Consider the following 47,334-nt stretch of genomic DNA (forward strand, 5'->3'; position numbering starts at 1 on the left):
ACTTGGAAAAAGCCTTTTCCCCAAAAGCGATAACGTTCTAATAAAAATGCACATAACGTGCCGAGAATAATGGCAAAAAGTGTGACAAATACCATTAAAAGTAGGGTATTACTGAGCAATTCCCACATTCTTGGGCGCCAAAGTAATTCAATGCTGCGAGCTAATCCGACATCTGCAGCACGCTCAATAACATATAAAAAAGGGAGTAATAATGGCAAACTAATCAGCACGATTAAGGCTATAAGCCAGCGAGGTGGGCGATTAGACACAGAAAAATCCTTTAAAATATTAGTGTAAAATAAGTAGAGTAAATAACAGAAGGGCGTGTATTACACGCCCTATATTGCATAGCAAATTAAACTTATTTCAAACCAGCTTCTTCAATAAGTTTATTGGCGTTGTCTTTGTCTTCAGAAGTCGTTGCCGAAACAACAGGCGCTTCTAATTTCGCATAAGGTTCCATGTTAAATGGAGAAACCACATCGGTACGAAGTGGGTATTCTGCACGTACTGAAACAAACGCTTGTTGTCCTTCTTTACTTGCTAAGAAATCAACGAATTTTTTCGCTTCTTCTTTATTTTTAGAACCTTTTAATACCGCTGCACCAGAATAGGTCACTAATGCACCTGGATCTTGATGACGAATGAAGTAAAGACGTGTTTTGAGGTTATCAGCACCTTTTTCTTTTGCAAGTGTATACCAGTAATAGTTGTTGATTAACGCTGCTGGTACTTCACCATTTTCAACCGCTTGAAGAGCAACGCTGTTTTTCGCATAAAGTTTACCGTTTTCTTTTAAGCCTTTTAACCATTTTAGAGCGGCATCTTTACCTTTTAATTTGGTAATCGCAACAACTTGCTCTAAGAATGCGCCTGAAGTTGGAACGTAACCAATTTTATCTTTCCATTTTGGTGTTGCATAATCTAACACGGATTTTTCCATGTCTTTTTCAGATAATTTAGTGTGATCGTAAACCACAACACGAGAACGACCGCTTAATGCGACCCAGTCTTTTTTCGGTGCAACAGGAACGCCCTTCTGTGCAGTTTGTTTAATAGTATCTGCAGAAAGCGGTTCTAATAAGCCTGCATCAGACAGGGCAGCGAAAGGTGCAGTTTGTTCAGAAAAGAATACGTCAGCAGGGGTTTTATCGCCCTCTTCTTTTAATTGACCTGCAAGTTGATCACTTTTCGCACTGTTTAAGGTGACTTTAATGCCCGTTGCCTTTGTAAATGCATCAGCAACAGCTTGAGAACCTTCTTTGTGTTGGCCGTTGTAAACGGTAATATCTGCAGAAGCGAATCCTGCAAACGCCATTAAGCCAGTTAGTGCGGCAATTTGGAAGTGCTTAATTTTCATGAAAACTCCTTTATGTTATCGGGCAAATCGCCCATTTTCTGAAAATAAAATTCGTCCCATTCTAATATATTTAAAAGAGATGATGCAAATGATTCTCAGATATTTTTCTCTTATATCAAAATTTCATATCCCATTCTATTTTTTTACTTCGTCCTATGTTGATTTTTCTCCATAATGTCTAGTAGAAATTTCTAATAAGGACGGATATGAATATTCAGCAAATCATTAAACAATATCACCTAGAGCTCTTATTTCAGCAAGGGTCATTTGGGATTGAAAAGGAAAGTCAACGGGTGCATGCGGATGGTTCAATAGTGACATCATTGCACCCCAAAGCCTTTGGTAATCGTCGTTTCCACCCTTACATTCAAACAGATTTTGCAGAAAGTCAGTTGGAATTGGTGACTCCTCCGATGAAGAAATTAGAGGATACATTACGGTGGCTTTCAGCTATTCATGAAGTGACTTTGCGTACATTACCAGAGGATGAATTTATTTTTCCTTTTAGTATGCCTGCAGGGTTACCGCCAGAAGAGCAAATTAAGGTTGCACAATTAGATAATCAGGAAGATGTGGCTTATCGAGAGCATTTAGTCCAGTCTTACGGTAAATATAAGCAAATGGTCAGTGGTATTCATTACAATTTTCAAATTGACCCTAAGTTTATTGATGCCTTATTTCATGCACAAAATGAAACACAAAGTGCGGTTGATTTTCAAAATAATTTTTACCTAAAAATAGCGAAGAACTTCTTACGCTATCAATGGATTTTACTTTACTTGTTTTCTGCAACACCGACGGTAGAGGAAAAATATTTCAGAGGCAATTCACCCCTTAAACCGCATCAGTATGTGCGGAGTTTACGTTCAGGGAAATATGGTTATGTGAATGATCCGAAGATCCACGTCTCTTATGACAGTTTGCAAGAGTATGTTGAGACGTTAGAACACTGGGTGAAATCAGGTGATTTGATTGCGGAAAAAGAGTTTTACTCGAGTGTACGTTTGCGTGGTGCTAAAAAAGCGCGAGATTTACTTGAAAAAGGAATTCAATATTTAGAATTTCGTTTGTTTGATCTCAATCCGTTTGCACCTTATGGAATGGAACTCGCTGATGCAAAATTCATTCACTATTTTATTTTGTTAATGGCATGGCTTAATGATACCGCTGATCAAGAAGGCGTAAAATTAGGTAAAGCACGTCTTGCTGAAGTCGCATGGGAAGACCCAAGAGAGCAAAGTGTTTATGCGGTAGAAGGCGAATTAGTCCTCCTTGAAATGCTCAAGATGCTTGAACAACTTAATGTGAGTGATGAGATTAAAACGATTGTTAAAGACAAATTAGGGCAATTTGCGGATCCAAACCAAACGCTTTGTGCGAAAGTAGTCGCGGCAATTGAACAGGTTGGCAGTTACCAACAGTTAGGGGCGGATATCGCGCAATCCAATAAAGCAAAAGCCTTTGAACGTTTTTATGCATTAAGTGCGTTTGATAATATGGAACTGTCCACACAGGCGTTATTGTTTGATGCAATTCAAAAAGGATTAAAGATTGAGATTTTAGATGAACGCGATCAATTTATCAGTCTTCAATTTGGCGATCATTTGGAATATGTCAAAAACGGTAATATGACTTCTCACGATAGCTATATTTCTCCACTCATCATGGAAAATAAAGTAGTAACGAAGAAAGTCTTAGCAAAAGCTGGATTTAATGTACCGCAAAGTATCGAGTTTACCGATGTGAAAAGTGCGGTCGAAAATTTCCCACTTTTTGAGAATCGAGCCGTCGTGATTAAGCCAAAATCAACGAATTTTGGTTTAGGGATCAGTATTTTCCAACAAAGTGTAACGAATAGAGAAGATTTTGCAAAAGCAGTAGAAATTGCTTTCCGTGAAGATAAAGAAATCATGGTTGAAGATTATCTACAAGGCACCGAATATCGTTTCTTTGTGCTGGGTGATCAAACCTTAGCCGTCTTATTACGCGTTCCAGCAAATGTCATTGGAGATGGTGTACATACCGTTGCTGAATTAGTTGCGGATAAAAATGATCATCCTTTACGGGGTGATGGCAGTCGTACACCATTGAAAAAAATTGCATTAGGGGATATTGAGCAGTTGCAGCTTAAGGAACAAGGCTTAACCGTGGATTCTATTCCAGCGAAAGATCAACTTGTCCAATTACGTGCGAATTCCAATATTAGTACCGGCGGCGATTCTATTGATATGACAGATGAAATGCATGCCAGTTACAAAGAAATTGCGGTAGGGATTAGCAAGGCAATGGGGGCGGCAGTTTGTGGCGTAGATTTAATTATTCCTGATTTGAAACAGCCGGCAGAACCGAGTTTACGTTCGTGGGGTGTGATTGAGGCAAACTTTAATCCTATGATGATGATGCATATTTTTCCATTTAGTGGACAATCTCGACGATTGACAATGAATGTGATTAAGATGCTTTTCCCTGAATTGCCTTAATTTGGTTATCGGGCTTCATCAGTTGGTGAAGCCCGTTTTACATTCATCGTAATTAGGCTAAAATGGAAACAGTATTCACAATTCTAAAACGAAATTTAATGACAACTTTTACCTTAGAACCTCAAGAAAATGATCGTCTGCAATCCCTTTGCGGTGCATTCGATGAAAATATCAAACTGATTGAAAAAGAATTTAACCTCAATATTTCTCGCAATAACTTCACTTTTACTGTGAAATCAAATGATGAAAATCCAAAATCTCACCATGAACAATTAATTGATCGTGCGGCTAAATTAATCCAAACATTATATGTGGAGACTGCACCAATTAAAGGGAAAGTGAAGGAACTTGATTTAGAAGATGTGCATATTGCCTTGCAAGAGAGCAGAATGTTATCGCAAGCGGGAAGTGAGTCATGTAGTGAAAATCACGTCTATAGCACCACAATTAAAACCAAGCGTGGTTTGATTAAACCGCGTGGTGAAAATCAAATTCAATATTTACATAATATTCTTACGCACGATATTAGTTTTGGGATTGGCCCCGCTGGTACAGGGAAAACCTTTTTAGCCGTAGCAGCGGCAGTTGAAGCATTAGAACGCCAAGAAATTCGTCGCATTTTGCTGACTCGTCCTGCGGTGGAAGCGGGCGAAAAATTAGGTTTCCTGCCGGGTGATTTAGGCCAAAAAATTGAACCTTATTTACGACCGCTTTATGATGCGTTATTTGAAATGCTTGGCTTTGAACGCGTACAAAAGTTGATGGAGCGAAATGTGATTGAAATCGCACCATTGGCTTATATGCGTGGTCGCACACTCAATGACAGCTTTATTATTTTAGATGAAAGCCAAAATACGACGGTCGAACAAATGAAAATGTTTTTGACCCGTATTGGTTTTAATTCTAAAGCCGTGATTACAGGGGATGTGACCCAAATCGATTTACCACGTAGCACCAAATCGGGTTTACGTCACGCCATGGAAGTGTTAAGCAAAGTATCGGAATTAAGCTTTAACTACTTTGAAAGTAAAGATATTGTGCGACATCCTGTGGTGGCAAAAGTAGTGCAAGCTTATGAAGAATGGGAAGCCCAAGATGAAATCCGCCGTCAAGAAATCGCTGCGCAGCGTCGAGCTGAACGTGAGCAAAAAGTGCGGTCAGAAAATGAAACGAATTTAGGAGAATAACATGGGCAATATGATTATTGATCTGCAATTGGCGAGCGAAAATACAGAAGGCTTGCCGTCAGAAGCGCAAATCCTACAATGGGCAACCGCCGCAGTGCAACCAGAAAGTGATAATGTCGAAATGACGGTACGCATAGTGGATGAAGCGGAAAGTCATGACTTGAATTTGACTTATCGTGGAAAAGATCGTCCAACCAATGTGTTGTCTTTCCCTTTTGAATGTCCTGACGAAGTGGAATTACCGCTGTTGGGCGATTTGGTGATTTGTCGCCAGGTAGTAGAACGTGAAGCTATCGAGCAAGAAAAGCCTTTAATGGCGCATTGGGCGCATATGATAGTGCATGGTAGCTTACATTTACTTGGTTATGATCATATTGAAGATGATGAAGCCGAAGAAATGGAAAGTTTAGAAACTGAAATTATGCAGGGTTTAGGCTTTGCCGATCCTTATCTTTCAGAAAAATAATGACTATTGGAGCAATTATGTATAAAGCCGTATTCAGCGATTTTGATGGTACCTTATTAACGTCGGATCATCGAATTTCGCCTAAAACCTTAGATGCAATTCAATGCATTACAAAACAAGGTATTCCATTTACACCTATCTCTGCGCGTTCGCCGCTTGGTATTTGGCCTTATGCGAAACTCATTGAAAATTACAACATCATTGTGGCATTTAGTGGTGCCTTGATTTTAGATAAAAACGCTAAGCCTATTTATTCAGTACAAATTGATCCCGCTGATATTCAAGCCATTAACCAAGTATTAGCAGACCATCCTGCGTTGGGTGTGAATTATTATACTTATGATGATTGCGTTGCTCGCGATGTGGATAATAAATGGGTGATTTATGAACGTAGCGTAACGGGCATCCAGATCGATCCTTATGATGAAAGTTCGATTTATTCTCCGCATAAAATTCAAATCATTGGTGAAACAGACGAAGTGATTGGTATTGAGCAAATCTTGAAAGAGAAATTCCCGCATTTAAGTATTTGCCGTTCTCATGCGAATTTCCTTGAAGTGATGCATAAATCGGCGACAAAAGGTAATGCCGTACGTTTTCTCGAAGATTACTTTCATGTGAAGATGGAAGAATGTGTTGCTTTCGGCGATAACTTTAACGATTTAGATATGCTAGAAAGCGTAGGATTAGGCGTGGCAATGGGCAATGCTCCTGATGAAATTAAACAGGCCGCTAATCGTGTCACTGCTTCGCATAATGATGATGGAATTGCATTAATATTGAATGAGATTTTTCCTGAATAAATAAAAAGGCGCTTTCTATGAGAAAAGCGCCTTATTCATTATAGTGCGGCTAGCGCAGCTTCATAATTTGGTTCATCTTTAATTTCAGATACCAGTTCACTGTGTAACACGTTGTTGTTTTCATCTAAAACAATTACTGAACGTGCGGTTAAGCCTGCGATTGGACCAGTTTTGATGTTTACCCCTAAGTTTTCATGAACTTCTTTATGACGGAAAGTAGAAAGTGTTTCTACGTTCTCAATACCTTCCGCACCGCAGAATCGTGCTTGTGCAAAAGGTAAGTCCGCTGAAATACAAAGTACCACAGCATTCTTTAAATTAGCTGCCTGTTGATTGAATTTACGAACAGAAGTTGCGCATACACCAGTATCAATACTCGGGAAAATATTTAAGACCTTGCGTTTTCCTGCATAAGCATCAAGCGTGACGTCAGCAAGTTCTTTATTGGTGAGTGTAAGTGCGGTTACTTTTTCCCCTTTTTTTGGAAAGTTACCGCTTACTTCAATGGGATTGCCCATCATTGTTACTTTGCTCATAAAAGCTCCTATTTCTCATTTCCTAAATTAAGCACTTTTTTAAGTGCCGTAAAAAATTTGTCATTTTCTTGCGGTAAGCCAATGCTGATGCGCAAGTGATTTGGCATGCCATAACCTGCAATTGGGCGTACAATCACGCCTTCACGCAATAATGCATCATAAATTGGTGCAGCAGGTTGTTTAAAATCAATGGTAATAAAGTTACCTTTAGACGGAATAAAGTCTAAGCCATATTGTTGACAGAAGGTTTCATAACGTTTCATTTCTTGGCGATTATTTTCCGCCACTTTTTCCACAAAAGCGTCATCGTTCATCACTGCAATCGCGCTGGTTAAAGCGAGACTGTTACAGTTAAATGGCTGACGAACACGGTTTAATAAATCTGCAATTTCAGGATTAGAGACCGCGTAGCCAATGCGTAAACCTGCCAAACCATAAGCTTTTGATAGAGAGCGTGAAACGATAAGGTTCGGGTATTTTTCCAGTAATGCAAAAGAATTAACGCGTTCGCTTGGATGAGTAAATTCAGTATAAGCTTCATCTAATACCACAATCACATTTTCAGGGACTTTGGCCAAGAAAGCATCCAATTCAGCTTCCGTTAAGAAATTCCCTGTTGGATTGTTTGGATTGGCAATAAAAATCAGTTTAGTTTTATCTGAAAGTGCGGTCAAAAATCCGTTTAAATCATGTCCCCAATCTTTAGCGGGGATTTCTTTTGCGACGGCGTTAATGGCTTTGGTCACTAAAGGGTAAACAATAAAGGCATATTGTGAATAAATCACTTCATCGTGTTCACCCGCAAAGGTATGAGCAAAGAGCTCTAATAAATCGTTAGAACCATTGCCAAGGGTGATTTGGTTCGGCTGCACACCAAATTTTTTTGCAATAGCTGTTTTAAGTTCAAAACCATTTGCATCAGGGTAGCGAGTTAAATGATCAAGTTGGGCTTGAATGGCTTTTTTCGCACTTTCAGGAAAGCCGAAAGGGTTTTCATTCGAGGCCAGTTTAACGATATCAGTAATGCCTAATTCGCGTTCGAGTTCTTCGATGGGTTTTCCGGCTTGGTAAGGTGAAAGAGATTTTACGCCTTGATTGGCAACGTTGATGTATTGCATATGCTTTCCTTATAAAGACGAGCGGGCCTTTCAGCCCGCACGTTGAGTTTAGTTAATCAGATAATTAGCTATTTTCAGCTTCAAATTTTTTCATGAATTCAATGAGCGCTTGTACACCTTCTAATGGCATTGCATTGTAGATAGATGCACGCATACCACCTAACACTTTGTGACCTTTTAAGGCTTGAAGACCAGCAGCTGTCGATTCTGCAACAAATTTAGCATCAAGTTCAGGATTGCCTGTCACAAATGTGACATTCATGGTTGAACGGTTTTCTTTAGCCACTACGTTACGATAGAGTTTGCTGCTATCAATGTAGTCATAAAGAGTTTGCGCTTTCACTGCGTTACGTTTTGCAATTTCTTTTAAGCCGCCAATTGCTTGAATGTGTTTGAAGACCAATGAACAGAGATACCAAGCAAATGTTGGCGGGGTATTGATCATGGAGTCGGCATCACGTTGTGTTGCATAATTCCAAATTGATGGTGTTGCTTGGCGAGCATGACCAATTAAATCATCGCGAATAATCACAAGTGTAATCCCTGCTGGGCCAAGATTTTTTTGTGCACCAGCGTAAATGACACCAAATTTGCTAATATCAATTTCGCGAGAGAGCACATTAGATGACATATCGGCTACAAGTACCGCATTACCCACATTCGGTACATCAAAAATTTCAACACCACTGATGGTTTCATTTGGGCAATAGTGAACGTAATCGTATTGTTCCGCAATGTCGCTGAAATCAAGGTCGGTAATGCGTGTGTGCTCACCATTTTCCACAATGGTAATTTCATCAATTTCAGCAAAATTACGCGCTTCTTTCGCTGCAGTTGCAGACCAGTGACCGCTATTTAAGTAAAGTGCTTTGCCTTTCTCACCAATTAGGTTCATCGGTAATGCAGCAAATTGACCACGTGCGCCACCTTGTAGGAATAACACGCGATAGTTATCTGGAATGTTATATACCTCGCGTAAATCTTTTTCTGCTTGAGTAATCAATTCCATAAAATATTTGCCACGGTGGCTGACTTCCATCACAGACACACCTTGACCAAGCCAGTTAGTTAGCTCAGATTGTGCTTTGTGTAGTACCTCAGGGAAAATCATGGCTGGACCAGCACTAAAATTAAAGACTTTTGACATTGTGTTTCCTTATTTTATTTTTGAATAGATTCTTCATTTTTACCACTACCGAATAGGATAATCAACTAAATCAAACAGTTTTTTGATCTAATCCATCAATTTAAATTTAAGCTTTTGACGGGGACGAAAAAAAAGGCTACATTACCCGAAGTTTATTTTTAACTTTGAGAGAGTCGATCATGGGAAATGTAAATAAATCCTTCCAAGAAGTATTAGAGTATGTGCGTTTATATCGTTTAAAAAATAAACTTAAGCGTGACATTGAAGACAACAACCGTAAAATTCGTGATAACCAAAAACGTGTCTTATTATTAGATAACTTAAATCAATATATTCGTGATGATATGAGCATTGAAGATGTTCGTGCGATTATCGAAAATATGCGTGATGACTATGAAGGTCGTGTGGATGATTATAACATTCGCAATGCGGAACTTTCTACTCAACGCCGTGAAACGAGCAATAAGATGAAAGAACAGAAAAAAGCACACGCGAAATTAGTGCAAGACGCGAATAAAATCACGTTATAAAATCCTAAAAGAAATGACCGTACTTTGTTGAAGTGCGGTCATTTTTTATGGTGTTTTTAGGATGAACTATAAATGATTAAACATCATAAGTGCCCATCACCACAGCTTGATCTAGAATATGCCCCTGCATCGCAAAATGTAGATCATTAAAACGGAATCCCGGTTTGAGGTTTAGTTTGGTATCAAGTGCATACACAATAAGCTCGTAACGATGTAAGCAGTTTGGTGGGGCCATACCACCATAGAATGAGGCTTCTTCGATATCAAATTGACCTAATTTACTTGCCCAAGTATTTGCACCTTGTACATAATCTGTTGCAGTTTGACTTTCATTTTCGTGGATAACGGTACGTTCAAGATCCGCAATGAGCCAATGAATCCACACAAAGCCACTCGCCGTAATTGCGTCTTTATCTTCTAAGACAACCGCAAAGGATTTGGTACCTTGAGGTGCATCATGAATTTCAAACGGGATAGAGTAGATCGGCATACCATTTGGGCTAAATTGTGTGCCGCGTTTACCATATTTGTCTTCAAAGGCACCATTTTGAATGGCTGAACTGGTTACAAACATTGTTTTCTCCTTAATTTCTCACGGAATACACTTTAAATTTGGTGGTTTGAGCAAGTACGTCAAACTTACCGAAATGTTGTGTTAATAAATCGGGATAGGGTAGAAATGCATTAGCAACGATACGCAGTTCTCCGCCTGCCGTTAAATGCCATTTTGCTTGTTGAATAAGTTCTTTCACCGCACGATAAGCAGTGTCGATTCCATCGTGGAAAGGCGGGTTTGAAATAATCAGATCAAATTTCCCTTCAATATGGGAAAACACATCGCTTGCGATAACCTGACCTTCAAGCTGATTTTCAGCAAGTGTTTGATGGGCAGATTGAATTGCCATCGCATGAATATCGGTCATCGTGACATCCGCTTTAGGGTGATGTTTTTTGATCATAGAACCTATGACACCTGCCCCACAACCAACGTCTAACACTTTGCCTTGAATTGGTGACGTTAAGGTAGAAAGTAGAAGTGATGTTCCGCTATCAAGTTCATTGGCACTGAATACACCCGGCAAGCTGTAAATACGGAGATCGCCTAATACATCATTTTGGTAGCATTTCCAATAAGATTGAAGATCAAAGTGCGGTTGTTTTTGTAAGGCAAAATGATATAAGCCGCAACGACGTGCAGAGTCGATTTTGCCAATTTCACCATAAGGTTCAAGTAGTTTTTCAGCTGAACGGACGCCACAACGATTTTCACCAATAATTAACACTTTTTGACCAATTTCACTCTTGGCGAGTAGTTGCATCAGCTGAAAATTCACTTCTTGTTTATTCTTCGTCCAATAATAAATGATCAGATCGGTTTGCGGTTGAAATTCAACCTCAAAATTGACCGCACTTTGGGTTTTAGCATAATCAAAATACCAACTCCAAATTTGTACAGATTGACAGTGTTTTTTTAATATTTGGGGGAAATCATCATTAATGCCACCGGCAAGAAGAATTGATTTACCGTTAAAAAGGGAAAGGTGGCGTTGTAAAACTTCGCTTTCGAGAGAAATCACGCTTTAAATCCTGTAGTTTATTGGTTAAAATTACGTGTTATTCTAACAAAAGATAACGACTTAGACGTATTTATTAAGGAATTATTTATGAAAAAAATCATCACAGCAGTCGCAATGGCAAGTTTATTGTCCGGCTGTCAATTAATCGAACAAATTCAAGGTAGCAAGCAAAAACCTTCAACCTTACCAACTAGCTCAACACTTGAATTGCCTGCAGCACAAGCACAAAGCTTAGATGCACAGTTTGAGCGCATTAAAAAAGGTAACCAAGAAGTCACCTTCAACGGTGAGAAATTCTATAAACAAACGAAAGCCTTCGATAAATCAGAAGATCCGCGTTTCTTAAGTGGTGCGGCGAATGTAGATCGTAGCAATCGTAAATTCATTATGAGCGAAACCTATTATCTAAAAGATGTTTCACATGTTCCGGCATTAACGACAAAATACCTTGATGCAAACAAAAAAGTATGTGAGTTAAAAACAATTGGTAACGCTTCAGATGTTTACTATGCTTGTGATGGTAAAGATTTCCAACGTTTTATCGCCGTGGTTTATCAAGCGAAAAATATTCTTTCTTTCCGTAGCTTAAAAGCGTATCAAGAAAAACCAACCGAAGCGCAAGAACAAGCGATTGTTAAAGGTTTAAGAGATTATCCGTTAGATACTATCGCTCGTTAATCTATGGATAGACGCAATCTTCTTTTAAATGAAATGGGGGTAACCCGTTGGCAGCTACATCGCCCAGAAGTATTACAAGGGGCGGTTGGTGTGAGTGTGTCTGAACAAGTGAAATTTATTGTTGTGGCGAAAGATAACGTATCGAACTCTCCACTTTTTTCAGATGTTCGACTGGCACTAGAGTTAAACAAAGAAGATTGCCTTTGCCTGAATTTCGATCAAATTCAACATATCACATTACAACATTCTGTGCGATATTGGTTATTAGCTGAAAATGTAGATGAAATCGACCGCACTTTACCTTATTGCTTAAATGCAGAGCGTGTTTATCGCTCTGTTGATTGGCAACAATTCCAGCAAGATAGCCAAGCTAAGCGTGAGCTTTGGCAACAAATCCAACAAATTTAATCATGATGCCTTCTCTTTTTCCTATTGAAGAATGCGATATGGATCGCTTATATGAAATTGAACAAGCAGCACATCTTGTGCCTTGGTCATTGGGAACATTGAAAAATAATGTCGGCGAGCGTTATCTCAATTTGAAATTAGTGGAAAAAGAGCAAGTGTTTGGTTTTGCTATTTGCCAGACGGTATTAGATGAAGCCACATTATTCAATATTGCGATAGATTCGGTTCAACAAGGAAAGGGTTACGGTTCGTTTTTATTGCAAGGTTTAATGAGTGAGCTTAAAGAGAAAGGTATTCAAACCCTTTGGCTGGAAGTACGAGAGTCGAATCCGGCTCGTTTCCTTTATGAAAGGCTAGGATTTAATGAGGTTGATATTCGTAAGAATTATTATCCAAAACCAGATGGTGGACGAGAAAATGCTGTCGTGATGGCATGTTATCTCTAGAATGCAAAAGTGCGGTCAATTTTGACCGCACTTTGTTTATCTAAAAAGTAAAACTTACACTTCTTCTGCAGGGAAGACAAATGGATTTAATCCACTGCGCGCGAAGCCTTTTTCTTCCATTTCAATATCTAAGAAAATCGATGCTAAATCATCAGCCACTGCCTCAACATTAGGATCTTTTTCTTGGAACATGATTTTTAAATAGCTTTGGCAATCGCCACAGGTTTCCGCACGAACAAGAGCAAGCTCTTCATTTAATGACCACATTTCAAGATTTTTGTGTTCATTACAATTAGTACATTGAGCTCGGACTAAATTCCATTCGCTTTCACAAAGGCTACAGTGTAAATAGCGTAAGCCTTGTGATGTGCCGATATGTACCACACTTGCAACAGGAGCAGAACCACAAACAGGGCAGTAATGCAGGTTATCTGTGCCTTCTTGGCGGCTGTTATGAGGAATTTGTTGAGCCAATTGTAACCAATAAAGAGAAAGTGCCGCCCAGATAAAGACAGCTTTATCAGTGCTCACTAAATTAAATTCTTGGCTTAAAAGATGAGTAGCCATTTCTTCAAGCTCTTTATCAGAGGCTTTTTCAAGATTTTCAATGGTAGCAATAACCTGTTCATTCGCTTTTGGTTTAATGCTATGCAAAATTTCTTTGAGATATTCAATCCAAATGCCTGAGCGTTTAAATGTTTTAGCATTTAACGGCTCGATTTCATTTAAGTTATCGAATTGCTGTGTTTCTAATGGATTTTTTTCAAATACGCTTAATTGGCTTTCCACAACATCTGCAGCAAAGAGTAAATAATCAGCCAATGGATGATCTTTTGCTAATTCTCTTAAACGTTTTGCACGACGTTGATAAAGATTTTTAGGGTTAGCAAACAAAACAGGTGGAATATCATATGAATTCTTTTTTTGTTTGATTTCGTCTGCAGATAATATTTTGATACTCATAATAGTCTCTTAAGTATTGATAAGAAAAAGTGCGGTCAATTTTAACCGCACTTTTTGATTTTAGCCATTGATACCTTTGAACAATGCTTTGGTTTTTACTTTTTTACCTTCAGCTTCATTTTCAAGGTCTTCTTCTAGCTTAGGAAGTACTTCATCTCGATACCATTTCGGGTGGTGTTTTTTCGCCCAACGAACGGTTACCCAACCTTCCACAATACCGCGAATAGATCCTTTAATCCAGAATGCCATGTACATGTGTACCAAAATACCGGTGAACAACATGAATGCACTTAAAGAGTGAAGGAAAATCGCAAAACGCAATACCGGAATAGAGAAGTAGTGCGAGAAATACTGACGCCACATAATGATACCGGTTACAAGTAAAGTGACCATCGCCAAGTTCAATGTCCAGAATAACATTTTTTGACCAAGGTTATACTTGCCGTTATCTGCAACAGCGTGCTCATTCCCTTTTAATACTTCAACGATGCCTTTTAACCAACGAATATCGTTTTTCTCTGGGATGTTGTGATCCCAGTAAAGATAGCCGAGGAAAATAAAGGCAACGAACATAATGATACCGGTGAACGGGTGAATTGCTCGAGCCAGTTGTGGCGTACCTAAAATCTCAGTTAACCACGCAAAATCTGGGAAGAAGAATGCCACACCAGTGAACATCGTCATAAAGAAGCAGATTACGAGTAACCAGTGGCTAAAACGAGCAGGCGTTCTATGACGAATGATTCGAGTATCATTGCTAATCTCAATCTTACTCATCTTTGCCTCCTTTTTTATCTTCTTCAAATTCATGGTGATGATCTTCTACGTCTTCTTCAACGTTTGGACCAACAGCTAAGTAGTGAGCGATTTCAGCAAGTGCTAGACCACCCATTGCTACAGCCGCGACTGGTTTCAAGACATCTTTCCACACAGTGACGGTGAGGTCAATTTTTGGATCTTTTGGAAGACCAGAATAAAGCTCAGGTTTATCTGCATGGTGTAATACATACATTACGTGTGTACCACCTACGCCTTCAGGGTCGTAGATACCTGCGTTTTCGTAACCACGCGCTTTTAAGTCTGCAACACGTTGTTCTGCGTAGAGTTTCATTTCTTCTTTAGAACCGAAACGAATTGCACCGGTTGGACAGGTTTTCACGCAAGCCGGTTCTTGGCCAACAGAAACACGATCCACACAAAGGGTACATTTGTACACACGGTTGTCTTCTGGGTTCATACGTGGAATGTTGAACGGACAACCTGCGATACAGTAACCACAACCGATACATTTATCAGATTGGAAATCCACAATACCGTTTGCATATTGGATAATTGCGCCCGGTGCAGGACAAGCTTTTAAACAGCCTGGTTCTGAACAGTGCATACAACCATCTTTACGGATTAACCATTCTAAACGATCATTTTCTTCTACTTCGTTAAAGCGCATTACCGTCCATGCTTTTGCATTGAGATCTACTGGGTTATCGTAGATCCCCACACATTTTGCATCGACGTCAGAGCGGATATCATTCCACTCTGAACAGCCCACCTGACAGGCTTTACAACCGATACAGGTGGATACGTCGATTAATTTTGCTACTTCAACTTTATGATCACGCGCTTGAGGTGCTGGTGTTAAACCAGACGTAGCGGAGACCTTGATAATGTCTTGCGATTGAACGCCTTGACCACTTCCTGCCATATTATGCCTCCGCTTTCTCAATGTTTACCAAGAATGTTTTATATTCTGGTGTTTGAGTGACTGCTTCACCCCAAGATGGTGTTAAGGTGTTGGTGGAGAAACCAGGATTACCTTTACCATTTAAGGCTTTCATGTTCCAGTGAATTGGAATACCTACCTGATGTACGGTACGTCCGTCGACTTCTAAATCTTTCAAACGTTTTGTTACCACTGCAACGGCTTTAATGTAGCCACGGCGAGAAGTAATTTTTACCATATCACCTTTTTGGATGCCTTTTTCTGCTGCTAATTTCTCACCAATTTCCACGAATTGTTGTGGTTGGGCGATGATATTTAACGCAGATTGAGCAGTCCAACTGTGGAAGTGCTCGGTCAAACGATAAGTAGTTGCCACATAAGGGAAATCTTTGTTTGAACCGATAAATTCACGGTCTTCTTTATAAATACGAACAGTCGGATCAGAGACGACACTTGGGTGTAGTGGGTTAGTGTCAATCGGACTTTCAATTGGTTCATAGTGTTCAGGCATAGGACCATTCACAATTTTATCTACAGCGAAGAGACGACCCACACCTTCTGCAGACATAATAAATGGACCTGCATCAGAACCTGGTGGTTGTGTGCCATAGTCAGCGACATCTAACCAGTTCCAGTTTTTACCGTTCCATTTGATTAATTGACGGTGTTTATCCCAAGGATTACCGTTAATATCAAGTGAAGCACGGCTGTAAAGGATACGACGGTTTGCCGGCCATGCGAAGCCCCAACCTAATGTACAACCTAAACCTGATGGGTCAGAGTTGTCACGGTTTGCGGTTTGGTTACCTTTTTCAGTCCATTGACCTACATAGATCCAGTTACCTGATGAGGTGGTACCATCATCACGTAAGTGAGCGAATCCGTTAAGTAATTGACCTTTTTTATACATGACGTTGCCATCTGCATCGAGAAGATCAGCAAGCGCGTAACCGTTCAATTCTTTCGCTAATTCTACAGAACTTGGTGAATGCGGTTGAACATAGTTCCAAGTCATCGCTTCGAAAGATTCAATACCGCGACCACCTTCTTTTTGATAAAGGTGATGCATTTCTTCACGAATCATAGAAAGAATTTCAACATCTGGTAACGCTTCACCTGGTTGGTCACAGCCTTTCCAGTGCCATTGAGCCCAACGACCAGAGTTAACAATAGAACCATCTTCTTCTGCGAAACAGGTGGTTGGTAAACGGAATACTTCAGTTTGAATATCTGCTGGATTCACATTGTTTGATTCACCAAAGTTTTTCCAGAATTCAGAAGATTCAGTTTGAAGCGGATCCATCACGATCAAGAATTTTAATTTACTCATACCTGCAACAGTTTTGTTTTTGTTCGGTAATGAGTTTAATACGTTGAAACCTTGTAAAATCCAACCGTTTAATTTGCCATCATTCATTAACTTAACATGAGTGATAGGATCGTATAAGCGGTCTGCTTTTGGTAGGAAATCGAAACCCCAACCATTTTCTTTGGTTGCTTTATCACCATAGAACGTTTTCATCATACTCACGAAGAATTTCGAGGTATTACGATAGTAGTTCACTTGGTTTGGTACGATATCTTTTGGCGTAATCGCATTAATGTATTGCTCGTAGGAGGTATCTTTGTCATTCGGCAAACGCATATAACCTGGTAAAGACATCGGCAATAAGCCCATATCTGTTGTACCTTGTACGTTTGAGTGTCCACGTAATGCATTAATACCGCCACCAGGCATCCCGATATTACCTAAGAGTAATTGGATTATTGCCATTGAACGAATATTTTGAGTACCTATTGTGTGCTCAGTAAAGCCTAACGCATATAAGTGCGTCATGGTTTTATTCGGTGCAGAGGTTTTACCAATTTCTTCACAGATTTGTAAGAAGAGTTTTTGCTTAACACCGGTGATACGTTCAACCATTTCTGGGGTATAGCGAGAAACGTGATCTTTCAAGATATTAATCACACAACGTGGATCTTGTAAGGTCATATCACGTTTAGCAAAACCATTTTCATCAAATTGGTAGTTCCATTTAGATTTATCGTAAGCACGTTTTTCTTCATCAAAACCTACGAATAAACCATCTTCGAATTTGAAGCCTTCATCAATTAAGAATGAAGCATTGGTATAGTGTTTAACGTATTCGTGTTGAATTTGATTAGTTTCCAATAGGTAACGGATCACACCCATTAAGAATGCGATATCAGAACCGGAACGAATTGGCGCATGAAGGTCAGCTACAGACGCTGTACGGTTAAAGCGAGGGTCAACCACGATGATTTTCGCACCGTTTTTCTTCGCTTCAATCGCCCAACGGAAGCCAACAGGGTGAGCTTCAGCAGGGTTACCACCTTGAACAATAATAAGATTGGCGTTTTTGATGTCAACCCAGTTGTTTGTCATGGCACCGCGACCAAATGATGGAGCAAGACTTGCTACCGTTGGTCCGTGTCAAGTATTCGCTTGGTTACACATCGGTACCATGCCCAACATCCGCACCCATTTATGAGTAAGAAGTGCGGCCTCGTTGCTCATGGCGGAGGCGGTCATAATACCAGTAGAAGTCCAACGGTTAACAGTTTTGCCACTTGCATCTTTTTCAACAAAGTTAGCATCACGGTCATCTTTTAATAAACGAGAAATGCGTTTGATTGCTTCTTCCCAAGAAAGACGAACCCATTTGTCAGAACCCGGTGCTCGATATTCAGGGTATAATGTACGGCTTTCACTATTAACATAGTCTAACGCACCCGCACCTTTAGGACATAATGCCCCACGGCTTACCGGATGGTCTGGGTCACCTTCAAGGTGGAATAATTTAGAACGGGTATTGGTGCCTGTATGGCTGCCTAAAGCATCGTAAGGTTTGCCTGTGCTATATAACAACATACCACAGCTCACTGCACAATATGTACAGGTGTTACGGGATTCAAAAGCCCGTAATAATTTGTATTCACGTGGTGCTGCTAAGACAGATGATGGTGCAAAGCCCAACATTGCCGCAGACGTCCCCGCCATACCACCTGCACAGATCTTAAAGAACTTACGTCTAGAGACCTGCATAATCACTCCTTCATAACGGCGAACCGTTAAGATATTTCGATAGTATAAATTCGTATAGATAATTTATTTGATTTCGTTAAAATAACGTATCAACCATTAAATTGATTATAATAATGACCAATTTAAACGGGACCAATTTTAACTATTTTTTAACTGAAAATCTATAATCAAAACTTGTTATAATCGCTTTAAAACTTGAGCTAGATCACAAAACAAACATTTTTTGTTAAAAAAAAGTAACATTTTTACAATAGTCATTTTATTGGGAAAAAATAATGCACTGGATAATCCAAAAAACAATTAATTTTTTTAAAAAAACATCTGAAAATCCGACCGCACTTTTAGTGGAAAAACAAGATGGTTTGGCTGCGGAAGTCCCTGTTTCACTTGTCTATAATGGTATTGCTCATACCGTCATGATGTGCTCGCCCCAAGATTTAGAGGATTTTGCTTTAGGCTTTTCATTAGCGGAAGGCATCATTGAGAAAAAAGCGGATATTTATGGCATTGATGTGGTGGAAGTATGCAATGGCATTGAAGTGCAAATTGAATTATCTAGCCGTCAATTTGTGGCATTAAAAGATCATCGCCGTACTTTAACGGGGAGAACAGGATGTGGCATTTGTGGCACAGAACAAATTTCACAAGTCTATAAAAAATTGCCCAAATTAGACCGCACTTTCCAATTTAATTTAAATTTATTAGATAGCTGTTTAGCACAATTACAAGCTAATCAAACACTCGGAAAAGAGACTGGGGCGACACATGCCGCTGCCTTTTTTGATTTATCGGGTAATTTATTGGCAATTCGAGAAGATGTTGGGCGACATGTGGCACTAGATAAATTAATTGGCTGGCATGCAAAACAGAATCAACCGCAAGGATTCGTACTTGTTTCAAGTCGAGCCAGTTATGAAATGGTTCAAAAATCGGTAGCTTGTGGTATCGAATTACTTGTTGCGATTTCTGCAGCAACAGATCTTGCTGTCAATATGGCAGAACAACACAATCTTTCCCTTATCGGCTTTGCTCGCCCTGGAAAAGCTAATATCTATGCGGGTAAAGAGCGGTTGGTTTTAGCTTAGTTTTATCTATATAAAAACGAGTGCGGTCAAAAACATTCTTATTTTGACCGCACTTTTTGTTTATTCCTTTTATTCTTTTGGCGATTTACTCTCTAAGAGCACTTCAGAAACCCAACGTTGGGTGAGGCGTTTACCTTCTTGATCTGTACCAAATTTCATAAAATCAATATTCACCAGTTTTAATTTACCAGCCGGTAGGAAACCTGGTGCAGGTTCTGCATGGATATTGGTTGGAAGTTGGTAAGAGTCTGATTCTTTCCATGGAATTTCTTGTGCTTCTTTGCTTAGCACGAAATCCATAAATAGCTTGGCATTATCAAGGTTTCTAGCTCCTTTAATAATGCTTGCCCCGCCTAAAGAATAGCCTACGCCTTCGCATGGTAAAATGCCTTCAACTGGCGCACCATTTTTCTTCTCACGCGGATAAACCAACATAAAACCTAAATCAATCGCTACAGTACCGTTAGCCAAATAGTTGCTCGCAAGGCCTGTTTTGGTATGTTGCATGAGATTTGGCTCTAATTTTTTTAAATAATCAAAAGCTTTTTCTTCTCCCCATAATGTGGAAAAAGTGCTGATAAGGGAATAACCCGTACCAGAAACACGTGGATCGGGATATTGAATTTGCCCTTGATATTCTGGTTTTATTAGATCTGCATAACATTTTGGCGCTGGAATATTCAATTCTTTTAATTTTTTAGTATTGACCCCAATGCCAAGTTCCATTAAGTAAATCACAGAGGTGAAATTGCCACGTTGATCCATTAAAGATTTAAACTGCGGCATGATATCTTTTTGTAATGGGGAACGATAGGATTCAAGTAAGCCTAATTCAGCCGCTTGGAGATGAGGTTCAATCGTGCCACCAAACCAGAAATCAGCTTGTGGGTTTTCTTTTTCAGCTTTAATTTTGCCTAATACAACGCCTGTACTATTACGTACAAATTGTGCATCTACGTTGTATTTTTTACTAAAGGCTTGAGTAACTTTTTCGCATACTACATTTTGTACGCTACAATAGACGGTAAGTTTTCCTTCAGCCTGTGCGTGAGAAGTGTATGCGAGGGCGGTTAGGGCTGAAAGTGCGGTTAATTTTAGCGTTGTTTTAATTGACATTGTGTCTCCTTTAACTTCGTCAATATTTAGTAATTATTTGATATTGCTAATATAAAGGGGCGGAGTAAATTTGTAAATATCAGGTTGTTTAAAAATATAATTCCCACTATAATCCCTGTAAATTTAACCAGATTAAAATAAGAGCAATGGATATTTCAGAATTACTTGATGGCTTGAATGATAAACAACGTGAAGCAGTGGCAGCACCACTTGGCAATTATCTTGTGCTTGCTGGTGCAGGAAGTGGTAAAACTCGTGTATTGACTCATCGTATTGCTTGGTTGATTGCCGTAGAAAATATTTCTGAAGGTAGCATTATGGCGGTAACTTTTACTAATAAAGCCGCTGCTGAAATGCGTCATCGTATTCAAGATACCTTATCCAAACATGCTCAATCGAATCTATTTGGCATGTGGATTGGCACATTCCATAGCATTGCCCATCGATTATTACGCGCTCACCATTTAGATGTGAACTTGCCACAAGATTTCCAAATTTTGGATTCTGAAGACCAACTTCGTTTAGTAAAACGCTTGATGAAATTGCACAATTATGACGATAAAGCATTTCCACCGAAACAAGCGTGCTGGTATATCAATAATAAAAAAGATGAAGGTTTAAGACCGCAAGATATTAATGATTTTGGTGATCGCCAGGAAAAAGAGTGGATTAAGATTTATCAAATTTATCAAGATACTTGTGATCGTGCGGGTTTGGTGGATTTTGCTGAGTTGTTAATTCGTGCGTATGAATTATTTGCTAAAAAGCCTGTGATTTTGCAACGCTATCAGCAACGTTTTCAGCATATTTTGGTGGATGAGTTTCAAGATACCAATAAAATCCAATATGCCTGGATCAAAATTCTTGCCGGTAATACGGGCAAAGTGATGATTGTGGGCGATGATGACCAATCCATTTATGGTTGGCGTGGTGCACAGGTCGAAAATATTCAAAAATTCCTAAAAGATTTCAACGCTGAAACTATTCGTTTGGAGCAAAATTATCGTTCTACCGGCAATATTCTGAAAAGTGCCAACCAACTTATTTCGAATAATAGTGATCGCCTCGGTAAGAATTTATGGACTGACGGTGAAATGGGCGAGCCAGTGGGTATTTATGCAGCATTTAATGAGTTAGATGAAGCAAAATTTGTGGCGTCTCAAATTCAAAACTGGGTAGATGACGGTGGGAAATTAGATGATTGTGCTGTTTTATATCGTAGTAATAGCCAATCTCGCGTCATTGAAGAAGCCTTGATTCGTTGTCAAATTCCTTATCGAATTTATGGAGGGATGCGATTCTTCGAGCGCCAAGAAATTAAAGATGCGTTGGCATATTTACGCTTAATTAATAATCGTCAAGATGATGCCGCGTTTGAACGTGTGATTAATACGCCTACGCGTGGTATTGGCGATCGTACTTTAGATGTGTTACGAAATTTAACCCGTGAACGTCAAATTACCTTATGGCAAGCTGTTCAAGTAGCCACACAAGAAAATATGCTAACGGGACGTGCTTCAACCGCATTACTTCGTTTCCAAGAGTTGATTAATTCTTTGCAGGTTGATACAGCCGAAATGCCATTGTTTGCACAGACTGATTTCGTGATTAAACATTCAGGCTTATACGATATGTATAAACAGGAAAAAGGCGAGAAAGGTGAAGTGCGTATTGAAAACTTAGAAGAATTGGTGACGGCAACCCGAGAATTTATCAAACCTGATGACGCAGAGGATATGACCGATCTTACCGCCTTTTTAACTCATGCTTCTTTAGAGGCGGGAGAAGAGCAGGCTTCGCCGCATCAATCTTGTGTGGAAATGATGACTTTACACTCTGCAAAAGGCTTGGAATTCCCGCGCGTATTTATGGTGGGGGTAGAAGAGGGTGTATTCCCAAGTTTCCGTTCATTTGAAGAGCCTGGTCGTTTGGAGGAAGAACGCCGTCTTGCTTATGTGGGCATTACTCGAGCTAAGCAAAAACTGACGATTTGTTATGCAGAAAGCCGTCGTGTTTATACGAAAGAAGAACGCCATTTGCCTTCGCGATTTATCACAGAATTGCCATCAGAGTGTATTCAAGAAATCCGTTTGCGCGGAACGGTGACTCGAGCATTAAACCAAGCGAAAGTAGGAAGTTTAAGCACGAGTTTGCCAGAAAATGAATGGAAAATGGGGCAAAAAGTGAAACATGAAAAGTTTGGTTTTGGCACAGTGATAAACGTTGAAGGCTCAGATAATAACACCCGTTTACAAATTGCTTTCCAAGCTCAAGGCATTAAGTGGCTGATTGCGCATTTGGCAAAATTAGAAAAAGTGCGGTAGAATCGGGAAGATTTTATTGCAACGAGTATGAATATTGATGTTTATGCTCAAGGTGCCAAGTGCGAAAGCATTCGAAGAAACGACCGCACTTTTATCATGTGGGAAGTAGATGTTTAAATTTATTTTAAAACGTATTTTAATGGTGATTCCTACCTTTATCGCCATTACTTTTGTGACTTTTGCGCTCATTCATTTTATTCCGGGGGATCCCGTGGAGATCATGATGGGAGAGCGAGGTTTAACGCCAGAAGTTCATCAACAAATGATGAAACAACTTGGTCTCGATTTACCGTTGTATCAGCAATATTTCAATTATATTGGCAATGTAATACAAGGTGATTTTGGTGAATCATTCCGCACCCAACAACCTGTTCTGAGGGAGTTTTTCACACTTTTCCCTGCCACGTTTGAATTGGCTTTTTTTGCGCTATTTTGGTCGTTAATTGCGGGTATTACGCTAGGAACGATTGCGGCCGTCAAGAAAGATAGCTGGATTTCTCATACCGTGACAGCCATGTCATTAACGGGTTATTCCATGCCAATTTTCTGGTGGGGATTAATTTTGATCTTATATGTTTCACCTTGGTTAGATTTACCACAAGGGGGACGTTTAGAAGATAGTTTCTGGATCGATACACCAACCGGTTTTATGTTAATCGATACTTGGCTTTCAGGCGAGCCAGGTGCCTTTGGAAATGCCATTAAGTCATTGATTCTACCGTCTATTGTGCTAGGTACCATTCCACTTGCGGTGATTACCCGAATGACACGTTCTTCGATGTTGGAAGTGTTAGGTGAAGATTATATTCGTACAGCAAAAGCCAAAGGCTTAAGTTATACCCGAATTGTGATTGTTCATGCGCTACGTAATGCACTGATCCCTGTTGTGACCGTGGTGGGATTGATTGTAGGACAGTTATTATCCGGTGCGGTTTTAACCGAAACAATTTTCTCATGGCCGGGTATTGGTAAATGGATTATTGATGCGATTTCCAATCGTGATTATCCTGTCTTACAAGGCGCCGTGTTGATTATCGCTACAATTATTATTGTGGTGAATTTGACGATCGATTTACTTTATGGCGTGGTAAACCCACGCATTCGCCATCAATAAGGAGCCTTATTAATGACGGAACAAACTTTATCTATTGAAACGATTGCGCCTCGCACACCGTTGCAGGAGTTTTGGTTTTATTTCAAACAAAATAAAGGGGCAGTGATTGGGCTCACTTTTATTCTTGTTGTCGCATTAATCAGTATTTTTGCCCCTTGGATAGCACCTTTTGATCCTATTGAACAAAATCGTTCAGCTTTATTGTTACCGCCTGCTTGGTATGAAGGTGGCAATTCCGCTTATCTACTGGGTACGGATGACATTGGTCGAGATATTCTTTCTCGTATTATTTATGGTACACGCATTTCTGTTTTTGCAGGTTTCATTATTGTCATTTTATCTTGCATTTTAGGGACGAGTCTTGGCTTGCTCGCAGGCTATTATGGTGGAGCATTAGATACATTAATTGTTCGTTTTATTGACATTATGTTGGCTATCCCAAACTTGCTTTTAACCATTGTGGTGGTATCAATTTTAGAGCCCTCTTTGACGAATGCGACGTTGGCGATTGCCGTGGTTTCGATTCCAAGTTATGTGCGCTTAACACGTGCGGCGGTATTGAATGAGAAAAACAGAGATTATGTCACCTCTTCACGAGTGGCTGGAGCAAGCGTATTACGTTTAATGTTTATTGTCATTTTACCGAATTGCCTTGCGCCTCTCATTGTGCAAATGACGATGGGGATTTCTAACGCCATTTTAGAATTAGCGACCCTAGGTTTCTTAGGTATCGGCGCAAAACCACCAACACCAGAATTAGGGACGATGTTATCTGAATCACGTAGTTTTATGCAGGCAGCAAACTGGTTGGTTACCATTCCTGGTTTAGTGATTTTATCGCTTGTTTTAGCATTTAACTTAATGGGTGACGGGTTGCGTGATGCACTCGATCCAAAATTAAAACAATAGGGGGCAGAATGGCATTATTAGATGTAAAAGAGCTTTCTGTTCACTTTGGTGATGAAAAAGCACCTTTTAAAGCAGTCGATCGCATTAGCTATCAAGTTAATCAAGGTGAAGTATTAGGCATTGTTGGTGAGTCGGGCTCAGGGAAATCAGTGAGTTCCCTTGCGATAATGGGCTTAATTGATTTTCCTGGTCGAGTTTCAGCGCAGGGCTTAGCATTTGAAGGAAAAGATCTCTTAAGCTTGCCGCCAAAAGAAAAGCGGGAACTAGTTGGCGCAGATATTGCCATGATTTTTCAAGACCCAATGACAAGCTTAAATCCGGCTTATACAGTGGGTTTCCAAATTATGGAAGCGATTAAGGCGCATCAAGGCGGGAGCAAAAAAGAACGCCGTGAACGCACCTTAGAGCTATTACGCTTAGTCGGAATACCTGATCCTGAATCACGTATTGATGTTTATCCGCATCAGCTTTCTGGCGGGATGAGCCAACGCGTTATGATTGCTATGGCCATTGCTTGCAAACCGAGATTACTTATTGCAGATGAGCCAACCACTGCACTGGATGTGACCATTCAAGCTCAAATTGTAGATTTGTTGCTTGAGTTGCAGCAAAAAGAATGCATGTCGTTGATTCTGATCACGCACGATCTTGCGTTAGTTGCAGAAGCGGCGCATCGTATTATTGTGATGTATGCAGGACAAGTAGTGGAAGAAGGACGAGCAGAAGATATTTTCCGTGAACCAAAACATCCTTACACTCAAGCGTTATTACGTTCTTTACCTGAATTTGCCGAAGGTAAATCTCGTTTGCAATCTTTACCCGGTGTGGTGCCAGGTAAATACGATCGTCCACAAGGTTGCTTGTTAAATCCACGTTGTCCGTATGCGACCGATCTTTGTCGAACTGTTGAACCTGAATTACGTCACGTAGGAAATCGACAAGTTAAATGTCATACCCCATTAAATGCCCAAGGAGAACCAAGCAATGTCTAATGTCGCACAAGAGAATGCTCCATTGCTCAATGCTATCGGGCTGAAAAAATATTATCCTGTGAAAAAAGGGATGTTTGCAAAAACACAGCAAGTGAAAGCGTTAGATGGGGTGTCTTTTTCTTTAGAACGTGGTAAAACCCTTGCCGTAGTGGGAGAATCTGGTTGTGGTAAATCCACACTTGGTCGTCTTTTAACCATGATAGAAGAACCGACTGAAGGTGAATTGTATTACAACGGGCAAAATTTCTTAGTCAATGATCATGAAACGAAAGCATTGCGCCGTCAGAAAATCCAAATCGTGTTTCAAAATCCTTATGCCTCACTGAATCCGCGTAAGAAAATCGGCACGATTTTGGAAGAGCCCTTAGTCATTAATACCAATCTATCGGCAAAAGAGCGTAAAGAAAAAGTATTGGCCATGATGGCAAAAGTGGGACTGCGTGCAGAGTTTTATAATCGCTATCCACATATGTTTTCGGGAGGACAGCGTCAACGTATCGCGATTGCCCGTGGTTTAATGCTTGAACCTGATGTGGTTGTGGCGGATGAACCCGTTTCTGCATTAGATGTGTCCGTTCGTGCGCAAGTGCTGAATTTGATGATGGATTTGCAAGCTGAGCTTGGTTTATCTTATGTATTTATTTCCCATGATCTTTCGGTGGTTGAGCATATTGCCGATGAGGTGATGGTGATGTATTTAGGTCGCTGTGTTGAAATAGGCACAAAAGCGCAGATCTTTAATAATCCTCAGCATCCTTATACACAAGCGTTACTTTCGGCTACGCCAAGATTATCGCCTGAATTACGTCGTCAGCGGATTAAATTAAAGGGCGAATTACCAAGCCCGATTAATCCACCAAGAGGTTGTGCATTTAATCCGCGTTGTTGGAAAGCAACGGATAAATGTCGAAATGAGCAACCGAAATTGGAAAAATATCCTAATGGTAAGCTAATCGCTTGTTTCCATCTCGATTAGAAAAGAAAATGACCGCACTTAAGTAAGAGCGGTCATTTTTTAGACGTTTTGAGCGCGATAGCGGAAATTGAAGAAGACAAAGATACCGAGAGCAATAACTGCTAATGCTGCACCGCTAAATCCAATATATTCAAGACCAACATGGCGAGCGATTTGGTTACCAAACAGTGCGCCTGCACCAATACCCGCGTTGAAAATACCGGAATAAATAGCGCTTGCTACGTCCGTTGCATCAGGAGCAAGTTGTAGTACGCGCATTTGTAATGCCAGTCCGATACAAGAGATGCCAATACCCCAAATAAAAGCAAGGGTAAACATCGTGGCGGTATAACTCGCGGAGGCAAGCATAAATGTTAAAGATATAGCCAGTAAAATCATAGCCCCACTGATAAATTGAGTTGGACCGAAACGGTATAAGCGGTTAAAGATCACACTTGCGGTAATGCCAGAAACTCCAAAAACTAACAAAATTATCGTTGCAAGATTTGGATCGAGTTCGCCGATTTGAACCATAAAGGGTTCAATGTAGGTATAAGCGGTAAAGTGTGCTGAAACAATGATTACCGTTGTAGCATAAAGTCCAATAAGTAATGGACGTTTTGCTAAAATCGGCAGACTAGATAACGAGCCTGCATTTTTACTTGGTAGATTTGGTAATAAACGCATAATGAATACCATCACAACCAAAGCTAATGCGGCAATGATTGCAAAAGTAATACGCCAGCCAACTAATTGACCGACTAAACGGCCTAATGGTAAGCCTAAAATAGTCGCAAGGGATGTACCGATAGCGAGCATACCAATTGCTTGTGTTTTCTTATTCTTCGGTGCTACACGCATCACTAATGATGCGGTAATTGCCCAGAAAAGTGAATGCGCTACCGCAATACACATACGAGCAATGAGAAGAATCCAATAATTCCACGCAATGACTGAGATAATATGACCAATGATAAAAATCACGAAAAGTTTCAGCAATAAGCCTTTACGTTCCATATCGCCTGTCGCGAGCATAGCGGGTAAAGACATAATCATAACTGTCCAAGCATAAACGGTCATCATTAAACCCACATCGGAGCTTTGCATATCAAAACTTTGTCCGATGTCAGTGAGTAACGCAACTGGCACAAATTCCGTGGTGTTAAAAATAAAAGCGGCGCAAGCCATGATGACTACGCGCCAATATTGGGTTCTTTCTGCTTTCTGATAAAATGACATTATTTTAATTTCTCTTTAATTAATTCTTTCAATTGATGACGAAAGTTTTGGTCAATATTTACCTTATACTGTGGTGAGTAGCAACTATCGAAAAAGCGAATAGGCAATGCCAGCTTTTTGTATTTTTCGTTAGTGGATCTTAAGGTTAAATTGACATCACATTGTACATTATCTAAATCAATCGCTCCAGCACCTTCCGCTAAAAGTGCGGTTGTTTTTAAGCTTATTTTATCGACTTTGAGTAAATGATTTTCGAATGAAAGGCTTGATTCAAAACGCTCATAAGGCGTGTTCATATTTCTACTCGCGGTTAAATCACTGTTGTAATTAATCGGTAAATACTGTGCTGCCATATCCAGTAGGTTAAGTCCTAAAAGCTCACCATCACGTGCGTTAAAATCAAATTTCCCTTGAGCTAATTCTGAATTTGCAAAAGCTAATTGAACATTAAAATCACTTGTGCCCGTCATGGTTTGAGGAAAATTAAGTAACGCTAACAACTGTGTTAACGGAAAATTTTTACCAGAAAAATTGACCGCACTTTTTTGCAGATAGCTACTAAATTTGAGTACAGCAAGACAATTCGTGGTGCATGTTGGTCGAATGTAACCAATGGCAAGTTTCTGTGGTTTCGTTAAATCAGCATGAATTTCAATATAGCCTAATTTTTGCTGATTGAATTGCACGTCATCAAATTGAATAAGTGATTCACCTTCCTGACGAAGGGCGATATTTCCTTTGTTAAAAAGAAAATCAAAGGTTGCGGTGTTGCCATAAATAGGTTTTTCAAGGTTCACCCAAATATGGTTGCTACCATTAAAAGTAAGATCTTTTTTTAAAAATTGTTTGAGTGCAAAATCTGAAAATACCATGCGGATATTGGCTGAATTCAATGCATTTTCAGTAAAGCGAGCTTGCTGAATTTGAATTTCGTCAATAGTTGGATTCCCAAAAACGAGTGAAATAAAAGGTAATTTTCCTTCAATTTTTTGTGCAGAAATCGCGTGATATTTAACCTTTTCTAAGGAAATAACAGGCTGTGGAAAGAGGCTAATACTTACCGTTTCAAGTTGAATATCTCGTTTCGTCAGTTGTTCGGTCAAAAGACTCTTAGCTTGTTGAAGTTGAACATAAAAAAAAGCAAAGATCGCAAACAGCACGATCAACAGGCTAATTGCGATCTTTTTCATAGATTAATCCTCATTAATTCGGCTCGCTACCGCATTTTGTTGATGTTTGTATTTCGCATCTTTTCGGCTTATATACGGGCGTGCAGCAGGGCCACTTAACACTTCAAAACTTAAAGCACCAATCACCATATTGGGACGTAATGCCAAAGGTAATTTGCCTGAGTTATAAAACTCTAACACAATTTTACCTTCCCAACCTGGATCAATACGATGAGCGGTCACGTGCACCATTAAACCTAAACGAGCAAGTGAAGAGCGACCATCTAACCAACCGATAATATTAGCAGGGAGTTTCACAGACTCTAATGTGGTTGCTAGCGCCAACATACCCGGATGTAAGAAGAAGGCTTCATCATCACCGATAATGATCTCATCACTCATCACCGATTCAAGTTGAGCAGAGACTTCTTCTTTCGGTCCACTTAAATCAATATAAGGCGCGGAATGTTCACGAAATACGCGAAATGAATTGCCTAAACGCACATCAATGGTCGCACCATTGATTTTGTCATTTTCAGGACGAGGCGTTAAAGAAATAATGCCATCATCTAGATAGCGTTCGATATCGGTATCGCAAAGACGCATGATTTTTCCTATTTTTGGTTTAACAAATGAAGAATTTGAGCTTTTAACATATTGATCGCAATACGGTTTTTACCACCACGAGGAATCACGATATCCGCATATTGTTTTGATGGCTCGATAAATTGTAAGAACATAGGACGAACGGTTGCACGATATTGATCAATGACAGATTGTAATGAACGGCCACGTTCTTCCATATCACGTTGTAAACGGCGGATAAAACAAATATCTAATGGCGTATCCACGAAGACAGAAATATCGGCTAATTGGCGAACTCGCTCATCAGTAAGCAATAAGATCCCTTCTAAAATCACAATTCTTTTCGGCGTAAAGTGTTTGGTTTCGCCAGTTCGGGTGTGATCAACATAACTATAGACAGGAACATCTACGGCGATTCCGTTTTTTAAGTCTTTTAAGTGTTGAATGAGTAAATCTCTGTCCATTGAACTCGGGTGGTCATAGTTGGTTTTTACTCGCTCACTCATCTCTAAATTGCTTTGATCTTTATAGTAGCTGTCTTCAGCAATAATCCCAATTTCTTCACAACCTAAGTCGTTGCAAAGTTCTTTATGAACGGTAGAAGCAATGGAGCTTTTGCCTGAAGCGGATGCCCCTGTGATGGCGATGATAATACAAGATGAGTCTGACATAGAACGTCCTCAAAAAAGGAAGGTAAAAATTAATGGGATTATAAAGAAAAATCAGTTTAAATTCACCTTTCTTTTTTATTTAAATTTTTTAAATTTGTGAAGTACTTCACGGAATTTTTTTTCGTTTTCGCTTACGATGTGCTCGTTTTTATTATTTCATCAGTGTTATTTATGAGGAGTGTACGATGAAAATGAATAAAATTTCTCTCTCCATTTCAACCGCACTTTTAGCTGCAGGCTTCATGACATCATCAGCTGTTAATGCTCAAGGGCGTTTAGTGGTGTACTGTAGTGCGACTAACATTCTTTGTGAAACGACAACCAAAGCATTTGGCGAAAAATATGATGTGAAAACTTCATTCATTCGCAACGGTTCAGGTAGTACGTTTGCAAAAGTTGAAGCGGAAAAAAATAACCCACAAGCAGACGTTTGGTTTGGTGGTACATTCGACCCTCAAGCACAAGCGGCAGAGTTGGGTTTAATCGAACCTTATAAATCTAAACACATTGATGAAATTGTTGAACGTTTCCGTGATCCAGCGAAAACCAAAGGACATTATGTCTCTGCGATTTACATGGGTATCTTAGGTTTTGGTGTGAATACCGAGCGTTTAGCAAAATTAGGTATTAAAGAAGTACCAAAATGCTGGAAAGATTTAACCGATCCTCGCTTAAAAGGCGAAGTGCAAATTGCTGACCCACAAAGTGCAGGTACAGCTTACACTGCATTGGCAACTTTTGTTCAACTTTGGGGCGAAGAAAAAGCCTTTGATTTCTTAAAAGCATTACATCCAAACGTATCTCAATACACCAAATCAGGTGTCACCCCGTCTCGTAATGCGGCACGTGGTGAAACGGCGGTAGGTATTGGTTTCTTACACGATTACGCACTTGAAAAACGTCAAGGTGCACCATTGGAATTAGTGGTGCCTTGTGAAGGTACTGGCTATGAGTTAGGTGGCGTGAGTATCTTAAAAGGTGCACGTAACATTGATAATGCAAAATTATTCGTGGATTGGGCATTATCTAAAGAAGGTCAAGAGTTAGCGTGGAAACAAGGTGATTCTTTACAAATCTTAACCAACACCACAGCGGAACAATCGCCAACAGCGTTTGATCCAAACAAACTTAACCTCATCAATTATGACTTTGAAAAATACGGCGCAACCGAACAACGCAAAGCCTTAATTGAAAAATGGGTTCAAGACGTTAAATTAGCGAAATAGTGTTTAAAGTGCGGTTAAAAAACATGAGATTTTTTGACCGCACTTTTACCATTTTAGCCCCACTAGCTAGGTTTTTACGTGGGTTTCGACGATGAGCGTATCAGCTCATTTTATTTTATAAACACAGGAGTGAACCAATGAAAATGTCTAACGTTGCTTTAGCACTTTCTGGTGTTGTATTTGGTGGCGTGTTGCTAAGTTCTCACGCATCTGCTGCAGAAGGTCGTTTAGTGGTTTATTGCAGTGCACAAAATACGATGTGCGAGCAAGAAACTATGGCTTTTGAGAAAAAATATGGTATCAAAACCAGTTTTATCCGTGGCGGTACAGGCACAATTTTAGCCAAAATTGATGCAGAAAAAGATAACCCTCAAGGGGATGTGTGGTATGGCGGTACGCTTGATCCTCATTCTCAAGCCGGTGAAATGGGCTTACTTGAAGCGTATAAGTCACCAAATCTTGCACAAATTCCTGAACAGTTTAGAGATCCCGCTAAAATTAAAGGCAACTATTCTTCAGCGATTTATCTCGGTGTATTAGGCTTTGGTATCAATCCTGAGCGTTTGAAAAAGCTTAATTTACCAACACCAAAATGTTGGAAAGATCTAACCGATCCTGCTTATCGTAATGAGATCCAAGCAGCCGATCCTCAAAGTTCAGGTACGGGTTATACACAATTAGCCACCTATATCCAACTTTGGGGTGAAGATGAAGCGTTCAAATATCTCAAAGAACTCAATAAAAACGTTTCCCAATATACCAAATCCGGTAACACGGCTACCCGTAATACGGCACGTGGTGAAACCGCAATCGGAATTGGTTTTTTACATGAATACTCTTTAGAGAAAGCCAAAGGTGCACCAGTAGAATTAGTTGTTCCTTGTGAAGGTACAGGCTATGAAATTGGTGGCGTGAGTATTATTAAAGGTGCAAGAAACCTTGAAAATGCGAAATTATTTGTGGATTGGGCGTTATCAAAAGAAGCACAAGAGTTAACCTGGAAAAAAGGGGAAGCGTATTCTATTTTAACCAATAGCACCGCTGAGCAATCGCCTTATGCGCTCGATTTTAAATCCATCAATTTAATTAATTATGATTTTGACAAATACGGCTCAAGTGATTTACGCAAACGGTTGATCACAAAATGGGTCGATGATGTAAAATTAGCAAAATAATGATGTATACATAGCGAAATAATAGCTATTATATTATTTCGCTTTTTTCTTTTATGCGAGGTTGTATGAACGCAAATAAACTTCCCATTATCCAATCTGCTAACTTTTGGATAATTCTTGCAGTGATTGCATTTCTTCTTCTACCTTCCCATGCTTTAGATTATGGCTTGTTTGAAAGTACAAGTGATGAATATCTAGGTGCAATGGGTTGGTCTTCATTAGATATTACGGCATTATGGTTTTTACCGGTTATTTTATACGGATTGATGCCACTTCTTAAATTGCCTAAGGATACACAAGCGAAAGCAGAGCTGTATCTTATTGCAGCAGCGACATTATTTATCTTTGTCAGTGCAACAATTTGTAAAGTCAGCATGGGTTATTCAGTGATTGTATTAATCGCGAGTTTAACCGCATTGGCGACGTTTTCTTTCGCAAAATTAAAAGTGATGCAAGGGGATAAATTTATTATCGCCTCTTTACTTTGCATTATCTTATTAATTTTCTTCTTCATCGTTTACCCAACATTAGCGATCTTTGTATCCATGTTCTATGACGGTGATACTTTTGCACCACAACAAGTGATGCGAATTTTGACTCAAAGCTACATTGTACGTGTGATTAGTAACTCGCTATTCTTATCAGGCTTTGTAGGTATCGTATCAACGATTTTCGGTTTGGCATTTGCACTTTATACCACCCGTATTGCTCGTAGAACGGCGTTCATTGGTAAAATTTTCTCTATTTTACCAATCGTAACTCCACCGTTTGTTGTGGGGTTAGGGGTAACATTGATGCTTGGCCGTTCTGGTTATGTGACGGAGTTCTTAGCTTCAACATTTGGATTTGAGAACCACAACTGGCTATACGGTTTTAACGGGATTGCCATTGCACAGATTCTTGCTTTTGCACCGATTTCATTCATGATTTTAGATGGGGCATTAAAATCTGTTCACCCATCAATTGAAGAAGCGTCTTACACCTTGCGTGCAAATCGTTACCAAACGTTCTTCAATATCATTTTCCCATTACTACGTCCAGCATTGGCAAACTCATTCTTAATCGTGTTTATCCAATCCTTAGCTGACTTTAGTAACCCATTAGTATTGGGCGGTAGCTTTGACGTCATCGCGACACAAATCTACTTCTATATTGCCGGCTCACAATTAGATTATGCTTCAGCAAGTACTTTAGGTTCGATGCTTTTAATCTTCTCATTAGCCGTATTTATCATCCAATATATTTGGATTGGTAACCGCTCTTATGTGACTGTTTCAGGTAAATCCTATCGTGGTGACGTGCAAGATTTACCAACCGGCTTGAAATATACCATCATCGGTATGCTTGGTTTCTGGGTACTCTTTAACTTGGCGTTATACGGCAGTATTTTCTACGGTAGTTTCACTGTGAACTGGGGCGTGGATTACACCTTAACCTTGAAAAACTATGCGATGTTATTCGGACAAGGCTTAAGTGATGGGGCATGGCCATCATTGATTAATACTTTAATCTACGCAGGAATTGCCGCACCATTGACCGCACTTTTCGGTTTATTAATTGCGTATATTGTGGTGCGTAAAGATTTCCAAGGTAAAAAATCCCTTGAGTTTTTAACTATGCTTTGCTTCGCCGTACCAGGAACTGTTGCAGGGGTATCTTATATTTTAGCCTTTAACAATGCGCCACTTTACATTACAGGTACCAGCATTATCGTGATCATCTCAATGGTGATGCGTGATTTACCAATTGGTATGCGTGCAGCGATTGCAGGTCTTGGTCAATTAGATAAATCACTTGATGAAGCGTCGCTTTCTTTAAAAGGTAGCTCATGGAAAACTTTGTGGTTTATCGTTTTACCATTGTTAAAACCAGCTTTACTTTCTGCATTGGTCACCAGCTTCGTTCGTGCGATGACTACCGTGAGTGCGATTATCTTCTTAGTCACCGCTGATACACGTGTGGCAACAGCCTATATTTTAAACCGTGTAGAAGATGGTGAATATGGGGTTGCTATCGCATACGGTTCGATTTTAATCATCGTGATGATGGCCATTATTTTATTCTTTGACTGGATTGTGGGTGATACCCGAATTTCCCGTTCTAAAGCGAAAAAAATGAATTAACTCGTTAAGTTGTAGGTAAATATTATGAGTAATAATGATTTCTTAGTATTAAAAAATATCACTAAATCTTTTGGTAAATCCACAGTCATTGATAATTTAGATTTAACCATTAAACGTGGCACTATGGTGACCTTATTAGGGCCATCTGGTTGTGGTAAAACCACTGTGTTACGTTTGGTGGCAGGCTTAGAAAATCCAACTTCAGGTCAAATTTTTATCGATGGTGAAGATGTAACCAAATCGTCTATTCAAAATCGTGATATTTGTATCGTATTCCAATCTTACGCATTGTTCCCGCATATGAGTATCGGTGATAACGTAGGCTATGGTTTGCGTATGCAAGGCGTGGGTAAAGAAGAACGCGCTAAACGTGTAAAGGAAGCGTTAGAGTTGGTTGACTTAGCGGGTTTCGAAGATCGTTTCGTGGATCAAATTTCAGGTGGTCAACAACAACGTGTGGCATTAGCACGTGCGTTAGTATTAAAACCAAAAGTATTACTTTTTGATGAACCATTAAGTAACTTGGATGCAAACTTACGTCGTTCTATGCGTGAAAAAATCCGTGAATTACAACAAAGTTTAGGTATTACCTCACTTTATGTGACTCATGACCAAACTGAAGCATTTGCGGTATCCGATGAAGTTATCGTCATGAATAAAGGTAAAATCATGCAAAAAGCACCTGCAAAAGAGCTTTATTTGCGTCCAAACTCTTTATTCCTAGCAAACTTCATGGGCGAATCGAGTATCTTTGAAGCTAAATTGGAAAATAACACTATTGATGTTAATAGTTACAAATTACCATTAAGTAATGCGGCGCAATTTAATTTACCGGATGGTGAATGCTTAGTGGGCGTTCGTCCTGAAGCGATTTACTTAAAAGCAGAAGGTGAGGCAGCACAACAGTGTGAAATCAAGAGTGCAGTCTATATGGGTAACCACTGGGAAGTGGTGGCAATTTGGGCTGGCAAAGAATTACTCATTAACACCAAACCAGAAGACTTCAATGCCGAGCTTAAACAAGCTTATGTGAATTTCTCTGAACAAGGTATTTTCTTGCTGAAGAAAGAGAAATAATATCAATTTAAGGGCGTATGGAAGCATACGCCTTTTCTTTTAAAATCCTTTCAAAATTGACCGCACTTTTCCGCTCATTTTACTTTATCTAACAGAGCTGTATAATGTCTCGCTTTTGAATATAAACGATAGAAGGGGGAAAGCTCATGATTAAAACCGATACCTTACCGCAATTTTTGCGTAACAAAGTGGCGGAAAACGATGCCTTTGGTCTCGTAGAGGGCTTGTGCCAATTATTACGTAGCAGCCCCACAGAAAAAATTTCTCCGACCTTGCATTTATTTAAGTTTATCTTAAAGAACGATAAAGAATTAGGTTATTCTGTTTCGAAATTATTATGTGATTGGTTATGTGGTTTACGCCTTTATCCGTTGTTTATTAGTAGTGGCATTCTTACGCGTGGCGGTTTTGGGCAAGAAATGAAAACGCGTATTTATGAGCGTTTTAATCCTTCTTTTAAAGATATTAATGATTTACGTGATATTTTCTATTTATTGTTTAGCGATAAAAATGATGCCCGCTGGATAGATGCCGTCCCATTAAAAACGTGGCGAGGCGTATTTGGCGTTTTAACCCGTTATACAGAACAAAAAGATCGTGAACGGTTAAAAAATCATATTGAAAGTGAAGGGCTATTTGCCATTGAGATGCTTTCAATTTGGATTGCAGCTGAAGATATGGATCCTGAGCTGATGCGAATGGAGCCCTCTCTGTTGAATGCGGATTCACCTTTTGTGGCATTGCATCATGAAGTGGTTGATTGGGTAGAGGCGCGTCGCCAATCAACGGCTTTTGATGATAGCCATTTACAGGTAATGTTTGATCAATGTAAGGAATTGATTATTGGCTTACAGAAACGTGGGGCGGTAGTGGGATCATCCTTAAATACGGCGTATTTATTGGAACGTCTTTCCCAGACTTTAGAACGGTTAGAAACCTTGATGGCGATTTTTGTTTCAAATCGCTATTTGCCGCGTCGAATCTTATTATTAACCGGTTGTTTTGCCCGTGCAGCAGCAGAACGACATAGTATTTCGCGACTATGGAAACAAAGCTCAGGATTGATGGCTCGTAGTGTTACGCAGAATGCCGGCGATCATGGTGAGCATTACATTACTCGAGATAAAAAAGAGTATTGGGCAATGTTTTATTCTGCCGCAGGTGGTGGTGTATTAATTGCACTGATGGCGTTATTTAAAACCTATCTAGGCAGCATCATTGATGACAAAGTCTGGAAAGGGATTGCCGAAGGCTTAAATTACGGCTTAGGTTTTATGGTGATCTTTATGTTGCATTTCACAGTTGCAACCAAACAGCCGGCCATGACAGCCGCCCGTTTTGCTGAGGCTGTTGAAAAAACGCCTCAAGGGAAAACCGTCAATATGAAATTAGCCCAATTATTAGTGGATGTATTTCGTTCTCAAAGTATTGCTGTGCTAGGTAATGTGCTCATTGCGATGGGTTTAGCCGCATTGATTGCGTTTGGTTACCAATATAAAACAGGTGAACCATTGATGAATGCTGATCAAATCGCGTATCAGTTGCATAGCATTGATCCTTTTGCGGGAACCTTATGGTTTGCAGCTATTGCGGGGGTATGGTTATTCTGCTCGGGGATTATTTCGGGCTATTTTGATAACCGAAGCAATTATTTGAATATGCGTATGCGTTTAGCCCAACATCCGTTATTGAAAAAATTAATGTCTGAGAAGACTCGCGTGAAATTTGCTAATTATATGCATGAGAATTATGGCTCGCTAATTGGTAACCTTTGTTTTGGTATGTTGCTTGGGATTACCGGTGTGGTGGGGTACTTAACGCATCTTCCGTTAGATATTCGTCATGTAGCATTTTCATCTGCGAATGTAGGCTACATTGCAGTGAGCGGACAATTCACTTATTCATTACTTTTACAATGTATTAGTTTTGTATTGTTGATTGGTTTAGTGAATTTAATTGTCAGTTTTTCATTAACACTTTGGGTTGCACTGCGTTCTTTGAATGCGGAAATTGATAGCTGGTGGCCAATTTGGCATGAAGTTTGCCAAATTGTGAAAAAACGACCATTAAGCTTATTTCTTCCCATTCAATTAGATAAATAATCGTCTTAAGTGCGGTCAAAAATATCAACGTTTTTGACCGCACTTTCTTTTCGACAAATTTAATTTGCGCTATCATGTTGCTCATCTAATGCGATAACTTTATGAATTATTCTAATGAAACCCACATTTCTTGAACTTCGTCACCTCAGAACCTTGCTTGCTTTAAAGGAAACAGGCAGTGTTTCAATGGCGGCAAAACGTGTGTATTTAACACAATCAGCACTTTCTCATCAAATTAAGTTAATGGAAGAGCAATTCGGTTTACCTCTATTTGAGCGTAAAAGTAATCCATTACGTTTTACCGCAGCAGGCGATCGTTTGATTCGTCTTGCCAATGAAATTCTTCCAAAAGTGATTGATGCAGAACGTGAACTTGCACGCGTAAAACATGGTGATGCAGGGCAATTACGAATTGCAGTAGAGTGTCATACTTGCTTCGACTGGTTAATGCCGGCGATGGATGAGTTTCGTCAGCATTGGAGCCTAGTAGAATTGGATATCGTCTCGGGTTTCCATACCGATCCTGTAGGATTGTTATTATCTCATCGTGCAGATTGGGCGATTGTATCCGACATTGAACAAAACGATGATGTTTTATTTAAGCCGCTGTTTTCTTATGAAATGGTGGGGATCTGTTCTAAAGATCATCCATTAGCCAATAAAGAGGTTTGGCAGGCGGAAGATTTCGCTGAAGAAACTTGGGTAACCTATCCCGTGCCTGATGATATGTTAGATTTATATCGTCAAGTATTGAAACCGAAAGGTATTAATCCACCTCGTCGTACAACAGAGCTAACGATCGCTTTGATCCAGTTAGTAGCGAGTCGTCGTGGCATTGCTACCGTGCCTTATTGGGCAGCATTACCTTATTTAGAAAAAGGGTATGTGGTGGCGCGTAAAATTACAGAAGAAGGGTTGTACAGTAACCTTTATGCGGCAATTCGTAAAGAAGATGCTAATTTAGCTTATATCGAAGATTTCCATCAAACAGTAAAAGCACAAAGTTTTTCGACCTTACCTGGTTTGTCTGTTTTAGAGTTGTAGTAGGTCAATATGTCAGAAGTAGTGACAGAAAATCCCATCAAAGCCGCAGCAAAAGCGGCATTTCCTTACAGCATGCCAATGCTTGCCGGCTTTTTATTTTTAGGCATAGCATACGGTATTTACATGAAAGCACTTGGATTCGGTGTTTGGTTCCCTGTGGCAATGGCAGCACTCATTTATGCGGGATCAGTGGAATTTATTGCCGCTGCCGCCTTAGTTATGCCTTTTTCGCCTTTAAGTGTTGCGTTGGTTACGCTGATGGTCAGTGGGCGCCAAATTTTTTATGGCATTTCCATGTTAGAAAAATATGGTGCTCAACTCGGGAAAAAACGTTGGTATTTAATTAGTACCCTAGTCGATGAAAGTTTTTCCCTTAACTATATGGCGAAGATCCCCGATCATTTAGATAAAGGCTGGTATATGTTCTTTGTCAGTTTTTATCTCCATCTTTATTGGGTTGTAGGAGCCGGATTAGGTAATCTATTTGGTTCAATCATTCCTTTTGATTTAAAAGGGGTAGAGTTTGGTATGACTGCACTTTTCCTGGTGATTTTTGCTGAAAACTGGCTCAAAGAGAAGTCTCATGAGAGCTCATTATTAGGTTTAGGTGTGGCTTTTGCATCGCTATTAATTGTTGGGAAAGAGCACTTTTTAGTGCCAACACTCATTAGTATTTGGATTCTGTTAACCGTAAGACGTCCTAAACTTTCATCTAAATTGGAGGCACTAAAATGACATTGATGGAACAAATTATCACCATTGTGATTTGTATTGTGTGCGTGCAATTTACCCGATTATTGCCTTTCTGGATCTTTCCCGCCAATCGCCCGATTCCAGAATATGTTCGTTATCTAGGTAAAGTACTACCAGCCGCGATGTTTGGGATGTTAGTGGTGTATTGCTATAAAAATGTGGATGTGTTGAGTGGTTATCATGGCTTGCCAGATTTTATTGCGGGAGCTTTGGTATTGGGATTGCATTTCTGGAAAAAGAACATGTTTCTTTCTATCTCGGCTGGCACAATTTTTTATATGTTTTTAGTGCAAAAAGTCTTTATCTAAGCGAATGTTGAGCGAAATAAAAATTTCTTGATATTGCAATCGGTTGCCTTTATTTCGCCTCTTTTCCTCAATTCCAAAATCTTTTATGATGCCACCTCAATCATTGTTGACGGAGAGATTTATGGAATTTAATTTCATCGAATTATTAGGTTATTTGGCAACATTCTTTGTGGCTGCGTCTTTTTTATTTAAATCGATTGTTCACTTGAGAGTTGTTAATGCAATTGGAGCGGTACTTTTTGTCATTTACAGTTTGATCATCAAATCTTATCCAGTTGCGCTTCTAAACGCATTCTTAGTTTTCGTTAACTTATATCAACTTTATCGTTTGAAAAAAGAGCAGCCGGCATCAAAAGTGCTTAAATAATTGACCGCACTTTTCCACGATTTACCCCCAGATTTGATATAACGCAATCACCAGTGGCATAGTAAACATACAAAGCAGCGTCGTTACACCATAAATGGCGCTGGCTTTTTGTGGATTATTGTTATAAATCACCGCCATTTGTGTCACTGTCGAAGCTGAAGGGCTAGTGGTAGCTAAAAAGCTAATCAACACGATAATCTCACCTTTTTCAACCCAATGTACAAAGCCAACGAGCTTTATTAATACCAACAATACAAGCGGAATAATCAACAAGCGCAATAGCGTAACTAAATAAATGCGTTTGGATGCTACGATGCTCCGTAAAGGTATTGCAGCAATCAGCATACCCGCAACAAGCATGGCATTTGGGCCAATAAACAAGCCAATAGAAGAGAGTGTGCCATTGATGATGTTTGGCAACTTAATTTGAAAAGCAAACAAAAATGCGCCGATGAGAATTGACCAAATATTGATGTTTTTGGCAATCGTCTTCAGAGATAAATTTCCTTTTCCTACAATAATCAAACGGCAATGTGTCCAAAATAGAAAGGTTTGTACTACGATAAAACAACTGGCGTAAATGACCCATTCTTTACCAAATAGCGACATCACAATCGGAATAATTAAGTTGCCAGAATTAGAATAAATGGAAGTGGCGTGCTCAATGGGATCAAGGTTTAATAGACGCTTTAACAGATTGCCAATAATAATCAGAATAATGTGAAGAAATACCGCCATAAGTAGTGAAAGTTGCAAACCTTGCAGGATTTCAGGTGTGTAATCAATTTGAAAGGCTTCAATCATCACTGATGGGCTGATGACATAAAGCCCAATAATGGAAAGTGGTTTGCTATCTTCTGATTTTAATAATTTTGATTTAACCAACCCATAGCCAATAAGCACAATGAGTGTCAGTTCAATAATTTTGGTGCCGAGTAAAAAAGCGATGTCCATAGTGAATCTTGATAAGAAAAGTTGTAGATATTAAACAATAGATAAAAGAAAAGGGCAAAATAATTTGCCCTTTAAATTGATTTAGATTATTCCCACTCGATAGTTGCTGGTGGTTTTCCGCTGATGTCGTACACGACGCGAGAAATGCCGTTCACTTCATTGATGATGCGGTTAGATATTTTACCTAATAAATCGTAAGGCAAATGAGCCCAATGTGCGGTCATAAAGTCGATTGTTTCTACCGCACGTAGTGAGATAACCCAGTCATATTTACGACCATCGCCCATCACGCCTACAGATTTCACTGGTAAGAACACGCTGAAGGCTTGGCTGGTTTTTTCATACCAACCGCTGTTGCGTAATTCTTCGATAAAGATCGCATCTGCACGACGTAATAAATCACAGTATTCTTTTTTCACTTCGCCTAATACACGCACGCCTAAACCTGGGCCCGGGAATGGGTGGCGGTTGATCATTTCAGCCGGCAAGCCTAATGCTAAACCGATTTTACGTACTTCATCTTTAAACAATTCACGTAAAGGTTCAACTAAGCCAAGTTTCATATAGTCTGGTAATCCACCTACGTTGTGGTGTGATTTAATCACATGTGCTTTACCGGTTTTGCTTGCTGCAGATTCGATCACGTCAGGGTAGATCGTACCTTGTGCTAACCATTTCACATTAGTGAGTTTTTTCGATTCATCATCGAATACATCCACGAACACTTTACCGATAATTTTACGTTTCGCTTCAGGATCCGATACGCCTGCAAGTTCGCCTAAGAAACGGCTTTCAGCATCAACACGGGTAATATTTAAACCGAATTTGTCACCGAACATTTCCATGACTTGATCGCCTTCGTGTAAGCGGAGTAAGCCGTTATCCACGAATACGCAGTGTAAATTTTTGCCGATAGCACGGTGTAAAAGTAATGCAACCACTGAAGAGTCCACACCACCAGATAAACCTAAAATCACTTCATCATCGCCCACTTGCTCTTTAATACGAGCAACAGCATCTTCGATAATGTTTTCAGCTGTCCATTTGGTTTCACAACCACAAATGTTCACCACGAAATTCATCAATAATTCCAGACCTTTTTTGGTATGAGTTACTTCAGGGTGGAATTGTACACCGTAGAAACGACGGCCTTCGTCAGACATTGCCGCAATTGGGCAGGTTGGAGTCATACCGGTAACTTGGAAGTTTTCAGGTAAACGCGTTACTTTATCGCCATGGCTCATCCATACATCTAATTTGCTATCGCCATCATTTAAATGAGCGAAAAGTGCGGTCGGATTATCCATTAAAACAGAAGCATAGCCGAATTCACGATGATCAGAGGTCTCAGTTAAACCACCAAGTTGCATTGCCATGGTTTGCATGCCGTAGCAAATACCCAATACAGGCACGCCGGCATTAAATACATATTCAGGTGCACGCGGGCTGTTTTCTTCAGTAGTACTTTCTGGGCCACCAGAAAGAATGATACCGTCCGGATTAAATTCACGGATTTGTTCTTCAGTCACATCCCACGCCCAAAGTTCGCAGTACACACCGATTTCACGCACGCGACGTGCAATCAGTTGAGTATATTGTGAACCAAAGTCGAGGATCAGGATTTTATGGTTGTGGATGTTTGTCATTTATAATGCTCTTATTATTGATAATGTAGACGGTCAATTTTCTCCAAAATTTTGCAAAAATCAACCGCACTTTAAAATAACAAAAGGCGGGCAAAGCCCACCTCATGGATTAGCCCATACGATAGTTTGGTGCTTCTTTAGTAATCGTTACATCGTGAACATGGCTTTCTTTAATACCTGCACCACTGATGCGAACGAATTCTGCTTTTGTACGTAATTCTTCGATGGTTGCGCAGCCAGTTAAGCCCATGCAAGAACGTAAGCCACCCATTTGTTGGTGGATGATTTCTTTTAAGTAACCTTTGTATGGAATACGGCCTTCGATACCTTCTGGTACGAGTTTGTCTGCAGCGTTATCAGATTGGAAATAACGGTCTGATGAGCCTTTCGCCATGGCACCTAATGAGCCCATACCACGGTAAGATTTAAATGCACGACCTTGGTAAAGTTCGATTTCGCCCGGTGCTTCTTCAGTACCCGCAAACATAGAACCAACCATTACACAGCTTGCGCCTGCAGCGATAGCTTTTGCAATATCACCAGAGAAACGGATACCACCGTCCGCGATAACTGGAATACCACGATCTTTTAATGCCGCCGCAGCATCTGCGATAGCGGTGATTTGTGGAACACCAACACCGGTCACGATACGAGTGGTACAAATTGAACCTGGCCCGATACCTACTTTCACTGCGCTTGCACCTGCGTCAGCAAGTGCGATAGCACCTTCAGCAGTCGCTACGTTACCCGCAACGATAGGTAAGTTTGGATATTTTGCACGCGTTTCACGAACACGTTGTAACACGCCTTCTGAGTGACCGTGAGAAGAGTCGATTAACAATACGTCTACGCCGGCTTTCACTAAAGCATCAATACGTTCTTCATTACCAGGGCCTGCACCTACAGCCGCACCGACACGTAAACGACCGAATTCATCTTTACATGCATTTGGTTTTTGTTCCGCTTTTTGGAAGTCTTTAACGGTGATCATGCCTTTTAATTTGAATGCATCATCTACTACAAGTACTTTCTCTACGCGGTTTTGATGCATTAATTCTAAAATTGTTTCACGGCTTGCACCTTCTTTTACAGTGACTAAGTCTTCTTTTTTCGTCATTAATTGTGAAACAGTTTTGCTTAAATCTTTTACGAAACGCGTGTCGCGGCCAGTGATGATACCAATTAAGTTATTTTCAGCATCGACAACAGGGTAGCCCGCAAAACCATTTTTCTTGACCATTTCAGCAAGTGCTTCAAGGGTTAAATCTGGCGAAACAGTCACAGGTTCAGAAACGATACCACTTTCGAATTTTTTCACTTTACGAACACGATCTGCTTGGCGTTCGATCGTCATATTTTTGTGAATAAAGCCTATGCCGCCTTCTTGTGCTAAAGAGATCGCTAATTTGGTCTCTGTGACAGTATCCATCGCAGCAGAAAGCATAGGAATATTTAAGCGAATTTCTTTGGTGAGTTGAGTTGAGAGGTTAGCTGTGTTCGGAAGAACAGTTGAATGAGCAGGGACGAGTAGAACGTCGTCAAAAGTCAGAGCTTCTTGTTTGATTCTAAGCATGGCAATATCTCGCTGTTAAAAATTGTGTCAAAAAATATTGCGGCGAGATTATACAGATTTTTCATGTGGTTGAAAATGAATTTTTTCGCTTTTATGGTAAGATTTGCCAAGGTTTTTATGAGAAGGGATGAATATGCCATTGTTATTGGATTGTTTGTCTGATTGCCAACCTAAAGTGCGGTCAGATTTGATGTCGTTTTTAAATATTACGTCAAATGAATTGGCGCAAGAAATGGCATTGTTGAGAGAAGTGGGATTAAATATTCAAGAAGAAAATGAGATTTATCAGCTGATGCCAGAAATGCCCTTGTTAAATCCGCAAGCAATTTCGACCGCACTTTTCCCTTATTCTGTGCATTATCATCAAACCATTTCTTCAACAAATGAATTTATAACGAATCAAATTAACCAATTAAAAAAAGGTGATTTGTGTTTGGCAGAATATCAAACAGCAGGACGAGGACGTCGTGGTCGTCAATGGCTTTCACCGTTTGCAGGGCAGTTAATTTTCAGTTTTTATTGGACTATCGATCCTAAAAAAGCATTGGATGGATTAAGTTTAGTGATTGGTTTAGCGATTGCAGAAGCGTTAAATGCGAAAGTGAAATGGCCAAATGATATTTTGCTTTCAGGTCGAAAACTCGGTGGCATCTTGGTGGAGATCATTAATCATAAGAATGGGTTGCTTAATTTAGTGATTGGTATTGGGATCAATGTAAAATTGCCACAATCAACCGAAATTAGTCAGCCCTATGCACAATTAACCGAGCAGGATCCAAATATAGATCGTGAAAAGATCCTTATTAAAGTGATTCAACATATTTATTCTCGATTAGCTAAATTTGAAGAAAAGGGCATTGATGAGGAATTCATGCAACAATGGATAAACCATAATGAATTTTTTGGTGATGAAGTGAATGTCTTTACTGAACAAGGTGCGATTTCAGGTATAGAGCAGGGAATTGATAAACGTGGTTATTTAAAAGTCATAACCGATGAAGGCGAGCGGTATTTTAATGCCGGAGAAGTCTCTTTAAGAAGAAAGTAAACAAAAAGTGCGGTCAAAATTAACCGCACTTTTTATATGTATGCTAAACCACTTTCTGGATAAGCGCTGAAATGTCATCTGTAAATTTTTCATCTCTTGCCATTTTCTCAATTTCCTCAGCAGAATATTTTTCACCGTTATACACGACAACAATACTCAGATCATTGGGTTGCAAGAAATGCGTTTCACCGAACTCGGTATAACGGGTGGCGCCAATACTAATAATCGCTTGTTTCGGATAGTTTGCTTGCTCTAATAAAGAAGCAATATGATTCATCGGCCCCTCATCGGGTTGATTATTCATTCTATCCACGATCCAATCTAATAATTGTTGATGGAAATAGCTATAACCGATAGCGGGGCTGTCAATACCATACGTATTGAGCTCGCCATTGCGTTTATGGAAGCATGCAATACGATATTGATCAATTTCACTTCCTTTAATAAAGGAAGAAAGAGAGAGCAGTTTGGGTGAAATACCTTTACTTGCCGCGCCCCAGTTTTTCTTTTCACAGATTTTTTTTGCATTAGGACGACGAATAGAGCAGTCATTATAGGCTGCAAAATAGCGCGGAATAATTTTCTCAACTTGGTTTCTTTTATAGATAAGATCACAAATAAGCGCAATTTCAGGTTCAATTTGCAGATTATCAGCACCTTGTGGAAAATTAATTTGATTGTGACTTAAAGGAAAGGTAGAAAGAAAACCAGCTTTTTCGCTTGGCACATAAAACGGGAAAATTGCTTTTGGTTGAATGGCATTTTCTGTCTTAACTTGAGTGAAATCAGCGGCTTCGCCGGCCTGTTCTAAATGTCCTGCAAAATTGCCTGCTACCCCGAAACCAATCATTTGTTCAAAATTCATAAAGACCTCATTAGATTGCCTACTCTTTGGAGGTAATTTACCTTGAATATTGAATAAAGACAATTCACATTGATGATTAAATCATCAGACAATAAAAAAATTGAATTTTTTTGTAAAAAAGCACTTGCAAAGAATTCTGAAAGTCCTATAATACGCCCCACACAACGACGCGCTGTTGTGAAGCTTTAGTAAAACCAGTGCGTCGTTCTTTTTTGCTCTTTAACAATATATCAGACAATCTGTGTGGGCACTTGTTGATTGACTTGTTTTAAAAATATTTTTTAATTTTGAAGTCTTAATAGGTGCTAACTAGAAATTCATATACTTTTTAAGTAGTGACATTTTATGTCAGCAGTATTGAGCGATTAAACTTGAATTGAAGAGTTTGATCATGGCTCAGATTGAACGCTGGCGGCAGGCTTAACACA

44 protein-coding genes (1 of these 44 cut by a window edge) are annotated in these 47,334 nt (G+C 39.7%); 24 read left to right on the plus strand and 20 right to left on the minus strand.

All coding sequences use genetic code 11. The features are described 5' to 3' along the window. Both ADA56_RS08625 and ADA56_RS08630 read right to left on the minus strand, forming a co-directional pair. Nucleotides 1-269, minus strand: the start of a protein-coding gene (locus tag ADA56_RS08625; RefSeq protein WP_049370161.1) for an ABC transporter permease. Its footprint begins 1,252 nt before the window's first position; only the first 269 of its 1,521 coding nucleotides appear in the window; its start codon is at nucleotides 267-269; the stop codon falls past the left edge of the window. A 92-nt stretch (nucleotides 270-361) separates the two neighbouring features. Further along, nucleotides 362-1,360, minus strand: coding sequence for an iron ABC transporter substrate-binding protein (locus tag ADA56_RS08630; RefSeq protein ID WP_049370162.1), 999 nt, complete (start codon nucleotides 1,358-1,360; stop codon nucleotides 362-364). A gap of 206 nt (nucleotides 1,361-1,566) precedes the next feature. On the opposite strand from ADA56_RS08630, the gene gshAB reads away from it, so the two are divergent. The 4 genes from gshAB (at nucleotide 1,567) to ADA56_RS08650 (ending at nucleotide 6,296) form a co-directional block, all read left to right on the plus strand. Further along, the gene (gene gshAB, locus ADA56_RS08635; RefSeq protein WP_049370163.1) at nucleotides 1,567-3,840 is read left to right on the plus strand and encodes a bifunctional glutamate--cysteine ligase GshA/glutathione synthetase GshB; all 2,274 of its coding nucleotides are present in this window, start codon (nucleotides 1,567-1,569) and stop codon (nucleotides 3,838-3,840) included. A gap of 98 nt (nucleotides 3,841-3,938) precedes the next feature. After that, nucleotides 3,939-5,027 carry a PhoH family protein gene (locus ADA56_RS08640; RefSeq protein WP_049370164.1) on the plus strand — a complete coding sequence of 363 codons (1,089 nt, stop codon included), beginning with the start codon at nucleotides 3,939-3,941 and terminating at the stop codon, nucleotides 5,025-5,027. Nucleotide 5,028: 1 nt separating this feature from the next. Continuing rightward, nucleotides 5,029-5,493 carry an rRNA maturation RNase YbeY gene (ybeY, locus tag ADA56_RS08645; protein ID WP_049370165.1) on the plus strand — a complete coding sequence of 155 codons (465 nt, stop codon included), beginning with the start codon at nucleotides 5,029-5,031 and terminating at the stop codon, nucleotides 5,491-5,493. Nucleotides 5,494-5,510: 17 nt separating this feature from the next. Continuing rightward, nucleotides 5,511-6,296: a Cof-type HAD-IIB family hydrolase gene (locus ADA56_RS08650; RefSeq protein ID WP_049370201.1), complete on the plus strand. Its 786-nt coding sequence runs from the start codon at nucleotides 5,511-5,513 to the stop codon at nucleotides 6,294-6,296. A 38-nt stretch (nucleotides 6,297-6,334) separates the two neighbouring features. Here the strand turns inward: ADA56_RS08650 and tpx are convergent, their stop codons facing one another. From tpx to serC, 3 genes are all read right to left on the minus strand, one after another. Next, nucleotides 6,335-6,832, minus strand: a complete 498-nt coding sequence (gene tpx, locus ADA56_RS08655) for a thiol peroxidase (protein WP_049370166.1) — start codon at nucleotides 6,830-6,832, stop codon at nucleotides 6,335-6,337. 8 nt (nucleotides 6,833-6,840) lie between these two features. Further along, nucleotides 6,841-7,950, minus strand: a complete 1,110-nt coding sequence (gene hisC, locus ADA56_RS08660; protein ID WP_049370167.1) for a histidinol-phosphate transaminase — start codon at nucleotides 7,948-7,950, stop codon at nucleotides 6,841-6,843. 64 nt (nucleotides 7,951-8,014) lie between these two features. Beyond that, on the minus strand, nucleotides 8,015-9,097 hold the full coding sequence (gene serC, locus ADA56_RS08665; protein ID WP_049370168.1) for a 3-phosphoserine/phosphohydroxythreonine transaminase: 1,083 nt from the start codon (nucleotides 9,095-9,097) through the stop codon (nucleotides 8,015-8,017). 179 nt (nucleotides 9,098-9,276) lie between these two features. On the opposite strand from serC, the gene ADA56_RS08670 reads away from it, so the two are divergent. Next, entirely contained in the window at nucleotides 9,277-9,627 is a 351-nt protein-coding gene (locus ADA56_RS08670) for a DUF496 family protein (protein ID WP_049362174.1), read from the plus strand. A 76-nt stretch (nucleotides 9,628-9,703) separates the two neighbouring features. On the opposite strand, the gene ADA56_RS08675 is transcribed toward ADA56_RS08670, so the two are convergent. Both ADA56_RS08675 and rsmC read right to left on the minus strand, forming a co-directional pair. After that, nucleotides 9,704-10,201, minus strand: a complete 498-nt coding sequence (locus ADA56_RS08675) for a YbhB/YbcL family Raf kinase inhibitor-like protein (protein ID WP_049370169.1) — start codon at nucleotides 10,199-10,201, stop codon at nucleotides 9,704-9,706. Nucleotides 10,202-10,211: 10 nt separating this feature from the next. Further along, complete coding sequence (gene rsmC, locus ADA56_RS08680) at nucleotides 10,212-11,204, minus strand: 16S rRNA (guanine(1207)-N(2))-methyltransferase RsmC (protein ID WP_049370170.1); 993 nt, start codon at nucleotides 11,202-11,204, stop codon at nucleotides 10,212-10,214. Nucleotides 11,205-11,291: 87 nt separating this feature from the next. On the opposite strand from rsmC, the gene ADA56_RS08685 reads away from it, so the two are divergent. The 3 genes from ADA56_RS08685 to rimI are packed head-to-tail and all read left to right on the plus strand — an operon-like array spanning nucleotide 11,292 to nucleotide 12,736. Next, nucleotides 11,292-11,882 carry a hypothetical protein gene (locus tag ADA56_RS08685; protein ID WP_049370171.1) on the plus strand — a complete coding sequence of 197 codons (591 nt, stop codon included), beginning with the start codon at nucleotides 11,292-11,294 and terminating at the stop codon, nucleotides 11,880-11,882. Nucleotides 11,883-11,885: 3 nt separating this feature from the next. Then, on the plus strand, nucleotides 11,886-12,290 hold the full coding sequence (locus ADA56_RS08690) for a DNA polymerase III subunit psi (protein ID WP_049370172.1): 405 nt from the start codon (nucleotides 11,886-11,888) through the stop codon (nucleotides 12,288-12,290). 5 nt (nucleotides 12,291-12,295) lie between these two features. Next, complete coding sequence (rimI, locus tag ADA56_RS08695; RefSeq protein ID WP_049370202.1) at nucleotides 12,296-12,736, plus strand: ribosomal protein S18-alanine N-acetyltransferase; 441 nt, start codon at nucleotides 12,296-12,298, stop codon at nucleotides 12,734-12,736. 54 nt (nucleotides 12,737-12,790) lie between these two features. Here the strand turns inward: rimI and fdhE are convergent, their stop codons facing one another. The 4 genes from fdhE to fdnG are packed head-to-tail and all read right to left on the minus strand — an operon-like array spanning nucleotide 12,791 to nucleotide 18,486. After that, nucleotides 12,791-13,699 carry a formate dehydrogenase accessory protein FdhE gene (fdhE, locus tag ADA56_RS08700; RefSeq protein WP_049370173.1) on the minus strand — a complete coding sequence of 303 codons (909 nt, stop codon included), beginning with the start codon at nucleotides 13,697-13,699 and terminating at the stop codon, nucleotides 12,791-12,793. A 60-nt stretch (nucleotides 13,700-13,759) separates the two neighbouring features. Continuing rightward, nucleotides 13,760-14,476, minus strand: a complete 717-nt coding sequence (locus ADA56_RS08705; protein ID WP_049365400.1) for a formate dehydrogenase subunit gamma — start codon at nucleotides 14,474-14,476, stop codon at nucleotides 13,760-13,762. Beyond that, nucleotides 14,469-15,401 carry a formate dehydrogenase subunit beta gene (gene fdxH / locus ADA56_RS08710; RefSeq protein ID WP_049370174.1) on the minus strand — a complete coding sequence of 311 codons (933 nt, stop codon included), beginning with the start codon at nucleotides 15,399-15,401 and terminating at the stop codon, nucleotides 14,469-14,471. Before fdxH ends, ADA56_RS08705 begins: the two co-directional genes overlap by 8 nt. Nucleotide 15,402: 1 nt before the next feature. Further along, nucleotides 15,403-18,486 carry a formate dehydrogenase-N subunit alpha gene (gene fdnG, locus ADA56_RS08715; protein ID WP_152671329.1) on the minus strand — a complete coding sequence of 1,028 codons (3,084 nt, stop codon included), beginning with the start codon at nucleotides 18,484-18,486 and terminating at the stop codon, nucleotides 15,403-15,405. Between the two features lie 275 nt (nucleotides 18,487-18,761). Here fdnG and fdhD point away from each other — a divergent pair, with 275 nt between their 5' ends. Next, entirely contained in the window at nucleotides 18,762-19,571 is an 810-nt protein-coding gene (fdhD, locus tag ADA56_RS08725) for a formate dehydrogenase accessory sulfurtransferase FdhD (protein WP_049370177.1), read from the plus strand. A 69-nt stretch (nucleotides 19,572-19,640) separates the two neighbouring features. Here the strand turns inward: fdhD and ADA56_RS08730 are convergent, their stop codons facing one another. Beyond that, entirely contained in the window at nucleotides 19,641-20,687 is a 1,047-nt protein-coding gene (locus ADA56_RS08730; protein ID WP_049370178.1) for an ABC transporter substrate-binding protein, read from the minus strand. Between the two features lie 146 nt (nucleotides 20,688-20,833). Here ADA56_RS08730 and uvrD point away from each other — a divergent pair, with 146 nt between their 5' ends. The 5 genes from uvrD (at nucleotide 20,834) to ADA56_RS08755 (ending at nucleotide 27,002) form a co-directional block, all read left to right on the plus strand. Further along, nucleotides 20,834-23,011 (plus strand): DNA helicase II, encoded by a 2,178-nt coding sequence (gene uvrD / locus ADA56_RS08735; protein ID WP_049370179.1) that lies wholly within the window; start codon nucleotides 20,834-20,836, stop codon nucleotides 23,009-23,011. A 109-nt stretch (nucleotides 23,012-23,120) separates the two neighbouring features. Next, entirely contained in the window at nucleotides 23,121-24,125 is a 1,005-nt protein-coding gene (locus tag ADA56_RS08740) for an ABC transporter permease subunit (RefSeq protein WP_049370180.1), read from the plus strand. Nucleotides 24,126-24,137: 12 nt separating this feature from the next. Further along, on the plus strand, nucleotides 24,138-25,034 hold the full coding sequence (locus tag ADA56_RS08745) for an ABC transporter permease subunit (RefSeq protein ID WP_049370181.1): 897 nt from the start codon (nucleotides 24,138-24,140) through the stop codon (nucleotides 25,032-25,034). Between the two features lie 8 nt (nucleotides 25,035-25,042). Continuing rightward, complete coding sequence (gene dppD, locus ADA56_RS08750) at nucleotides 25,043-26,026, plus strand: dipeptide ABC transporter ATP-binding protein (RefSeq protein ID WP_049370182.1); 984 nt, start codon at nucleotides 25,043-25,045, stop codon at nucleotides 26,024-26,026. Further along, nucleotides 26,019-27,002 (plus strand): peptide ABC transporter ATP-binding protein, encoded by a 984-nt coding sequence (locus tag ADA56_RS08755; RefSeq protein ID WP_049370183.1) that lies wholly within the window; start codon nucleotides 26,019-26,021, stop codon nucleotides 27,000-27,002. The genes dppD and ADA56_RS08755 overlap by 8 nt, the downstream gene beginning before the upstream one ends. 39 nt (nucleotides 27,003-27,041) lie before the next feature. Here the strand turns inward: ADA56_RS08755 and ADA56_RS08760 are convergent, their stop codons facing one another. The 4 genes from ADA56_RS08760 to udk are packed head-to-tail and all read right to left on the minus strand — an operon-like array spanning nucleotide 27,042 to nucleotide 30,645. Beyond that, nucleotides 27,042-28,220 carry a sugar transporter gene (locus ADA56_RS08760; protein WP_005699550.1) on the minus strand — a complete coding sequence of 393 codons (1,179 nt, stop codon included), beginning with the start codon at nucleotides 28,218-28,220 and terminating at the stop codon, nucleotides 27,042-27,044. After that, a complete protein-coding gene (locus tag ADA56_RS08765; RefSeq protein WP_049370184.1) occupies nucleotides 28,220-29,410 on the minus strand; it encodes an AsmA-like C-terminal region-containing protein in 1,191 nt (396 codons plus the stop codon). Before ADA56_RS08765 ends, ADA56_RS08760 begins: the two co-directional genes overlap by 1 nt. A 3-nt stretch (nucleotides 29,411-29,413) precedes the next feature. Beyond that, nucleotides 29,414-29,995, minus strand: coding sequence for a dCTP deaminase (gene dcd / locus ADA56_RS08770; RefSeq protein WP_049370185.1), 582 nt, complete (start codon nucleotides 29,993-29,995; stop codon nucleotides 29,414-29,416). A gap of 8 nt (nucleotides 29,996-30,003) precedes the next feature. Then, nucleotides 30,004-30,645 carry a uridine kinase gene (gene udk / locus ADA56_RS08775; protein ID WP_049370186.1) on the minus strand — a complete coding sequence of 214 codons (642 nt, stop codon included), beginning with the start codon at nucleotides 30,643-30,645 and terminating at the stop codon, nucleotides 30,004-30,006. 185 nt (nucleotides 30,646-30,830) lie between these two features. Between udk and ADA56_RS08780 the strand changes: the two genes are divergently transcribed. The 9 genes from ADA56_RS08780 (at nucleotide 30,831) to ADA56_RS08820 (ending at nucleotide 40,820) form a co-directional block, all read left to right on the plus strand. Then, a complete protein-coding gene (locus ADA56_RS08780; RefSeq protein WP_005697792.1) occupies nucleotides 30,831-31,871 on the plus strand; it encodes an ABC transporter substrate-binding protein in 1,041 nt (346 codons plus the stop codon). A 137-nt stretch (nucleotides 31,872-32,008) separates the two neighbouring features. Then, nucleotides 32,009-33,046 carry an ABC transporter substrate-binding protein gene (locus tag ADA56_RS08785; protein ID WP_049370187.1) on the plus strand — a complete coding sequence of 346 codons (1,038 nt, stop codon included), beginning with the start codon at nucleotides 32,009-32,011 and terminating at the stop codon, nucleotides 33,044-33,046. Between the two features lie 65 nt (nucleotides 33,047-33,111). After that, the gene (locus ADA56_RS08790; RefSeq protein WP_049370188.1) at nucleotides 33,112-35,169 is read left to right on the plus strand and encodes an ABC transporter permease; all 2,058 of its coding nucleotides are present in this window, start codon (nucleotides 33,112-33,114) and stop codon (nucleotides 35,167-35,169) included. A gap of 24 nt (nucleotides 35,170-35,193) precedes the next feature. Beyond that, nucleotides 35,194-36,246 carry a ferric ABC transporter ATP-binding protein gene (gene fbpC, locus ADA56_RS08795; RefSeq protein WP_049370189.1) on the plus strand — a complete coding sequence of 351 codons (1,053 nt, stop codon included), beginning with the start codon at nucleotides 35,194-35,196 and terminating at the stop codon, nucleotides 36,244-36,246. Nucleotides 36,247-36,392: 146 nt separating this feature from the next. Further along, nucleotides 36,393-38,348 (plus strand): site-specific recombinase, encoded by a 1,956-nt coding sequence (locus ADA56_RS08800; RefSeq protein WP_049370190.1) that lies wholly within the window; start codon nucleotides 36,393-36,395, stop codon nucleotides 38,346-38,348. Nucleotides 38,349-38,462: 114 nt separating this feature from the next. Further along, the gene (locus tag ADA56_RS08805; protein ID WP_049370191.1) at nucleotides 38,463-39,392 is read left to right on the plus strand and encodes a LysR family transcriptional regulator; all 930 of its coding nucleotides are present in this window, start codon (nucleotides 38,463-38,465) and stop codon (nucleotides 39,390-39,392) included. A gap of 9 nt (nucleotides 39,393-39,401) precedes the next feature. After that, the gene (gene azlC / locus ADA56_RS08810) at nucleotides 39,402-40,127 is read left to right on the plus strand and encodes an azaleucine resistance protein AzlC (RefSeq protein WP_049362213.1); all 726 of its coding nucleotides are present in this window, start codon (nucleotides 39,402-39,404) and stop codon (nucleotides 40,125-40,127) included. Next, nucleotides 40,124-40,453 (plus strand): branched-chain amino acid transporter permease, encoded by a 330-nt coding sequence (locus ADA56_RS08815; protein WP_049370192.1) that lies wholly within the window; start codon nucleotides 40,124-40,126, stop codon nucleotides 40,451-40,453. Before azlC ends, ADA56_RS08815 begins: the two co-directional genes overlap by 4 nt. A gap of 121 nt (nucleotides 40,454-40,574) precedes the next feature. Next, nucleotides 40,575-40,820 (plus strand): YgjV family protein, encoded by a 246-nt coding sequence (locus ADA56_RS08820; protein ID WP_049370193.1) that lies wholly within the window; start codon nucleotides 40,575-40,577, stop codon nucleotides 40,818-40,820. Nucleotides 40,821-40,841: 21 nt separating this feature from the next. Here the strand turns inward: ADA56_RS08820 and ADA56_RS08825 are convergent, their stop codons facing one another. From ADA56_RS08825 to guaB, 3 genes are all read right to left on the minus strand, one after another. Further along, nucleotides 40,842-41,774: an AEC family transporter gene (locus ADA56_RS08825; RefSeq protein ID WP_049370194.1), complete on the minus strand. Its 933-nt coding sequence runs from the start codon at nucleotides 41,772-41,774 to the stop codon at nucleotides 40,842-40,844. Nucleotides 41,775-41,860: 86 nt separating this feature from the next. Next, nucleotides 41,861-43,420, minus strand: a complete 1,560-nt coding sequence (gene guaA, locus ADA56_RS08830) for a glutamine-hydrolyzing GMP synthase (protein ID WP_049370195.1) — start codon at nucleotides 43,418-43,420, stop codon at nucleotides 41,861-41,863. Nucleotides 43,421-43,529: 109 nt separating this feature from the next. Further along, on the minus strand, nucleotides 43,530-44,993 hold the full coding sequence (gene guaB, locus ADA56_RS08835) for an IMP dehydrogenase (protein WP_049370196.1): 1,464 nt from the start codon (nucleotides 44,991-44,993) through the stop codon (nucleotides 43,530-43,532). Between the two features lie 133 nt (nucleotides 44,994-45,126). On the opposite strand from guaB, the gene birA reads away from it, so the two are divergent. Continuing rightward, the gene (gene birA, locus ADA56_RS08840) at nucleotides 45,127-46,041 is read left to right on the plus strand and encodes a bifunctional biotin--[acetyl-CoA-carboxylase] ligase/biotin operon repressor BirA (RefSeq protein ID WP_080972362.1); all 915 of its coding nucleotides are present in this window, start codon (nucleotides 45,127-45,129) and stop codon (nucleotides 46,039-46,041) included. 43 nt (nucleotides 46,042-46,084) lie between these two features. Here the strand turns inward: birA and ADA56_RS08845 are convergent, their stop codons facing one another. Beyond that, nucleotides 46,085-46,906 (minus strand): DUF5718 family protein, encoded by an 822-nt coding sequence (locus ADA56_RS08845; protein ID WP_049370198.1) that lies wholly within the window; start codon nucleotides 46,904-46,906, stop codon nucleotides 46,085-46,087. Nucleotides 46,907-47,334: the final 428 nt, after the last annotated feature.

The organism is Parahaemophilus parainfluenzae, assembly GCF_001055095.1.
GTDB classification, from domain to species: Bacteria; Pseudomonadota; Gammaproteobacteria; order Enterobacterales; family Pasteurellaceae; genus Haemophilus_D; species Haemophilus_D parainfluenzae_Z.

What these genes read in the sequence shown, in the direction of transcription:
- ADA56_RS08630 (WP_049370162.1), bottom strand. Translation starts at nt 1,360, where the DNA reads ATGAAAATTAAGCACTTCCAAATTGCCGCACTAACTGGCTTAATGGCG.
- gshAB (WP_049370163.1), top strand. Translation starts at nt 1,567, where the DNA reads ATGAATATTCAGCAAATCATTAAACAATATCACCTAGAGCTCTTATTT.
- ADA56_RS08640 (WP_049370164.1), top strand. Translation starts at nt 3,939, where the DNA reads ATGACAACTTTTACCTTAGAACCTCAAGAAAATGATCGTCTGCAATCC.
- ybeY (WP_049370165.1), top strand. Translation starts at nt 5,029, where the DNA reads ATGGGCAATATGATTATTGATCTGCAATTGGCGAGCGAAAATACAGAA.
- ADA56_RS08650 (WP_049370201.1), top strand. Translation starts at nt 5,511, where the DNA reads ATGTATAAAGCCGTATTCAGCGATTTTGATGGTACCTTATTAACGTCG.
- tpx (WP_049370166.1), bottom strand. Translation starts at nt 6,832, where the DNA reads ATGAGCAAAGTAACAATGATGGGCAATCCCATTGAAGTAAGCGGTAAC.
- hisC (WP_049370167.1), bottom strand. Translation starts at nt 7,950, where the DNA reads ATGCAATACATCAACGTTGCCAATCAAGGCGTAAAATCTCTTTCACCT.
- serC (WP_049370168.1), bottom strand. Translation starts at nt 9,097, where the DNA reads ATGTCAAAAGTCTTTAATTTTAGTGCTGGTCCAGCCATGATTTTCCCT.
- ADA56_RS08670 (WP_049362174.1), top strand. Translation starts at nt 9,277, where the DNA reads ATGGGAAATGTAAATAAATCCTTCCAAGAAGTATTAGAGTATGTGCGT.
- ADA56_RS08675 (WP_049370169.1), bottom strand. Translation starts at nt 10,201, where the DNA reads ATGTTTGTAACCAGTTCAGCCATTCAAAATGGTGCCTTTGAAGACAAA.
- ADA56_RS08685 (WP_049370171.1), top strand. Translation starts at nt 11,292, where the DNA reads ATGAAAAAAATCATCACAGCAGTCGCAATGGCAAGTTTATTGTCCGGC.
- ADA56_RS08690 (WP_049370172.1), top strand. Translation starts at nt 11,886, where the DNA reads ATGGATAGACGCAATCTTCTTTTAAATGAAATGGGGGTAACCCGTTGG.
- rimI (WP_049370202.1), top strand. Translation starts at nt 12,296, where the DNA reads ATGCCTTCTCTTTTTCCTATTGAAGAATGCGATATGGATCGCTTATAT.
- fdhE (WP_049370173.1), bottom strand. Translation starts at nt 13,699, where the DNA reads ATGAGTATCAAAATATTATCTGCAGACGAAATCAAACAAAAAAAGAAT.
- ADA56_RS08705 (WP_049365400.1), bottom strand. Translation starts at nt 14,476, where the DNA reads ATGAGTAAGATTGAGATTAGCAATGATACTCGAATCATTCGTCATAGA.
- fdxH (WP_049370174.1), bottom strand. Translation starts at nt 15,401, where the DNA reads ATGGCAGGAAGTGGTCAAGGCGTTCAATCGCAAGACATTATCAAGGTC.
- fdhD (WP_049370177.1), top strand. Translation starts at nt 18,762, where the DNA reads ATGCACTGGATAATCCAAAAAACAATTAATTTTTTTAAAAAAACATCT.
- ADA56_RS08730 (WP_049370178.1), bottom strand. Translation starts at nt 20,687, where the DNA reads ATGTCAATTAAAACAACGCTAAAATTAACCGCACTTTCAGCCCTAACC.
- uvrD (WP_049370179.1), top strand. Translation starts at nt 20,834, where the DNA reads ATGGATATTTCAGAATTACTTGATGGCTTGAATGATAAACAACGTGAA.
- ADA56_RS08740 (WP_049370180.1), top strand. Translation starts at nt 23,121, where the DNA reads ATGTTTAAATTTATTTTAAAACGTATTTTAATGGTGATTCCTACCTTT.
- ADA56_RS08745 (WP_049370181.1), top strand. Translation starts at nt 24,138, where the DNA reads ATGACGGAACAAACTTTATCTATTGAAACGATTGCGCCTCGCACACCG.
- dppD (WP_049370182.1), top strand. Translation starts at nt 25,043, where the DNA reads ATGGCATTATTAGATGTAAAAGAGCTTTCTGTTCACTTTGGTGATGAA.
- ADA56_RS08755 (WP_049370183.1), top strand. Translation starts at nt 26,019, where the DNA reads ATGTCTAATGTCGCACAAGAGAATGCTCCATTGCTCAATGCTATCGGG.
- ADA56_RS08760 (WP_005699550.1), bottom strand. Translation starts at nt 28,220, where the DNA reads ATGTCATTTTATCAGAAAGCAGAAAGAACCCAATATTGGCGCGTAGTC.
- ADA56_RS08765 (WP_049370184.1), bottom strand. Translation starts at nt 29,410, where the DNA reads ATGAAAAAGATCGCAATTAGCCTGTTGATCGTGCTGTTTGCGATCTTT.
- dcd (WP_049370185.1), bottom strand. Translation starts at nt 29,995, where the DNA reads ATGCGTCTTTGCGATACCGATATCGAACGCTATCTAGATGATGGCATT.
- udk (WP_049370186.1), bottom strand. Translation starts at nt 30,645, where the DNA reads ATGTCAGACTCATCTTGTATTATCATCGCCATCACAGGGGCATCCGCT.
- ADA56_RS08780 (WP_005697792.1), top strand. Translation starts at nt 30,831, where the DNA reads ATGAAAATGAATAAAATTTCTCTCTCCATTTCAACCGCACTTTTAGCT.
- ADA56_RS08785 (WP_049370187.1), top strand. Translation starts at nt 32,009, where the DNA reads ATGAAAATGTCTAACGTTGCTTTAGCACTTTCTGGTGTTGTATTTGGT.
- ADA56_RS08790 (WP_049370188.1), top strand. Translation starts at nt 33,112, where the DNA reads ATGAACGCAAATAAACTTCCCATTATCCAATCTGCTAACTTTTGGATA.
- fbpC (WP_049370189.1), top strand. Translation starts at nt 35,194, where the DNA reads ATGAGTAATAATGATTTCTTAGTATTAAAAAATATCACTAAATCTTTT.
- ADA56_RS08800 (WP_049370190.1), top strand. Translation starts at nt 36,393, where the DNA reads ATGATTAAAACCGATACCTTACCGCAATTTTTGCGTAACAAAGTGGCG.
- ADA56_RS08805 (WP_049370191.1), top strand. Translation starts at nt 38,463, where the DNA reads ATGAAACCCACATTTCTTGAACTTCGTCACCTCAGAACCTTGCTTGCT.
- azlC (WP_049362213.1), top strand. Translation starts at nt 39,402, where the DNA reads ATGTCAGAAGTAGTGACAGAAAATCCCATCAAAGCCGCAGCAAAAGCG.
- ADA56_RS08815 (WP_049370192.1), top strand. Translation starts at nt 40,124, where the DNA reads ATGACATTGATGGAACAAATTATCACCATTGTGATTTGTATTGTGTGC.
- ADA56_RS08820 (WP_049370193.1), top strand. Translation starts at nt 40,575, where the DNA reads ATGGAATTTAATTTCATCGAATTATTAGGTTATTTGGCAACATTCTTT.
- ADA56_RS08825 (WP_049370194.1), bottom strand. Translation starts at nt 41,774, where the DNA reads ATGGACATCGCTTTTTTACTCGGCACCAAAATTATTGAACTGACACTC.
- guaA (WP_049370195.1), bottom strand. Translation starts at nt 43,420, where the DNA reads ATGACAAACATCCACAACCATAAAATCCTGATCCTCGACTTTGGTTCA.
- guaB (WP_049370196.1), bottom strand. Translation starts at nt 44,993, where the DNA reads ATGCTTAGAATCAAACAAGAAGCTCTGACTTTTGACGACGTTCTACTC.
- birA (WP_080972362.1), top strand. Translation starts at nt 45,127, where the DNA reads ATGCCATTGTTATTGGATTGTTTGTCTGATTGCCAACCTAAAGTGCGG.
- ADA56_RS08845 (WP_049370198.1), bottom strand. Translation starts at nt 46,906, where the DNA reads ATGAATTTTGAACAAATGATTGGTTTCGGGGTAGCAGGCAATTTTGCA.